Source organism: Lachnoclostridium sp. Marseille-P6806, assembly GCF_900625025.1.
Taxonomy (GTDB): domain Bacteria; phylum Bacillota; class Clostridia; order Lachnospirales; family Lachnospiraceae; genus CAG-791.
Map to the genome: position 1 here is coordinate 57672 of NZ_LR130583.1, position 57074 is coordinate 114745.

General features: G+C 55.0%; 50 protein-coding genes and 5 pseudogenes (1 of these 55 only partly in view). 43 read left to right on the forward strand and 12 right to left on the reverse strand.

All coding sequences use genetic code 11. The features are described 5' to 3' along the window. The first annotated feature begins 217 nt into the window (after positions 1 to 217). The 5 genes from E0E20_RS10875 to E0E20_RS10895 are packed head-to-tail and all read left to right on the forward strand — an operon-like array spanning position 218 to position 6224. Positions 218 to 1270, forward strand: coding sequence for a LacI family DNA-binding transcriptional regulator (locus E0E20_RS10875; protein WP_130838224.1), 1053 nt, complete (start codon positions 218 to 220; stop codon positions 1268 to 1270). Further along, positions 1267 to 3051, forward strand: coding sequence for a glycoside hydrolase family 13 protein (locus E0E20_RS10880; protein ID WP_130838225.1), 1785 nt, complete (start codon positions 1267 to 1269; stop codon positions 3049 to 3051). Before E0E20_RS10875 ends, E0E20_RS10880 begins: the two co-directional genes overlap by 4 nt. Positions 3052 to 3078: 27 nt before the next feature. Then, the gene (locus tag E0E20_RS10885; RefSeq protein ID WP_130838226.1) at positions 3079 to 4443 is read left to right on the forward strand and encodes an extracellular solute-binding protein; all 1365 of its coding nucleotides are present in this window, start codon (positions 3079 to 3081) and stop codon (positions 4441 to 4443) included. 39 nt (positions 4444 to 4482) lie between these two features. Then, the gene (locus E0E20_RS10890) at positions 4483 to 5361 is read left to right on the forward strand and encodes a carbohydrate ABC transporter permease (protein WP_130838227.1); all 879 of its coding nucleotides are present in this window, start codon (positions 4483 to 4485) and stop codon (positions 5359 to 5361) included. A 5-nt stretch (positions 5362 to 5366) separates the two neighbouring features. Next, a complete protein-coding gene (locus E0E20_RS10895; RefSeq protein ID WP_242622768.1) occupies positions 5367 to 6224 on the forward strand; it encodes a carbohydrate ABC transporter permease in 858 nt (285 codons plus the stop codon). 42 nt (positions 6225 to 6266) lie between these two features. Here the strand turns inward: E0E20_RS10895 and E0E20_RS10900 are convergent, their stop codons facing one another. Continuing rightward, positions 6267 to 7358, reverse strand: coding sequence for a PTS transporter subunit IIC (locus tag E0E20_RS10900; protein WP_130838228.1), 1092 nt, complete (start codon positions 7356 to 7358; stop codon positions 6267 to 6269). Between the two features lie 64 nt (positions 7359 to 7422). After that, complete coding sequence (locus tag E0E20_RS10905; protein ID WP_165444075.1) at positions 7423 to 8337, reverse strand: AraC family transcriptional regulator; 915 nt, start codon at positions 8335 to 8337, stop codon at positions 7423 to 7425. Positions 8338 to 8589: 252 nt separating this feature from the next. Here E0E20_RS10905 and E0E20_RS10910 point away from each other — a divergent pair, with 252 nt between their 5' ends. The 4 genes from E0E20_RS10910 (at position 8590) to E0E20_RS10925 (ending at position 13716) form a co-directional block, all read left to right on the forward strand. After that, positions 8590 to 9645, forward strand: a complete 1056-nt coding sequence (locus E0E20_RS10910) for a zinc-dependent alcohol dehydrogenase family protein (RefSeq protein WP_130838230.1) — start codon at positions 8590 to 8592, stop codon at positions 9643 to 9645. Positions 9646 to 9819: 174 nt separating this feature from the next. Beyond that, a complete protein-coding gene (locus tag E0E20_RS10915) occupies positions 9820 to 10827 on the forward strand; it encodes an aldo/keto reductase (RefSeq protein ID WP_130838279.1) in 1008 nt (335 codons plus the stop codon). Positions 10828 to 11118: 291 nt separating this feature from the next. Continuing rightward, complete coding sequence (locus E0E20_RS10920; RefSeq protein ID WP_130838231.1) at positions 11119 to 12456, forward strand: sodium-dependent transporter; 1338 nt, start codon at positions 11119 to 11121, stop codon at positions 12454 to 12456. 36 nt (positions 12457 to 12492) lie between these two features. Then, positions 12493 to 13716 (forward strand): AIR synthase related protein, encoded by a 1224-nt coding sequence (locus tag E0E20_RS10925; RefSeq protein ID WP_165444076.1) that lies wholly within the window; start codon positions 12493 to 12495, stop codon positions 13714 to 13716. A gap of 387 nt (positions 13717 to 14103) precedes the next feature. On the opposite strand, the pseudogene E0E20_RS14625 reads toward E0E20_RS10925, so the two are convergent. Next, a pseudogene (locus tag E0E20_RS14625) lies at positions 14104 to 14535 on the reverse strand (IS1634 family transposase); the annotation flags it as partial. A 73-nt stretch (positions 14536 to 14608) separates the two neighbouring features. On the opposite strand from E0E20_RS14625, the gene E0E20_RS14630 reads away from it, so the two are divergent. Continuing rightward, complete coding sequence (locus E0E20_RS14630) at positions 14609 to 14761, forward strand: winged helix-turn-helix transcriptional regulator (RefSeq protein WP_334295344.1); 153 nt, start codon at positions 14609 to 14611, stop codon at positions 14759 to 14761. 250 nt (positions 14762 to 15011) lie between these two features. Here E0E20_RS14630 and E0E20_RS10945 read toward each other — a convergent pair whose 3' ends face one another. Beyond that, complete coding sequence (locus tag E0E20_RS10945; RefSeq protein WP_130838236.1) at positions 15012 to 15869, reverse strand: YitT family protein; 858 nt, start codon at positions 15867 to 15869, stop codon at positions 15012 to 15014. Between the two features lie 299 nt (positions 15870 to 16168). Between E0E20_RS10945 and E0E20_RS10950 the strand changes: the two genes are divergently transcribed. From E0E20_RS10950 to E0E20_RS10960, 3 genes are all read left to right on the forward strand, one after another. After that, positions 16169 to 16939, forward strand: a complete 771-nt coding sequence (locus tag E0E20_RS10950; RefSeq protein WP_130838237.1) for a DeoR/GlpR family DNA-binding transcription regulator — start codon at positions 16169 to 16171, stop codon at positions 16937 to 16939. Between the two features lie 13 nt (positions 16940 to 16952). Beyond that, positions 16953 to 19466, forward strand: coding sequence for a transglutaminase domain-containing protein (locus E0E20_RS10955; RefSeq protein WP_165444077.1), 2514 nt, complete (start codon positions 16953 to 16955; stop codon positions 19464 to 19466). 82 nt (positions 19467 to 19548) lie between these two features. After that, complete coding sequence (locus tag E0E20_RS10960) at positions 19549 to 20829, forward strand: M28 family metallopeptidase (protein WP_130838239.1); 1281 nt, start codon at positions 19549 to 19551, stop codon at positions 20827 to 20829. 359 nt (positions 20830 to 21188) lie between these two features. Here E0E20_RS10960 and E0E20_RS14635 read toward each other — a convergent pair whose 3' ends face one another. Together E0E20_RS14635 and E0E20_RS14070 are read right to left on the reverse strand one after the other, a co-directional pair. Next, positions 21189 to 21410, reverse strand: a complete 222-nt coding sequence (locus tag E0E20_RS14635) for an IS3 family transposase (RefSeq protein WP_242622765.1) — start codon at positions 21408 to 21410, stop codon at positions 21189 to 21191. Then, complete coding sequence (locus E0E20_RS14070) at positions 21362 to 21556, reverse strand: IS3 family transposase (protein WP_207302865.1); 195 nt, start codon at positions 21554 to 21556, stop codon at positions 21362 to 21364. The genes E0E20_RS14635 and E0E20_RS14070 overlap by 49 nt, the downstream gene beginning before the upstream one ends. 383 nt (positions 21557 to 21939) lie before the next feature. On the opposite strand from E0E20_RS14070, the gene E0E20_RS10970 reads away from it, so the two are divergent. The 13 genes and pseudogenes from E0E20_RS10970 to E0E20_RS14640 all read left to right on the forward strand — a co-directional run. Continuing rightward, a complete protein-coding gene (locus E0E20_RS10970; protein WP_130838240.1) occupies positions 21940 to 23292 on the forward strand; it encodes an ABC transporter substrate-binding protein in 1353 nt (450 codons plus the stop codon). 68 nt (positions 23293 to 23360) lie between these two features. After that, entirely contained in the window at positions 23361 to 24266 is a 906-nt protein-coding gene (locus tag E0E20_RS10975; protein ID WP_130838241.1) for a carbohydrate ABC transporter permease, read from the forward strand. Between the two features lies 1 nt (position 24267). Then, complete coding sequence (locus tag E0E20_RS10980) at positions 24268 to 25104, forward strand: carbohydrate ABC transporter permease (RefSeq protein ID WP_130838242.1); 837 nt, start codon at positions 24268 to 24270, stop codon at positions 25102 to 25104. 34 nt (positions 25105 to 25138) lie between these two features. Beyond that, a complete protein-coding gene (locus E0E20_RS10985; RefSeq protein ID WP_242622766.1) occupies positions 25139 to 26464 on the forward strand; it encodes an ADP-dependent glucokinase/phosphofructokinase in 1326 nt (441 codons plus the stop codon). 36 nt (positions 26465 to 26500) lie between these two features. After that, positions 26501 to 27292 (forward strand): MurR/RpiR family transcriptional regulator, encoded by a 792-nt coding sequence (locus E0E20_RS10990; RefSeq protein WP_130838243.1) that lies wholly within the window; start codon positions 26501 to 26503, stop codon positions 27290 to 27292. Positions 27293 to 27358: 66 nt separating this feature from the next. Beyond that, positions 27359 to 28336: a class II fructose-bisphosphate aldolase gene (locus E0E20_RS10995; protein ID WP_130838244.1), complete on the forward strand. Its 978-nt coding sequence runs from the start codon at positions 27359 to 27361 to the stop codon at positions 28334 to 28336. A 72-nt stretch (positions 28337 to 28408) separates the two neighbouring features. Further along, entirely contained in the window at positions 28409 to 29278 is an 870-nt protein-coding gene (locus E0E20_RS11000) for an aldose 1-epimerase family protein (RefSeq protein WP_130838245.1), read from the forward strand. A gap of 20 nt (positions 29279 to 29298) precedes the next feature. Next, on the forward strand, positions 29299 to 29982 hold the full coding sequence (locus tag E0E20_RS11005; RefSeq protein ID WP_130838246.1) for a D-lyxose/D-mannose family sugar isomerase: 684 nt from the start codon (positions 29299 to 29301) through the stop codon (positions 29980 to 29982). Positions 29983 to 30348: 366 nt separating this feature from the next. Beyond that, positions 30349 to 30567, forward strand: a pseudogene (locus tag E0E20_RS14075) (sugar ABC transporter permease); the annotation flags it as partial. A 100-nt stretch (positions 30568 to 30667) separates the two neighbouring features. Beyond that, positions 30668 to 30838, forward strand: a pseudogene (locus tag E0E20_RS14805) (ABC transporter permease subunit); the annotation flags it as partial. 230 nt (positions 30839 to 31068) lie between these two features. Continuing rightward, a complete protein-coding gene (locus tag E0E20_RS14810) occupies positions 31069 to 31362 on the forward strand; it encodes a hypothetical protein (protein WP_442911486.1) in 294 nt (97 codons plus the stop codon). Next, positions 31313 to 31882: pseudogene (locus tag E0E20_RS11020) on the forward strand (nucleoside hydrolase-like domain-containing protein); the annotation flags it as partial. The gene E0E20_RS14810 and the pseudogene E0E20_RS11020, both read left to right, overlap by 50 nt. A gap of 314 nt (positions 31883 to 32196) precedes the next feature. Next, positions 32197 to 32358 (forward strand): annotated as a pseudogene (locus E0E20_RS14640) (L-rhamnose mutarotase); the annotation flags it as partial. 135 nt (positions 32359 to 32493) lie between these two features. Here E0E20_RS14640 and E0E20_RS11025 read toward each other — a convergent pair. Then, entirely contained in the window at positions 32494 to 33360 is an 867-nt protein-coding gene (locus E0E20_RS11025) for an AraC family transcriptional regulator (protein ID WP_130838249.1), read from the reverse strand. Between the two features lie 196 nt (positions 33361 to 33556). Between E0E20_RS11025 and E0E20_RS11030 the strand changes: the two genes are divergently transcribed. The 6 genes from E0E20_RS11030 to E0E20_RS11055 all read left to right on the forward strand — a co-directional run bounded on the left by E0E20_RS11030 (position 33557) and on the right by E0E20_RS11055 (position 45302). Further along, positions 33557 to 34912, forward strand: a complete 1356-nt coding sequence (locus E0E20_RS11030) for an ABC transporter substrate-binding protein (RefSeq protein WP_130838250.1) — start codon at positions 33557 to 33559, stop codon at positions 34910 to 34912. A gap of 48 nt (positions 34913 to 34960) precedes the next feature. Further along, positions 34961 to 35875: a carbohydrate ABC transporter permease gene (locus E0E20_RS11035; protein ID WP_130838251.1), complete on the forward strand. Its 915-nt coding sequence runs from the start codon at positions 34961 to 34963 to the stop codon at positions 35873 to 35875. After that, positions 35872 to 36705, forward strand: coding sequence for a carbohydrate ABC transporter permease (locus tag E0E20_RS11040; RefSeq protein WP_130838252.1), 834 nt, complete (start codon positions 35872 to 35874; stop codon positions 36703 to 36705). Before E0E20_RS11035 ends, E0E20_RS11040 begins: the two co-directional genes overlap by 4 nt. Before the next feature lie 84 nt (positions 36706 to 36789). Beyond that, positions 36790 to 39960 carry a hypothetical protein gene (locus tag E0E20_RS11045; protein WP_130838253.1) on the forward strand — a complete coding sequence of 1057 codons (3171 nt, stop codon included), beginning with the start codon at positions 36790 to 36792 and terminating at the stop codon, positions 39958 to 39960. A gap of 49 nt (positions 39961 to 40009) precedes the next feature. Further along, positions 40010 to 41944, forward strand: coding sequence for a glycoside hydrolase family 2 protein (locus E0E20_RS11050; RefSeq protein ID WP_130838254.1), 1935 nt, complete (start codon positions 40010 to 40012; stop codon positions 41942 to 41944). Continuing rightward, positions 41937 to 45302, forward strand: a complete 3366-nt coding sequence (locus E0E20_RS11055; protein WP_130838255.1) for a tetratricopeptide repeat protein — start codon at positions 41937 to 41939, stop codon at positions 45300 to 45302. The genes E0E20_RS11050 and E0E20_RS11055 overlap by 8 nt, the downstream gene beginning before the upstream one ends. 120 nt (positions 45303 to 45422) lie before the next feature. On the opposite strand, the gene E0E20_RS14815 is transcribed toward E0E20_RS11055, so the two are convergent. The 4 genes from E0E20_RS14815 to E0E20_RS14080 are packed head-to-tail and all read right to left on the reverse strand — an operon-like array spanning position 45423 to position 47314. After that, a complete protein-coding gene (locus E0E20_RS14815; protein ID WP_130838256.1) occupies positions 45423 to 45749 on the reverse strand; it encodes a DUF4368 domain-containing protein in 327 nt (108 codons plus the stop codon). Then, positions 45640 to 46263, reverse strand: a complete 624-nt coding sequence (locus E0E20_RS11065) for an ATP-binding protein (RefSeq protein WP_130838257.1) — start codon at positions 46261 to 46263, stop codon at positions 45640 to 45642. Before E0E20_RS11065 ends, E0E20_RS14815 begins: the two co-directional genes overlap by 110 nt. Beyond that, positions 46256 to 47128: a DDE-type integrase/transposase/recombinase gene (locus E0E20_RS11070; RefSeq protein WP_207302867.1), complete on the reverse strand. Its 873-nt coding sequence runs from the start codon at positions 47126 to 47128 to the stop codon at positions 46256 to 46258. The genes E0E20_RS11065 and E0E20_RS11070 overlap by 8 nt, the downstream gene beginning before the upstream one ends. 12 nt (positions 47129 to 47140) lie before the next feature. After that, positions 47141 to 47314 (reverse strand): hypothetical protein, encoded by a 174-nt coding sequence (locus E0E20_RS14080; RefSeq protein ID WP_207302868.1) that lies wholly within the window; start codon positions 47312 to 47314, stop codon positions 47141 to 47143. Between the two features lie 302 nt (positions 47315 to 47616). On the opposite strand from E0E20_RS14080, the gene E0E20_RS14365 reads away from it, so the two are divergent. Next, positions 47617 to 47739 carry a hypothetical protein gene (locus tag E0E20_RS14365; protein WP_278045077.1) on the forward strand — a complete coding sequence of 41 codons (123 nt, stop codon included), beginning with the start codon at positions 47617 to 47619 and terminating at the stop codon, positions 47737 to 47739. A 576-nt stretch (positions 47740 to 48315) separates the two neighbouring features. Here E0E20_RS14365 and E0E20_RS14370 read toward each other — a convergent pair. Continuing rightward, positions 48316 to 48444 (reverse strand): hypothetical protein, encoded by a 129-nt coding sequence (locus E0E20_RS14370; RefSeq protein ID WP_278045078.1) that lies wholly within the window; start codon positions 48442 to 48444, stop codon positions 48316 to 48318. A gap of 120 nt (positions 48445 to 48564) precedes the next feature. On the opposite strand from E0E20_RS14370, the gene E0E20_RS11080 reads away from it, so the two are divergent. The 10 genes from E0E20_RS11080 to E0E20_RS11125 all read left to right on the forward strand — a co-directional run. Next, positions 48565 to 48987, forward strand: a complete 423-nt coding sequence (locus E0E20_RS11080; RefSeq protein ID WP_165444079.1) for a prepilin peptidase — start codon at positions 48565 to 48567, stop codon at positions 48985 to 48987. Between the two features lie 17 nt (positions 48988 to 49004). Next, positions 49005 to 50063, forward strand: a complete 1059-nt coding sequence (locus tag E0E20_RS11085) for a hypothetical protein (RefSeq protein WP_130838260.1) — start codon at positions 49005 to 49007, stop codon at positions 50061 to 50063. Then, entirely contained in the window at positions 50056 to 51294 is a 1239-nt protein-coding gene (locus E0E20_RS11090; RefSeq protein ID WP_242622767.1) for a CpaF family protein, read from the forward strand. Before E0E20_RS11085 ends, E0E20_RS11090 begins: the two co-directional genes overlap by 8 nt. Beyond that, complete coding sequence (locus E0E20_RS11095; RefSeq protein WP_165444080.1) at positions 51239 to 52042, forward strand: type II secretion system F family protein; 804 nt, start codon at positions 51239 to 51241, stop codon at positions 52040 to 52042. Before E0E20_RS11090 ends, E0E20_RS11095 begins: the two co-directional genes overlap by 56 nt. A 20-nt stretch (positions 52043 to 52062) precedes the next feature. Then, positions 52063 to 53616, forward strand: a complete 1554-nt coding sequence (locus E0E20_RS11100) for a type II secretion system F family protein (RefSeq protein ID WP_165444081.1) — start codon at positions 52063 to 52065, stop codon at positions 53614 to 53616. Between the two features lie 95 nt (positions 53617 to 53711). Next, a complete protein-coding gene (locus E0E20_RS11105; RefSeq protein WP_334295345.1) occupies positions 53712 to 53888 on the forward strand; it encodes a Flp1 family type IVb pilin in 177 nt (58 codons plus the stop codon). 8 nt (positions 53889 to 53896) lie between these two features. Beyond that, the gene (locus E0E20_RS11110) at positions 53897 to 55351 is read left to right on the forward strand and encodes a DUF5702 domain-containing protein (RefSeq protein WP_130838265.1); all 1455 of its coding nucleotides are present in this window, start codon (positions 53897 to 53899) and stop codon (positions 55349 to 55351) included. A gap of 29 nt (positions 55352 to 55380) precedes the next feature. Then, complete coding sequence (locus E0E20_RS11115; protein WP_130838266.1) at positions 55381 to 56358, forward strand: hypothetical protein; 978 nt, start codon at positions 55381 to 55383, stop codon at positions 56356 to 56358. A 39-nt stretch (positions 56359 to 56397) separates the two neighbouring features. Then, positions 56398 to 56838, forward strand: a complete 441-nt coding sequence (locus E0E20_RS11120) for a prepilin peptidase (RefSeq protein ID WP_165444082.1) — start codon at positions 56398 to 56400, stop codon at positions 56836 to 56838. Next, on the forward strand, positions 56819 to 57074 hold the beginning of the coding sequence (locus E0E20_RS11125) for a hypothetical protein (protein ID WP_130838268.1). It continues 326 nt past the right edge of the window; 256 of the gene's 582 nt are visible here — the first part of the coding sequence; the start codon lies at positions 56819 to 56821; its stop codon lies beyond the right edge, outside the window. The genes E0E20_RS11120 and E0E20_RS11125 overlap by 20 nt, the downstream gene beginning before the upstream one ends.

Sequence of the window (57074 nt, forward strand, 5' to 3'; positions counted from 1 at the left end):
GGAGAGCGGGGAGGCGCTGATTTTTTATGCGGGCTTGCATAGAGTGTGGCACGGAAGTACACAAAAGAAGGGGACGTTTTTTGTGAAGAATCCCACTATTGACGGAGAACGGTGCGATATTATAATAAATGCAAACGGTTGCATAAGAAATAAATGCATTAAATGCGGGATATAAAGAAAAATAACGCATACGATTGCAAAGGCGGGAGGCGTGATTATGTCGGCGACGATCAAGGACATTGCAAAGCTTGTCGGGGTATCTCCGTCCACGGTATCCAGAGCGCTGAACGGGAGCTCTCTCATCTCCGGGGAGACGAGGAACAGGATACAGAAAGCAATGAAGCAGCTCGATTATCACCCCAACAGTCTGGCCAAGAGCTTTGCGACGGGCAGCACCGGCACGATTGCCCTGATCATCGACGCGGACAACGAAAAGGACTTTGCCAATAATTTTTTCAACCGCAGCATGTTTGCGATGGAGCGCATCGCGCAGGCAAACGGCTACAATCTGCTCATCACAAACGACAATGAGAAGCGCCGGGTGATCAGCTCTCTGGTGTATGAGAAAAAGGCGGACGGCCTCATCATCCCCTCGTCCAGCGTCAATCTGCATCTGATGGCCATGCTGGATAAGGAGCGCTTTCCGTATGTCGTCATGGGAAGCCCCGCGATACTGAGCGATCAGCTCGCATGGGTCGATGTGGACAATGAGCAGGGAAGCGGCATCGCGGTGCGGCATCTGGCGGAGGAGGGGTACAGACGTCCCGCGCTGGTCATTGAGAATGAGGAAACGGTCTTTGCAAAGAGCCGTGTGCAGGGCTTTCGAAAGGCGGTAAGAGAGCTGGAGGGCGGAGGAAGCGCCGTGATCTGCTGCACGCCGGACGAAGCGGCGCTCGGGGAGGAGCTTGCGGCCGCTCTGGAGGGAGGCCGGTGCGACGCGTTTCTCTGCGCCAACAATGAGCTGGCGTTCCGGACGCTGCAGCTGCTTCGGGCGCGCGGGCTCCGGGTTCCGGAGGATATCGGGCTGGTGACCTTTGACAATTATCCGTTTGCCGAATATATGGATCCGCCGGTCACCGCGGTGGATGTGGACACGTATGAGCTGGGACGGATGGCGGCGGAGTATCTGTTTTTCAGGATCAAAAACAGGGAGCAGAGGCCGGAGAGACGGCTCCTCAGGACAGAACTGATCCCGCGCGCCTCCTCCGGCCGGAGGGGAGAAAAAGCAGACAGCGCCTGCGCAGAGCGGCAGGCAGGAGGGAAGCGTTGAACAGAGAAGCGCTGCAGCATACCGGAGCCTATCCGGACATTTATCTGACAGAGCGGAACCGGCTCAGGGTCCGGCTTCATACCGCGGCCGGCGAGGCGGTGCGGTGCCGGCTTCATTATTTTTCGAGAACCGATCCGGAAGAGCTCCGGACAGCCGAGCTGCAGCGGATATACCGGGATGCACGGCAGGATCATTTTGAGACGGAAATAACGTTCCGGGAGGTGGCGAGATATCAGAAATATTATTTCGAGATCTCGGAAAACGGAGAGAGCGTCTATCTGACGGCGTGGGGACTTTCCGGGGAAAGGCCGGAGGACGGATATTTCGAGTTTCTGTACGCGAATACGACAGATGTTGTGCACGTGCCGGAGTGGAGCCGGGGCGTCATTTATTATCAGATCTTTCCGGAGCGCTTCTGCAATGGCGACCCGTCGAATGATCCTCCGGGAGCGGAGGCGTGGGGGAGCCGCCCGACGCGCGACAATCACACGGGAGGAGACATCCGGGGGATTGCGGAGAGGCTGGACTATCTTGAACAGCTCGGGGCGGAATGCCTGTATCTGACCCCGATTTTTGAGGCGGATTACAACCATAAATATGCGACGACGGATTATTACCGCATCGATCCGCAGTTCGGGACGAAGGAGGACCTGAGAGAGCTCGTTCAAAAAGCGCATGCCAGAGGCATCCGCGTGATTCTGGACGGGGTGTTCAATCACACCGGCATTCATTTCCGGGCGTTTGAGGATATCCTTGCGCGGCAGGAGCAATCGCCATTTTGCGGCTGGTACCATATCACACAATTTCCGGTGACGGTTTCGAGCCGCTCCTATGAATGTGTGGGCGCCTACAAATATATGCCGAAGCTCAATACGGGAAACCCCGAGGTGCGGAAATTCATCCTTGACGTGATGACGTACTGGGTGGAGGAAAGCGGGATCGACGGCTGGCGGCTCGATGTGGCGGACGAGGTCGACGCGGGCGTCTGGACGGAGGCGAGGCTCCTTTTCAAGGACAGATATCCGGACTGCATTCTTCTCGGCGAGACATGGGGCAGCGGCCTGCGGCTGATGGACGGGATGCAGATGGACAGTATCATGAACTACGGCTTCCGGGATGCGGTCCGCGATTATATCGCATGCGGGAGCATCGGGGCAAAGGAATTGGCGGAGCGCATGGGGGGCCTGTTGTCCCGTTTCCCGGAGGCGATGAATCAGGCGCTGTTCAATCTGCTGGACAGTCATGATACCGGGCGTTTCCTTTTTCTTGCGGACAACCGCGTGGAAAGGCTCCGTCTGGCGGCCGTCCTGCAGATGATGTTTGTGGGGGCGCCGTCCATCTATTACGGGGACGAGATCGGTCTGAGCGGAGATAACGATCCGGACTGCCGCGGCTGCATGATTTGGGAAAAGGAGGGGCAAAACCTCGCGCTCCTTGCGGATTATCAGAGGCTCGCCGCGATCCGGAAGCAGAATTCCTGTGTCAGGACCGGCGCGTTTCATGTCAACGTCGCGGAGGGGAGGGTGTTCGGCTTCCTCCGCAGCGGGAAAGGAGGAGACATCGCGGTTCTCATCAATGCGGGAGCAGAGAAGAGAACGCTGCGGGTGCCGGTGCTCCGGGCGGCGCTCTACCGCGGGATTTTCGGAGGCGGCGCCGCGTACGATACGGACAGGTCCGTATCCGGAGCGCTCTATGGCGCGGACATGCAGCGCTACGAGGGGACGCTCACCGTGGAAATCGAAGCGATGCAGGCAAAAATACTGAAAGAAGAAACAAGCTGACGCACACAATTTTAAGGAGGAAACCAAATGAGGAGAGAAAAGATCAAAAAAATACCGGCGCTGCTGCTTGCGTCTGCGATAGGCTTGGCGGCGACAGCAGGCTGCGGGAGCAGCGCACCGGCAGGTTCTGAAACCGCTGCACGCAGCGAAGAATCAGCGAAAGAATCGGAAAAGAAAACGGAGACCGGAACCGGGACGCCGGAAGAGGCGGCAGAGGAGCCGGCCGGAACGGTCACCATCAGCTTCTGGCATCATTATAGCGCACAGTCTGAGGAAAATAAAACGCTGACGGAGATTCTGATTCCGGAATTTGAAAAGGAAAATCCCGGCATCCAAGTCAATGCGGTTTCACATGAATGGGCCGATCTGCACGATAAGCTCCTGATCAGCGCCCGCTCGGACACGCTGCCGGATGTGGCGAGACTCGACAGCGCGTGGGTTCCGGAATTTCAGAAAATGGGGATTCTGGTTCCGTTGAATCAGGAAATCGACGGCTTTGAGGAGGCGGCGGATGCGCTGCTTGAGAGCGCGATGTCGACGGCCGCGATCGGGGGAGACCAGTACGGGCTTGCGCTGAACACGAATACGAAAATTCTGTATTACAACAAGGAAGCGTTTGAAAAAGCGGGACTTGCCGTTCCGGAGACGATGGAGGATTTTGCTGCGGCCTGCCGCGCGCTTGCCGGAGCCAATGAAAACGGGCAGCAGGTCTGGGGCTATGATGAGCCGGCTCTGTCGGGCTGGAACCTGTGTCCCTTTATCTGGAGCATGGGAGGCGCGCTGACGGACGAGACGCAGACAAAAGCGACGGGCTATATCAACAGCCCCGAGACCGTCGCGGCGATCGAAATGCTTGCGGAGCTGTATCAGGAAAATGCGATCACCGGCTGGAACAGCGGCGATATCCCGATGACGGACGGCTTCGGAACCGGACGCTACATGATGCTGCTGGAGGGGCCGTGGAAGGTGGCGGAGCTCGCCGGGGCGTACCCGGATTTCGCGTATGGGACGGCCGCGGTGCCCGCAGGAAAGGACGGCTCGGTTTCGGTGCTTGGCGGCGAGGACATCGCGATGTTCCGCACGGCAAACCGGGATGCGGCGTGGAAATTCATGACCTTTATGACGGGAGCCTATGCGCAGGAGGAGATGGCGAAATGCGGACAGATCCCCTGCAATAAGGAAGCGCTCCGGAGCGATACGGTGAAGAATGCGGATTTTGCGCCTTATATCGAGCAGCTGAAAACAGCAAAGTCGCGCCCCACGGTGGCGGCGTGGTCGGAGATTGACACCGAGCTTGCGACAGCGGTCACGGCGGTGGTGAACGGTGAGAAGACGGCGCAGGAGGCGATGGACGAGCTGGCGCCGAAGGTGGATCAGCTGCTTTCGGAATAAGATCGTCCGATCCGAAAGAGGCCGGGCGCGGAGGTGACAATGAAACTGAAAGGAAAAAGCAGGGCGGAAATCGCGATGCTCCTCCTGCCGGGGCTTCTGATCTTCGGGACGTTCACGATTTATCCGATTGTGAGGCTGTTCTGGATGAGCTTCTGCGGATGGGATTTCGGTTCTTTCCTGAAGCAGGAGTTCATCGGCCTGTCCAATTACAGGGAGGTCGTGACGGACGGGTATTTCCGGACGGCGTTTGCAAATACGCTGGCGTACACGGCCGTCACGGTGCCGGCCCAGATGCTGCTGGGACTTTTTGTGGCGATGCTGATTCATTCTCTGCCGAGGGGGCAGATCGGCTTCCGGGTGGCTTATTATCTTCCCGTGATCACCTCGTGGGTGATCTGCTCGCTGGTGTTCCGCTATGTTTTTAATACCGAGGGACTTCTCAACTATTTTCTCACGCAGGTCGTTCATGCGGCGCCGCAGAACATCCGCTGGCTCGATTCGCGCTGGGGCGGCATGTCTGTGGCGATGCTTCTGGGAATATGGAAAGGGATAGGCTGGAATATGGTCGTGTTTCTGGCGGCCCTGCAGACGGTCCCCCGGGAGCTGTACGAGTCCGCCTCTCTGGACGGCGCGGGAGCGTGGAAGAAATTTGTGTATGTCACGCTTCCGGGGATACGGGGAACGCTGCTGTTTGCCCTTGTCATGCTCACGATCGGCGGCTTCAATGTCTACACCTCGACGAAGCTCATCACGGACGGAAAGCCGGGGCACGAGACGGAGGTCGTGCTGACGTGGATGTATTACAAGGCGTTCAGCACCGGAAAATTCGGCTATGCTGCGGCGCTGTCCTTTATCATTGCGCTGGTGCTCGCCGTGCTGGCGGTTCTGCAGTTTCGGCTTATGAGGGAAAAAACTTGAAAAGGATGAGACAGGCTGCGAATATCGGCAGCCGGAAGTGGATGATGCTGCTTGCGGGGGCAATTCTGGCGGCGGGCGTCGCAGTGGTTGTTCTGCCCATGGTTTATATGATCAGCACGGCGCTGAAGCCGAACGGGGCGCTGTATGAATATCCGCCGCGCTTTTTCCCCTCGCGGCAGGAAATCACGCTGGAAAATTTCCGGTATATTCTGGGGCAGAAAAAGTTCATCACAAATTTCTTCAACAGCGCCGTCGTGTCGGTGACGACGGTGCTCGGCTCGGCGGCCGTGGCCTCTGCGCTTGCGTTCTGCATCGCGAGGTTCCGATTTCCGGGGAGAACGTTTCTCTTTTCCTTTATCATTCTGACCATGATCATTCCGGGAACCACCATGATCGTCCCGCAGTATGAGCTGGCGGTAAGGCTCCGCGCCGTGAACCGGCTGTGGGGACTGATTCCGTTTTACATCGCGTGGGTGATCCCCTACTCAACCTTTATGATCAAGGGCTTTGTGGAGAGCGTGCCGAAAGAGCTGGATGAGGCGACGTATATCGACGGAGGGGGCGTCCTCACGGTTTACCGGCATGTGATCCTGCCGCTTTCCAAGCCCGGGATCGCTTCGGTGTCCATTTTTAACTTCCTGACGGCATGGGAGGAGTTTCCATGGGCGAATACCGTGATCAATGACGATGCGAAGCGGACGCTTCCCATTGCGATATCCGGTTTTTTCGGCCAGCATCAGTTTACGCAGTGGGGTTATGTCTTTGCGCTGTCCGTGCTCAGTCTGATTCCGATTCTGGCGGTCTTTCTCTCCTGTCAGCGCTTCTTTGTCGAGGGGCTGACGGCGGGGAGCGTCAAGGGGTGAGAAGCGTGAAAAGGCTGAGGAGCGTCAGGGGATGAGGCGCGCTCATTTCAGCTTCATATCCCCCTCCCTGACCCAGCCGATCCGGAGAAGAACAAGATGGAACAGCGGGCAGAGGACGGCAGGCAGGACAAAGCATACGGCGGCAAGGCCGATCCAGTCCCACGCGGTGACGGAGGTCCGGAGGCCGGCGGCGACGTCGTTCACCCAGCCGGTGTAGACGCCGATCTGGCCGACAAGGCCGCAGGTGCCCATGCCGGAGGCCACCGGTGTTCCGTTCATTTCCAGATGGAAAAGGCAGGTGGCGAGAGGGCCGGTGATGGCGGAGCAGAGAATCGGCGGAATCCAGATGCGGGGATTGCGGACAATGTTGCCCATCTGGAGCATCGAGGTGCCAAGTCCCTGTGAGACCAGCCCTCCCCAGCGGTTTTCGCGGAAGCTCATGACGGCGAAGCCGACCATCTGGGCGCTGCAGCCGGCGACCGCCGCGCCGCCCGCAAGACCGGTAAGGCCCAGCGCCGCGCAGATCGCGGCGGAGGAAATGGGGAGCGTCAGAGCGATGCCCACAATGACCGAGACAAGAATCCCCATGAGGAAAGGCTGCTGACCGGTCGCCCACATGACGAGAGCTCCGACTTTCATCGCGGCATTCCCCAGCGCGGGGGCCCACCACGCGGAGAGCGCAATGCCGGAGCCGATGGTGACGAGCGGCGTGACGAGAATATCGATTTTTGTCTCCCCCGAGACCGCCTTGCCGAGCTCCGCCGCCACGATGGCGACGAAGAGAACGGCGAGCGGCCCGCCCGCTCCGCCGAGGGCGTTGGAGGCAAAGCCGACCGTGATCAGAGAGAACAGCACAAGGGGCGGACAGTGGAGAGCGCAGCCGATGGCGGCCGCCATGGCGGGGCCGCTCATGGCAGCGGCGAGACCGCCGACGGTATATTCGCTTCCGGCAACGACGGCGACCGGAGCGGTAAGGAACGAAATGCGGAACTGCGATCCGACCGTGTTGATGATGGTTCCGATGAGCAGAGAACAGAAAAGCCCCTGCGCCATGGCGCCCAGCGCGTCGATGAGATAGCGCTTTGCCGAGATCTCGATGTCTTTTCTTTTCAGAAATGCCCTGAGCTTTTCCATCCGGAGCCTCCTTTGCCGGGTGCGGAACAGACCCACAGTGCCGACCTATGTGTCATGACAGGTGTCAAGCGAGATTATACGCGGCGGCATCGGCGCTGTCAATCGCTTCGGTGCGGGACCGGGCTTCCTCCCGGAAGCGGCGGGGGCTTACACCGGCAAACCGGCGGAATGCGTTGGAAAAGTGCTCGGCGGAGGAATAGCCGAGCTGATCGGCGATGGAGGAAATGGAGCAGGAAGAGGACTGGAGAAGAGCGGAGGCCGCATTCATGCGGGCTTCCGTTTTTCGTTGCTGAAAGGTCTGCCCGTACTGGAGGCGGATCAGACGCTCGGTCTGTCTCGGGGACAGTGCAAGGCGGCGGGCGAGCGCATCGAGTGTGAGAGTCTGATATTCATAGAGAAAGCTCTCATCGAGGATGATGGATTTCTGATCGGAGAGCGGCGTTCTGGGGAGCGCGGCGGTCTCCTCCGGCCCGGCCTCCTGACAGCGGCAGCTGCGCGCCATGGCGATGACAAGGAGCTGCAGACAGGAGCGGCAGGCCTCCGTGTAGCCGGGGCGCTTTTCCTCAAGCTCGCGAAAGAGCCGCTCCATGATGGGGCGGACGCCCTGCGTATCGCGGCCGATCCAGAGCCTTGCGGCGCGGAAGCTCCGCGCGACGGAATCCTCGCCTCCCCGGCGGCGGTCGGAGGACACATGAAAAAATACGCAGTATTCCTCCATCGGTTCGGCGGCGTCGGTCTGCTGCTCGTGCTCGATGTGAGGCCCCGTCACGAACAGGGTGCCTGCCTGCGCGGGGTAGCTGTGTCCCTCGAGGACGACCGTTCCCTTTCCGGCGGGGATCAGATGGATTTCATAGCAGTTTTCGCTGTGGCGGTGGCGCGGAATATTTTTCTGAAACTGCTCAAAGACGATATTGAGGGGACGGAACGTGCATCCGCCGAGTGTAAAATTCAAATCGAGGCTGTCATATCTTTTTTTCATGGCAAATACCCTTTGGACAAAAACCTGCGCTGACACGACATATTTTATCATAAGTGGACAGATGGCAGACTGTGAATCTGCGGTGTGCTCGGCTATGATAGAGACAGAGAAAGCCGGAGACCGGCGCGGGAGGCATGTATCAGTCCGGCCGCCGGCAGAGGGGGACTGCGGCTGCGATGTCGTGTGCGCGGGGCAGTCGGGCAGAAACAGAGAGAAACAGGAAGAAACATTCAGAAACGGAGGGGACAGGCTATGGCAGTAAAAATGATCGGCGCGATTCTTCCCGGCAACAGCACTGTGGAGCTGAAGGAATTTGAGGTTCCGACGCCCGGCTTCGGGCAGGTGGTGATCAAGACGAAAGCGTCTACGATCTGCGGATCGGATATCCGCTGCATTTACCGGGAGCATCTCGGCAAAGGGCCGGAGGGCTATATTCCCGGCATGGTGGCGGGGCATGAGCCCTGCGGGCAGATCGTGGAGGAGGGCCCGGGCCTGAAGCGCTTCAAAAAGGGCGACCGCGTGATCGTCTATCATATTTCGGGCTGCGGGGTGTGCTATGACTGTCGTAAGGGAAATTATATTTCCTGCAAGAGCCCGCTTCGCGCGGCCTACGGCTGGCAGAGAAACGGCGGCATGGCGCCCTATATCCTCTGCGATGAGAAAGACCTGATTCCGCTGCCGGACGAGCTTTCCTACAAGGACGGCGCGCAGGTGGCCTGCGGCTTCGGGACGGCTTATGAGGCGCTGGAAAAAATCGGCATCGGCGGCGACGACGCGGTGCTTGTCGTCGGCCTCGGCCCGGTCGGCCTCGCAACGCTGATGCTTGCGAAAGCGATGGGCGCGGAGAAGCTGATCGGCGTTGAGATGAACGAATACCGCATCGGTCTGGCAAAGGAGCTGGGACTTGTGGACTATGTCTTCCAGCCGAGTGACCACGTGGTTGAGGATATTCTCGCCGTGACCGGCGGCCATGGCTGCGAGAAGACCATCGACTGCTCGGCGGCGGATGCGGGCAGACAGACGGCAGTCCGCGCGGCGCGCGATTACGGAAAGATCGCCTTTGTGGGCGAGGGACATTCCGTCACGCTCAATCCGAGCCCGGATCTCATGCATCCGACGAAGACCATTTACGGCTCGTGGGTCACCTCTCTCTGGAGGATGGAGGATCTCGTCGAGCATCTTGTCCGCTGGGGCATTCACCCCGATCAGCTGATCACGGATGAGTTCCCGGTGGAAAAGGCGGCGGAGGCGTATGCGCTGATGGCGAGCGGAAACTGCGGCAAGGTCGCGATTGTCTATCCGGACTGAAATGAACAGAGAGAGCTTCCGCCGCGGGTGCGGGAGCGTGTGCGGCCTTGCAAAGGCACTCCGGGTGGATGTGGTACTGCCGCCGGGAGTGCGGGAGTGTGTGACGCCCCGCGGCCTGCCTGCGGAGGAGACGTGTCACGGGCAGGGCGCTTTGGAAAGGAAAAGGGAGGAGCGATGGGAGAATATGTGGATTACAGCGCGAGCGTTCCCGTGAGGAGGCTTGCGGACGGTACGCCGATCCCGGCGATCGGGATCGGCACATTCGGCTCCGATAAATACAGCCCGGAGCAGATTGCGGAGGCGGTCTATGGCGCGGTAAAAAGCGGCTACCGCCTGATCGACTGCGCGTCGGTCTATCAGGACGAGGACAGGATCGGCGAGGTGCTGCACCGGCTGATGGAGGAGGGCGTCGTCCGCCGCGAGGAGCTTTTTGTCACCTCCAAGGTCTGGAACGATCAGCACCGCGAGGTGGAGAAAGCATGCCGGAAGAGCCTTGCGGATCTGCGGCTCGATGCGATCGATCTGTATTTTGTGCACTGGCCGTTTCCGAATTATCATGCGCCGCACTGCGACGGCGATTCGAGAAATCCGGATTCCAGACCGTTTTCCGTGGAGGAGTTTATGGATACATGGCGCCAGTGTGAGGCGCTCGTGGACGCGGGACTGGCAAAGCACATCGCCATGTCCAATATGACGATTCCGAAGCTGGAGGCAGTGCTGCCGCTCTGCCGGATTCAGCCGGCGGCCATTGAAATGGAGCTTCACCCCTCCTTTCAGCAGCGCGAGCTGTTCGACTATGTGGTGAGCCGGGGGATTCAGCCGATCGGCTTCTGCCCCATCGGCTCGCCCTCGCGGCCGGAGCGCGACCGCACGGCGGAGGATGTCGCGGATGTCGAGCTCCCGTCGATACGCCGGGCGGCACAGGCGCATCAGGACCATCCGGCGGTGACCTGCCTCAAGTGGGCGGTTCAGAACGGCCAGATTCCGATTCCTTTCTCGGTGAAGCAGCCGCAGTATGTCGCGAATCTCAAGGCGAGCTTTGAGGACCCGCTGACGGAGGAGGAAATGGCGGAGATCGCCGCGGACGACAGAGGCTGCCGGCTGGTCAAGGGACAGGTTTTCCTGTGGCCCGGCGCGACGGACTGGGAAGCGCTCTGGGATCCGGACGGCGTGATTGTGTAGGATGCGGTCATATGCCGCCCTCGAAGCCGTGCTGAGGCCGCGTTCACGGCGGCCGGAATAACGCGGGGGCCGCCGGCGCAGGGGCTGCCGGAATGCAGTTGCAAATGCCGTGCCGGGATGCTATTCTTTTGTCGTTGACGGCATCGGTTGGAAACAGCGGCAGAGCGGACGGACGCGGTGAACTGCAAGGCGGGCACAGCGGCCGGTGAATGAAGGATATGCAGCGCCAGACAAGATGTTCAGAATCCTGTCTGGCGTTTTTTTATGCCTCATGAAAGGGTGGAATCATCTATGGAAAACAGGGAGCGTCTTGGAAGTCGGATCGGATTCATCATGCTTTCGGCCGGCTGTGCGGTCGGCTGCGGAAATGTCTGGAAGTTTCCGTGGATGTGCGGGCAGAGCGGGGGCGGCGGCTTTGTACTGGTCTATATTCTGTGTCTCCTGCTTCTGGGACTGCCGGTGATGGTGATGGAATTTTCCATCGGACGCGCGTCGCAGGTCAGTCCGGTTCATATGTATCAGAAGCTCCAGAAGCCCGGCCAGCGCTGGGGGGTGTTCGGCATCGTCTGTCTGCTCGGCAATATCGCGCTGATGGCGTTTTATACGGTCGTTACGGGCTGGATTATTTACTATTTTGTAAAGTTTCTCATCGGTCGGAATGAGAGCTTCGGCTTTGAGATGATGATCCGGGATCCGGAGATCAACGTGCTGTATCTTCTGATCACGGTCGCGCTGTCCTTTTATATTCTCAGCTTTAATCTTCAGAAAGGGCTTGAGCGCATCACAAAATATATGATGTCGGCGCTGCTGATTCTGATGGTGGTGCTCGCGATCCACAGCGTGACGCTGTCCGGGGCGGCGGAGGGGCTCTCCTTTTATCTGATCCCGGATTTTTCCAAGATCAACGGCTCCGTCGTGGTGGCGGCGATGAATCAGGCGTTTTTCACTCTGTCCGTCGGCATGGGCAGCATGGCGATTTTCGGAAGCTATGCGGGCAAGGAGCGGGCGCTGATGGGCGAGGCGGCCAACATCATTGTCATGGATACCTTTGTGGCGGTGATCGCGGGCGTCATCATGTTTCCGGCGTGCTTTACCTACGGGCTTGAGGTCAACGCGGGGCCGAGCCTCCTGTTCGACACGATGGCGAGCGTGTTCAATCATATGAGCGGCGGGCGCTGGTGGGGCGCGCTGTTCTTCCTGTTCATGGTATTTGCGGCGGTTTCGACCGTGCTGGGAGTCTGTGAGAATATTCTGGCGATGGTCCGCGAGCTCACGGGCTGGAGCCGTCCGAAAGGCTCCCTGATCTGCGGAGCCGGTATTTTTGTCCTCGCGCTGACGACGGCGCTGGGCTACAGCGTGCTGCACTTCCAGCCCTTTGCGGAGGGAACGGCGTGGCTCGATCTGTGGGATTTCATCGTGTCCAACAATGTTCTCCCTCTGGGATCGCTTGTGATGTCGCTGTTCTGCTGCAACTCGTTCGGCTGGGGCTGGGACCGCTTCGTGGCGGAGGCCAATACCGGGCGGGGCATGAAGGTGCAGGCGTGGATGAAGCCGGTATTCCGCTTCGTCGTTCCCGTGGCGATTCTGTTCATTTATATCTACGGCATTGCGACATTCCGCTGGCGGTAATTCTCCGCGATGCGGCCGGGCGCCGGAGGTGACGGGATGGAAGAGAACATGGGAGAAGAACGCGGACAAAAAGAGACGGGGAGTCCTGCTGCGGGGCACCTTCTGAAAACGGGAAAGCTCCGTGAGGCGGTCTTGCAGCGCTCGATCGACAAACGCCTTGCGGGCGTGCGGAGGACGGCGGCAGCCCGGGAACCCGGGGAACCGCTGGTGATGCAGGACGCCGTGATTCTGAGTCCTTTTTCGGAAGAGGAAGCGACGCCCGTATCCGCCGGTATATTGATCCGTCTTGCGTTCTGCCGGATGCAGAACCGCTTCGCTGCCCGCGGCGCGCTTATGAAGACGGTCGCGCTGTCGGTGCTTTTGCCGGAAAATACGCTGGAGGAAACGCTCCGCGGGATGATGGATGAGCTCGCGGCTCTGTGCCGGGAATACGACGTCGTGGTCGCGGACGGTCACACCGAGGTCAGCGCCGCGGTGCGGCGGCCCGTGGTCAGTCTCACGGGGATCGGATTTATGAGAGGCGCTCACCGGGGCGAAGAACGGCTGTCCGGCGGCCGGGACGGAGAGCCCAAAGACCTGCGGGGTACGCTGCCGGTAATTTTTATGACCGGATACGCCGGCAGTGCGGGGGGCGGGCTGCTCGCATCGCTCTCCGGATCGAACGCTTTCCCCGAAAAAAGCTGCCGGCAAAGAAATCGGCGCTTTTCCGAAGCGTTTCTGGCATCGGCGAGGGCTGACCTTGAGACAAAGCAGCTCCTTTCGCTGCGTGAGGCGGAGATTCTGTTTGGACTTGGGCCTGCAGAGCCGTATGCGGCGCGCTCTTCCGGCAGCCGGGACTGCCTGCGCAGAGAAGAACAGCCGTCCGGGACGTTTCCGCTTTATCTGCGGGCGATGGGCTACGGGGGCGTCTGCACGGCGCTCTGGAAGCTGGCGGGGGAGCTGCACTGCGGGCTTACGGCGGACAGAAAGAAAATCCCGATCCGTCAGGAGACGGTGGAGCTTGCTGATTTTTATCGGATCGATCCCTATCGGATGGACTCGACAGGGTGCCTCCTCGGGGCGGCGCCGCGCGACCGGGCGGAGAGAGCCGTTCGCTGTCTTGAGGAAAACGGATTTTCTGCGCGGGTGATCGGGACGCTCACGGATTCCGAAGACCGCCTCCTTGTGAATGACGGAGAAATACAATATCTGAATATGCCGCAGGGGGATGCGCTGGGGGAGCTGGCTCCTGCTGTTTATCTGAATCCTGAGCATGAATAGTAACATGAGCTGCTTAATGACAGAGGATTTTGATTGTGATAAAAATTCTTTTCGTCTGCCATGGCAACATCTGAACTTGCCTAGAGAAACGGCGGAAATAAGCCGTTCCGTAAGGGATGTATCTGATTTACACCTTTTGAAGGTGAACTACTCGATGAATGATGAGAGCACTTTGCGTGATGCAGGGTTCTTTTTTGGGGTTTGATGGAGGAAAACTTTGGATTGACCATCAAAAACTATGGATTGGACAGTAAAAATTTTGGATTAAAGAGAAGCGAATAGAGTATAATCCCATTTTTGACAGTCGAATGAACTAAAAGCAGCCGTAACCCCAGTGCTTATGCAGGATTACGGCGGCTTCCGTTTTTCGTGAAATGCGTATACTCTTCAGAGGTCCCTTGATCTGCGGATGATCCCAGCCATGGATTTCGGCGTTATCAACTCATAATCCGTACGGAATCCGGCACTTTTATGCAGATCATCTGTCAGCTGTGTGCGTGTGTAATTCGGGAGATATCCGTAATCATCCAGTTTCCGCATATCCATATCCCTCAGGGTGTGAATGATGTCTTCACAGATGTACTTTTCTTTCAGCTGCTTTTCCAGGATCCTGTAGATCATAAGTGAAATAAAACAAGTGAGGAAATGTGCTTTGATCCGGTCGTCTCTGTGAAGATAAACAGGCCTTGCCTCGAATTCTGATTTCATGATCCGGAAAGATTCTTCGATTTCCCATCTGTCATGATTGATTTTGGCGATCTGTGTCGGATCCTCATCGAGATTTGTGCAGACAGCATAAAAGCCATCATACCTGGCCTCGTGAGGTGGAATCTGAAGGAAGCCGGATGTGGGGCGTAACAAGCCAAAGCCCCATAACTACACGGAATCATGCATGATAAATGTGGCAGATAGATGGAGAGAAAGAAACGTGTGGTACCCGGGGAGATCTGCTCGGTATTCTTTGACTGATTTAGGCAAGAGCCTGAAGCCTATTCTTGACGTCCTGTGGAATTGGGGCGAGGAATACAAGGCTTCCTTGAAATGAACGCAGGCTGTCTCTGTCTATCCGTATGTAAGAGTCGAAAATTAGAGGCTGAAAAAGCCTGATTTCAAGCCGTTTTTTAAGCATAAACGTTGATGGGTAAGGTGTTTGCACCTTACCCATCGATTTTGCGTTTGAAAGCGTTACACGCCCGTCACCTTTATCTTGAATTTCTTAATAGGTGCATTTACTACTTTGATTAGAACATCATCTACTGCGTCCGTATACCTGCCTTCTGCCGGCAGACAGCGCGTCAGTCCTTGGGCTTCAGATAGAAATGCCCCCGCACCTCGGTTGTACGGATTGAGTTGATGAACGCATCCGGGTCCGTCTTGCGGAGAACGGGGATGATCCGGCCGGCGTCCTCGGCGGAGATGACGGAGTAGACCATATCCCGCTCGGCGTGCCCGTAGGAGCCCTCGCCGCGCAGTATCGTTGCTCCGTGCCGGCACACCTGGGAGATTTCGCGGCAGACCTCCTCGGGATGATTTGTGACAATGAACAGTGTCTGCTGCTGATATGTGCGGTACAGAAGATGCAGAACCTGCGTGGAGACATACTGATATACGATGGAGTACAGCGCCCTGTCCCAGCCGAAGAGAAAGCCGGCGATGCCGATAATCACAACATTAAGAGCCAGAATAAAATTAAAGGAATCCACGCCCTTGCGCTGGGAGAGGAAGATGGAAATGAAGTCCAGCCCGCCGCTGGTGGCATCCACGGAGAGGCACAGCGCAATCGCTGCGCCGTTGATGATGCCCCCGAATACGGCGATGAGGAGGGTATCGTAGGTGATCGCGTGTGCGGGGATGAGATCGACGAGAAAACCGTTCACCACGATAAAAACCAGAGAGAACAGCGTGAATTTTCTGCCGATATAGCGGAAGCCGATGTAGATCGGGATGGCATTTAATATGAAATTGATAAGGAAATAGGGGACGGCGATACCGCGCAGAGAGAGTACGCGCTGAATGAGAAGCGTCAGTCCGGTCACACCGCCGGGGAACAGATCTCCGGTCCGGACAAAGGTTTTGATATTCACGGCGATCACAAGGGCGGCAAACAGAACGGCAAGAAGCCGTTTGCCATCTTTTACAGGCTCTAATTTCATGATTCCTCCCTGACAAAGCGCTTGGCGCAGGCTGCAAAGCCCGCGGGAACGATTCCGTATCGACGGCCCGGGGCTGTCCGGGTTTCGGAATCCGTATCCGCCGGACGGCACGCAGCCTCATGCCCTTTATTTTAACAGAGGCACTGCAAATGTGAAAGAAAACACGATAAAACAATACAAAACAATCCAAAACAATAGGAGCTGCAATTGACAATAATAATCCGGCATCCTACACTTTATTCAGATGAGATGGGCGGGCGGCAGGGTTATGCAGACATGTAATGATATGAGGTAAAGCGATGTTTACCAATGAGAGGCAAAACAGAATTGAAGAGCAGCTCCGGCGCGACGGAAAGGTTGTCGTCAAGGAGCTTTCGGAGCAGTTCGGCGTGACGGAGGACTGCATCCGCAAGGACCTCAAGCAGCTGGAGAACGGGGGCAGGCTCAAGAGGACCTATGGCGGGGCGATCCTGTCTCAGGAATATCCGCTCGAGCGCGACGTAGTCAACCGGAAAGACTTTCATCTGGAGCAGAAGCGCAAGGTGGCGCAGAAAGCGTTTACCCTGCTTCGCGAGGGCGAGACGATTTTTCTCGACATTTCAACGACGAATATTGAGCTGGCAAAGCTCATCGCCGCCTCCGAGATGCGTCTCACCGCCGTCAGCAACATGATTGACATTCTTCAGATTCTCGCCATGAACCGCAATCTTTCGGTGATCGGGACCGGAGGGGTTATGAACCGGGGCGTGAACGGCTTTCTCGGCTCCTCCGCCATCGATGCGATCCGGCAGTACAGCTTCGAGAAAGCGTTCATGGGGTGCTGCGGCATCGACTTCACCGATGGCTCGTTCACGACGCTCGGCGTGGAGGACGGCCTGACCAAGCGGGCGGCCATCGAGTGTGCGCGCCATGAATTTGTCGTGATGGAGCGCGAAAAGTTTTATTTCAATGAAAATTACCGATATGCGCACCTCGATGACATCGGCGGGATCATCACGGACGCCCTGCCGGACGGCGAAATATGCAGCACAATCGCGGGATATGGAGTGGAGCTGTATTCCTACCAGTGAAGTGAGGCAAATCATGGAAAATTTTCTGATTCAGAGCAGGGACAGAATACAGCGGGAATTTGACAGGCTGTGCATGGAATTTCCCGTACTGGCGGCTGCCTGCAAAGACCGGATCGCCGGGGAACCCGAGGCGTTGCAGAGAGCGATGCGCTACCTCTATGCATCCATGCCGCTTTCCGACGCGGTGACATATCCTTATGAGACGTTTCGGGATTATGCGGTGTGGAGTCTGCATCTGTATGAAATGCGGGAGGATGTGCGGGCGCTGCCGGAGGAGATGTTTCTGCAGTATGTGCTGTTCTGCCGGGTGAATGAGGAAGAGCTTCTTCCCTGCCGGACAGAATTCGGGAGAGAGCTGGAGCGGACGATCGGCGCGGCCCGCGGCGTGCAGGCGGCGATCGATATCAATTACTGGTGCGCGGCGCAGGGGACGTACCGGAGTGATGACCGCAGAACGATTTCCGCGTTGTATTTCTTCCGGAGAGGCTACGGGCGCTGCGGAGAGGAATCGACGTTTGCGGTGCAGGCCATGCGGGCGTTCGGCATTCCCGCGCGGCAGGTCTATGTTCCGCGCTGGGCGCACTGCGAGGACAATCATGCGTGGATCGAGGTATTCGCGGATGGAAGATGGCATTTCACGGGAGCCTGCGAGCCGCTTGAGATCCTTGACCGGGGCTGGTTTACGGAGGCGTCGTCGCGGGCGATGTTGGTGCATTCCCGGTATTTCGGCCACGTGACGGAGCCCGTGGGGGAGGACATTGTCGGCGCGGAGGGAGTCGTGACGGTGCTGAACCAGTTGCACCGCTACGCGAAAACAGTGACGCTCCGGATCGGCGTTTTCCGGTCGGACGGAACGCCGGCTTCGGGGGCCGATGTCCGCGTTATGCTCCTCAACGAGGCGGAATATGTGGATGTGGCGAGACTGCGCTGCGATGAGAACGGGGAGGCGTTTTTTACGACCGGTCTAGGTTCATTGCGTCTTCGCGCGCTGTCGGACGGCGAGGAGGAGACGCTGCAGCTCGATGCCGGCCGGCCGGCGGCTCTTCCGGTGCGGCTGCGGCTGAAAAAAACGGAGCGTCCTCATCCTCAGACAGGGCGTTGGGAGCCCGTCGATTTTCGTGCCCCGGAGGCGGCGGAGATCAATCCGCAGAGGCCGACGGAGGAGGAAAAGCAAAGAGGACGGGAACGTCTTGCCGTGGCAGCGGCGCAGCGTGAGGCGACAAGGAGCGGCTATGAGAATCCGGGACTTTCCGCTTTTCTGCGGAGAGAGGACGGGCAGAAAAATGCCGAAGAGGCCGGGCTTTGCAGGCTGCGGGGGGAGCTGCTTTCGCAGCTCTCGGAAAAGGACAGAACGGATGCGGACGGCGCGGTGCTTTCCTCGCACTTTGCGAATGCGCTGCCGTACCGGGAGGGGATGGAGCCGGGGCTGTTTTCCCGCTATGTGATGAATCCCCGGGTGGAATATGAGATTCTCCGGAGCTATCGGGAGGAAATCATTTCGGATATTCCGGCGTCCCGTCAGGAGGAGTACAGGAAAAATCCGGAGCGGCTCTGGCGCTGGATCCGTGAGAATATCCGCTCGTTCCCGAAGAGGGAGCGGGAGAGCGTCGTGACGCCGCCCGGGGCATGCTGGATGAGCAGAACGGGAAGCAATCTCTCAAAACGCATTCTTTTTGTGGCGGCCTGCCGAACGCTCGGCATACCGGCGAGGCTCCGCCCCATGGACGGCGCGTTGGAATACTGGGACGGCGGACGTTTTGTACCGGTGGAGGAGAATCGCAGACAGACCGGACGGATCTGCTTTATCAGGCGGCCCGGCGAAACGCTCAGCTACGCGATGCAGTGGACGGCGGCGGAGCGAGTGGAGGAGGAATACCGGACGCTCCGGCTGGAGAAATTTGCCTTTGACGAAAAAAATATGCTGGAGATTCCGACGGTTCCCGGGGATTACCGCGTCATCACGGAAAACCGTCTGCCCAACGGCAATATTCTTGCGGCGGAGAGGTATTTTACGGTGATGGAGGGCGAAACGGTCCGGGCAGAGCTGGAGCTTCGCGAGGCGGCCGCCGAGGAGATGCTGGAGAGCGTTCCCCTGCCGGAGTTTTATCTGCATAGCTGCGATGGAGCCGGCGCCCTTCCCGGAAGCGGGCTCACAAAAGAAAAGGGGACGATCCTCTTCTGGCTTGATGAGGGACGGGAGCCGACCGAGCATATTCTGGGCGAGCTGTATGAGCTGCGGGCGCGCTTTGCGGGCAGAGCGGGGCGGCTTTGCTTTGTCGTCCGGGGAGAGGCGTCGCTGGAAAATCCTCTTGTGCGCCGGGTTCGGGAGGCCCTGCCGGGGAGCCGTGTGTTTTTTGACTCGTTTGAAGAAAATGTACAGGTGCTCGCCCGGAAAATGTATGTGGATCCGGGGAGCCTGCCGCTTATCATCCTAACCGGAGGCCCGCTGGACGGCGCATATGCGAGTGCCGGCTACAATGTGGGGACCGGGGAGATGCTGCTGAAGCTGCTGGCGGCGGTGGAATAAGCATAAGCAGCCTGTCAGGGGCAGGGGCGCGGGAGAGAAACGAGGACGCGCATCTGCTGTCACGGCGGAGGAGAGAAAAACCATGTCATATGAAGAGCTGTGCGGCGCGCGGGCGCTTGATTTTGTGAAGCGCTATGCGGTTTCGCGCCCTGCCGGATCGCAGGAGGAAAAGGAAACGGCGGAAGCGATCTGCCGGAGGATCACGGAATACCGGGCGGAGGCGGTCTCGCAGGCTGCCGACGTTCTGAGCTATGCGGGGGAGCCGGAGACGGAGGGATTTTCCTTTTCGCAGACGGTTGTGCTGAGCGCGGCGCTCGAAGTGCCGTCGATGAGTGAAAAAGAGGGGGAGCGTATAATCCCTGCGGCCGGGTATCCGGGCTGCCGGCAGACATCCTCCCGCGTTTCCGGTGAACTGTTTTTTGTTGGAGACGGCGATGAGATTCGCCTGTCTGCGGCCCGTGACAGAATCGTTATGACGGGCTGCCTTGTGCGGCAGGAGCTGTACGGGCGTATCGAGCGGGCGGGGGCGGCCGCGTTTGTTTCGGTCTACGGCATGCCGATTGACGGCGAAGAGGATGCGGCGCCGTGCGCTGTGCGTCTTCCGGCGCTGAAAAACTGCCGTATTCCCGGAATCGCTGTTCATTACCGTGAAGCGCTGCGTCTGCTGGAGGATGGTACAGGACCGGTTTGTGTCCGACTGGAGGAGACGGAGGAGAGGGCAGCGTCGGCCAATGTGGAGGCGCGGATCGGCGGAATGGAGGATGACGGTGAGGGAGAATTCCTTGCGCTCACCGCACATTACGACAGTGTGCCGCAGGGACCGGGGGCCTATGATAATCTGGCGGCGGTCTCGATTCTCCTTGAGCTGTATCGCTATTTTCTCCGGCACAGGCCCCGCAGATCGATCCGTTTTGTCTTTTTCGGCGCGGAGGAACCGGGGCTTCTCGGCAGCAGGCACTATGTCTGTGCGCATGAGGAGGAGCTGAGACGCTGTCTTTTCGATATGAACATCGACCTTGCGGGGCAGCGGATCGGACAGGATGTCATCGGCGTCACGGCAGAGGCGGAGGCGGCGGAGCTCCTTTATAAGAAGCTGAAAGAGAAGGGAGTCGGCGTCATCATGAAGCACGCGGTCTGGTCCAGTGACTCCAATTCTTTTGCATGGAAAGGCGTGCCTGCAATGACATTGGATCGCGACGGCTTCGGGATGCACACGCGCCACGACGCCGCGGACCTGATCTCGGCGGAGGCGCTCCGCGAGCAGAGCGTGCTGATGGCGGTGCTGGCGGATTATCTTCTGAATGAGGAAATATTTCCCCTGCCGCGCACGATCCCGGAGGAAATGCAAAAAAAGCTTTCGTAGGGCGTACTGCGGAAGCCTGCAAATTCGGTTATAATAATTATCGACCAAAACAACTACCATAAGGAGAATTAACACCCATGAGCATTATAACACCGGTCGATAAATTTTTACGTGGCGTATTGTCTGCCAGAGAATCCTTTATTGATGACCTGGATGAATTCCCTAAGTTCGAACAGGAGGTCCGGGACCTTAGTCAATGCCTGGCGGCAGAGCTGATTTCTCTTACGCTCACGGAAATGGATGAGCTCATCCGGAGCAGCGGAGTCAGGAAGTGTATTTACCAGGTCCAGCGCAGAGACAGTCGGTCACTTGGTCCTATGTCAAGCTTTCGGACAGATTAAACACAACTTTTTTCACCCTTATCCCGCCAGTCTCTGCTTGAGCTCAGACAACCGCTTCGAATATGCTGCTTCATATTCATCTGGAGACTGATATATACAATGACTATGAATTCGAAGCGTGTTATAAAACGTATTGATATATTCGAATACATAGCGATATGCCTGATCAAAATTTTCGATTTTGAATCTGTTCAGCCATTCTCTCTTGATGTTGTTGTATGCGTCCAATGACGGACCCACAGGGCGCGGATCCCCATCTCCCGCATATATTTTCCTGTAGTCCGTTCGCTAATCGGCTCCCCATTCTTATGAAGAACTGCCGCTATTTTTGGAGCGCCATAAATCTGATGTGACTGCTGATAAATTTCCTGAATTTTGCCTTTCATTTTGTCTTCCGTTTCTCTCGCTTTTTCTGTTTTCTTTGCTTTGTGACATGTATATATTATATTTCGTCTTTTCTGTTTCGTGTATTCGAAGCGGCAAAGAGTACAGGAGAGGCTACTGAGACGGTTTGGCAGCAGAACGGTGGCGGAATAGATATATGAGCCACATTCGCGTAGATTGCATACAAAGTGATGGCAAAGTAACCGAAAAAAGAGCATATAACGAGCGAAATTATATAAGACATACAATCACATATAGCAAAAAGCACAAAAAAGATTATTTATAGCTGAACTGTTGACACATATGACGGGATGGGGGTATATTCTGTGTAACAAAATTTCATATCGTAAAGTGACGAAATGAAATTACATAAAAGGAGGGTTATATGAGAAGGAAAGGTTTTAAGAAAACAATGGCGATGGGGCTTGCAGGCATGATGACTGTAGGACTTGCAGCATGTGGAGGCGGCACATCTGAGAGCGGATCCACACAGACAAGCGAGGCGGCGGCAGCCACAGAAGAAGCAGCCACAGAAGAAGCAGTTTCCACTGAGGCATCGAGTGATGTAACACTGGAGTTCCAGCAGTGGTGGGGTGTTGAGCTTCCGGAAGGTGCTCTTGATGAGATTTGCAACGAGTTCACGAATCAGACAGGAATTAAGATCGAGACTCTTAGCAATCCGTACGCAGACACAAAGACGCAGATCGCAGCAGGTGCGGCAGCAGGCACGATGGCAGACGTTGTAGGTCTTGATGGCTCTTGGGTATACGACTTTGCAAAACAGGGCGCTATTGCAAACCTGACAGAGCTGATGGGAAACGCCGGATATGATGACAGCCAGTTGTCAGACCAGATCAAGTTTGAGAGCAATACGTACATGATTCCGGTTGTTAACTTCGCTTATCCTCTGTACGTAAACATGGACATATTAAAAGAGGCAGGCGTTTCTGAAATTCCGACAACATGGAGCGAGTTCCTAGATGCAGCACAGAAGATCACCGATAACACAGATGCAGCCGCATACTTCATTCCTCTTAATACGGAAGCTCCGAACGGTATCCAGAACCAGTTATCTTCCTGGGTATGGGCATCCGGCGGAAACCTTCTTAAGGATGGACAGCCGAACCTTAGCGGAAACGACACTATTGCTGAGACAGTAGATCTGTTTAAGGAAATGTACGAGAAGGGGTATCTGTCTCCTGGTATCGAGGCATTAAAAGAGCAGGACATGGTAAATGAGTTTGAGAATGGCCGTCTGGCATTCATGGTAGATGGTATTTCCCATCTTACTACCATCAAAACTGAGAGCTCTGACATCAACTTCGAGTTCAGTACTGTTCCTGTAAAGGATGGATACACCGGCCAGAGCGGCATGGACGTTGCAAACTGGGGTATTGGGATTGCAGAAAACTGCGAGCACAAGGAAGAGGCATGGCAATTTGTAGAGTATCTTATGAGCCCTGAGGTTAATGCAAAGCTTGCACAGCTTGCAAACGCATTCCCTGGAAACAGCAAGGCAGAGCCTGATTATTCTTCGAACGATGCACTGTTCCAGAAGGCATATGATATTTTCCAGACCGGATACGCGATCAACGAGTTTACCGGCGCACCTACTTCTGAAGATCTTATGAGAAGCTTCAACGAGCAGTTCGTACTTTACATTGACGGCGATGTAGATTCTGCTTCTTCGATGCTTGACGCAGTACAGGAAGCATGGATTCCTGCATTTAGCAAGTAATGATTTGAGTTGTCTTGATTGGCCAGGCCGCGCATAGCGTGGCCTGGCTTGCAAAAGGGGTAGGGGTTATGGCTAATGGATTTAAAAAACAAAGTACAAAAACTGCGAGAAGAGTGGCAGTTTCCTACTCGTATTTAGCGCCGACGCTGGTGTTGATGCTTATCTTTTTGGTTGTTCCGATTGTGATGGTTATCGGATACACCTTTTTCGATAACGTAATCGTCAATAAAAATCCGGTTTTTGTAGGAATTAAAAACTACGTGTCTGTTCTTTCGGACAAGAGCTTTTGGCCGGCGGTTGGACATACATTGTATTTTGTAATCATCAGTCTGATTGCACATCTGCTTATCGGTATGGTTTTTGCCCTGATTTTAAATACCAGATATTTAAACTATAAAACCAAAGCTTTGTTCCGTGTTCTTTTCGCACTGCCGTGGATGTTTACCGCATCGGTCATTGCAATAGTCTGGAGAATGATGATGGATCCGAGCGGTGTCCTGAATTATTTTCTTCTTACGTTCCATCTTGCAGACTCGAAGGTGCTGTTTCTGGCATCAAGAGATTTGGCTCTTTTCTCTGTTACATTGATAAATATATGGTCGGGGTATCCGTTCTATATGATCAGTATCCTTGCAGGTCTGCAGGGCGTATCTACGGATCTGTATGAAGCAGCAGCACTGGATGGCGCAAATGCTCCTCGGACATTTTTCTATATTACATTGCCTACGATTAAGCCCATTCTTGTCAGCCTGATGATGCTCGACTTTATCTGGACATTGCAGCAGTTCGCACTGATCTGGATGACAACCGGTGGCGGTCCGGTGAACGCATCAGAAATGGTAAGTACATACATTTATAAGTACGCTTTCACAAAGTACGAGTACTCAATGGCTTCAACGGCAGCAGTTATCCTGTTAATCGCCTGTACCATTATCGGTATTTTCTATGTAAGGCATCAAAGATCGGAGGCATGACATGGTTGGCAAAAAGAAAGGTTATGTAAAAGCGATTATAATCGTCATCCTTGTTATTGGTACGCTTTGGGCGGGATTTCCTATCTTCTGGATGCTGGACAATTCGTTCAAGAATAATGCCGACATTTTCACGTTCCCGCCGACATGGTTTTCGAAGACGTTTGGTTTTAACGCGTACATTAAGATCTTCCAGAACCCGGAAGAGATCCGGTTCTTTATTAACAGCTATGTGATTGCGGCATGCGTGGTTGTGCTCACATTGTTCCTCGGAATTCTTGCGGCATATGCCTTTTCAAGATATGACTTCCCGGGGAAAAAGATCATCAACACGCTGATCGTTTCGGTACAGGCAGTTCCTCCCATTACGCTGCTGATCCCGTACATGAGCCTGATTGTTTCGTTAAAGCTCTATAACACGTACTTTGCGCTGATCTTTACGTACCTGGTTACAAACTTGCCGTACTGCATTCTGATGACAACCGGTTATTTGAACACTCTGCCAAAAGCATTGGACGAAGCGGTAAAGATCGATGGCGGAAGCAGCTGGACTGCACTGTGGAAGATTCTTATGCCTACGGCGATCCCCGGTCTTGTGTCGGTAGGTATGTACACCTTCATGCAGGCATGGAACGAATATCTGTTTGCACTTTCTCTGACAAAAACAAACAGCATGCGTACGGTTCCGGTAGGGATTAACCTTCTGATGGGGCAGCACTCCTATGAGTGGAACCAGATGATGGCTATGAGCGTATTAGGATCGATTCCGGTACTTCTTTTGTTCCTGTTCTTCCAGAAGTACTTTATTGCCGGTATGACAGCAGGATCCGTTAAGAGCTGATGTGTTTTGTGATTACGGGGTTGAGAAAGACGAAATGATGACAAAAGAGTTTATCAACAAATACGCTCATGCGCTTGACTCCATGGTGGAAAGAATCGAGAAGCGGAACGCAGGGGAAATACTTACGGCGATGGGGTATACGAGCAACTTAGATCTTCTGTGTGACTTTGATGTAGATCGGCTCAATGCTTTGCTGGAAGAGCACATGAAGGGCGAAGACCTGTTCTCATTAAAAGCTGCATCACTTATCAGAAATATGGACGATTTGCTCCGTACCATCGTCCACTTCTGTATTAACGGAATTGGCGGTGAGGTGGACGTGGAGAATACGGAGGCTGTGCGCGGAACCTTCCACTTTAACTACGGTATGGGCGGCACGGCTGTACAGGCTGCACTTGCACTTGCGCAGATTGGCGGATGTTCGCTTGTGCATCTTACGGACGACTCCAAAGAGGTTTGCGAGCTTTTGGATAAGCCGGAGGTCTTTGTAGCGCTGGATGACAATACGATTGGCCATACGAGCGAAGTTCAGCGGCGAAACGAGCAGGAAATACACTTTATCATTCAGTTCCAGAAGGGGTCGGAGATTCGACTTGGAGATAAAAGTGCAAGAATACCGGTGTCGAATCGCCTGATTCTTACGAAAGTAACGGTAAACGAAACCGTTCCGCTTTGGGATCCCTACTTTAACTGGATTGAAAAGAATGCTGCGAAGGTGTCCAGCAACGTGCTGTCGAGTTTTAACTGTTTATTGGATTCGAACGTACTCTTAGAGCGCCTTAAGTATGTAGAGGCACATGTTAACCGGTACAAGGCAAATAATCCGGAAGGCATTGTGTACTATGAGGACGCGCATTATCACGACGCGGGTGTTCGAAAGATGCTTCTTGAAACCATATATCCTGCGGTAGATATTGTCGGGATGAACGAAGAAGAACTTAAGTATACTTTGCGGCAGATGTATCACGTAGAAGTGGATACGGAAGATGTTCTGTCATGTATAGCGGGGGCCGAGTATTTAATCAAAAAGTTTGGCATCAAGAAGGGTATTGTAATCCATACAAAGAATTATGGAATGTATGTTGGAGAGAAGCTGGCGGCAGACATCGAGAGCGGCATCATGTATGGAAATATCACCGCCACTTCAAAAGCAGCAAACGGATGGTATGGTACGAAGGAACAGATTCGAGAGGTATTGCAGTATGATATGAGCCTGAAAGGCATAGAGTTTTGGGAGACCGTAAGTAAAGCACATTTTAACGAAGAGGTTATTGTCGTTCCGTCCAGGTACATTGATAAGCCAAAATACACGATTGGACTTGGTGATTCCTTTGTAGGCGGGCTACAGATGTGCTTCTAGCTTCGGAATCCCCCGCCAATAACAAGAGAGGAGTTTATGGATAACAGTATTTTGAATCTGGAAGTAGCTGAAGTTGTTCGTATCAGGTATAAGGATGCACTGCCTGCTGCCAAAAAGGTGATGGACTATATCGTACGCCATCCGCAGGACGTGATAAATTATACCGTTTCCGACCTTGCAAATCTATGTGGAACAAGCGTTGCGTCTGTCGTTCGGGCCTGTCACTGGCTTGGATATGATGGATATAAGCAGTTAAAAACGTGTCTCGCAAGAGACCTTGGGAAAAGAGATATGTCGCTTACGAGTGACGTATCAGAAAGCGCTGTCGCAGAGTCCTTGAACGAGCTGTCAAATTCCATCAAAGCTATGCAGCAGATCATTGACGAGGATGCGATCAGAGAAAGCGTGAAAAAGCTAAAGGCAGCAGGGCATGCACATGTTGTTGCGGCGGGTAATACGGCAAACTTATCGCAGTACATTGGTTTTCGCCTGGAAAGAGTCGGTATTAAAAGCTCTTATTACAGCGAGCCGGCGTACATCTTAAACAAGATAAGCTTTGCCGATCCAGGAGATGTCGTACTAGCCATATCAAAGTCTGGCGCATCGCAGTCGGTACTAGATGCGGTCAATCTGGCAAAAGAGAAGGAACTGGATGTGATCGTGATAACGGCAGCAAGCGGTTCGGAGCTTGCCTCTATGGCAGATGTGCTTCTTTTAAGCGGAGAGGCAAAGGGGCTGGGGCATCTGCACAAGTCGTACTCATATTTTGATGAGTTTGTTATTGCGGAAGTCATTGTCGATCTTGTTATAAACGGAGAGGTGGAGTAGGTAGTGAAAGGTAACATCGGCCAAAAGGCCGTTGCATAAATGCTTTATTTTTAGGAGGGTAAGGATATGTTGCTAAACATGAAAGAGTTGTTAGAGGTTGCGGACAAGAATCATTTTGCTGTACCCGCGTTTAACATTGCGGACTATGCGATGTTCAACGGAATTATGGATATTTCCGAAAAGCTGAATGCTCCGGTTATTATCGAAATTCACCCGACTGAGCTTCGCCATATCGGGTCAGACGCTATTGCTGCAATGGAAAAGAGAATCTCCACATCCCCGATTCCGGCAGTTATCCATCTCGATCACGGCGCATCGTTTGAAGATGTTATGGGCGCTATCCGGGCAGGATTTTCTTCTGTTATGATTGATGCTTCTTCTCTTTCTTTTGAGGATAATGTAGCTATTTCGAAAAAGGTGGTTGAGGCTGCACATGCTGCCATTTCTTATACAACAGTAGAAGATGATAGTGATCCGAGAAAGGGCACAAACACAGAGGACAAAAAGCAGTGGCACTATGCACAGTCCTACAAGTTCGCGGATGTTTCCGTAGAGGCAGAGCTTGGAACCATTGGTGTTATCGACGAGAAAGCAAAGGTGGTTGATAGCTCCGTTATTAAATACACTGAGCCGGAAGACGCTGTAAGATTCGTAAAAGAGACCGGTGTTGATACGCTTGCGGTTGCTATCGGAACTTGCCACGGTGATTATCCGAAGGATCAGATCCCGGAGCTTAAGCTGGATCGTTTGCAGGCAATCAAGAAGGCACTTGTAGATGCGGGTCTGGACACAAAGCTTGTTCTTCACGGCGGATCCGGTAATAAGCCGGAAGAACTACAGGAAGCGGCAAAGCTTGGAATCAGCAAGATTAACATTTCTACAGACATCAAGAAACCGTACTATCTCACAATGAGAGAAGTGTTAAAAGATATGGGACTGCGTGAACCGAATTCAATCCAGCCTCCGTGCATTCAGGCAATGCAGGAAGTGGCTGCAGAGAGAATCCGGTGGTTTGGCTCCGAAGGCAAGGCTTCTTTGTATTGATGTAGTTTAGCGGGTGCCAGTATTGCTGATAGCAGTGCTGGCATTTGTTTTATACGAAGAAAGGAAGATACCATGCTTTCTTTATTATCGAATGAGCAGCTAGATATCGTGACCTCTTCTACGGGAGCGGAGCTGCTTTCTGTGACATGTAATGGCAAGGAATATATATGGCAGGGGAGCAAGGCGTATTGGGAATATCATGCACCTGTGCTCTTCCCATATGTAGGTAGGCTCACGGATGATCGGTATACCTATAACGGACAGATGCATAAGCTGAAGATACATGGGTTCGCTATGGATTCCGAGTTCTCGGTCGTTGAGAGGACTGATGCGTGTATTGTGTACGAATTGCAGGATAATAGCGACACGTACGAGGTATTCCCGTTCCACTTTAAGCTGCGGGTTGCATATACGCTGCAGGAGTCCACAGTGGAAGTGCTGTATACGGTAGTGAATGAGTCTGATGAGATGATGCATTTCGGGATTGGTGCGCATCCCGGATTTAACGTGCCGCTAGAGGATGGAGAGGGGTTTGAGGATTATTTGATCAAATTCTTAGGTGGGAGCGAACCGGACCGTGTGCTGTTTTCGGACCGTGTGTTATTGAATGGGTCGAGCGAACCGTATTCGCTTCAAAATTCCTGCATACGACTGCGTCACGATTTGTTCGATAACGATGCGATCGTGCTGCAGAACATGGGGTACCGTGTGAGCTTGGAATCGCAGAAGAGCACGAGGAAGGTAACATTAACGTATCCTGGCATGCCATACCTTGGTATTTGGCATGCAAACAAAACGAAGGCACCGTATGTGTGCATAGAGCCGTGGGCATCACTTCCTTCTCGAGATGGCGTTTATGAGGATCTTGCGTGTAAGAGCGCTCTAATACATCTTCCTGTTGGGGAAGTCTATACCAATAAGTGGTTGATGGAATTCCAGTAAGGCAAAGGGGGAATAGGGCCGTGAAACGATCAGAGATAAATCAGGTTATAAAAGATATGGAAAAGCTTGCTGCTGATTGCGGATTCAAGATGCCGGGGTTTGCATCCTGGACAGCGGAAGAGTGGAAAAGCTGCGGGCACGAGTATGATGAGATAAGAGATAATAAGCTTGGCTGGGACATCACAGACTTTGGACTAGGAGATTTTTGGGACTGGGGATTTGGACTTTTCACGATACGGAACGGAAATCTTGCCATGCCGGACAAATATCCAAAATCGTACGCTGAAAAGCTGCTGGCAATGTATCCGGGTCAAAAGGCGCAGATCCATTATCACGTAGCCAAGATGGAAGATATCATTAATCGTGGAGGCAACGATATAATAATTAAGGTTTGGAATGGTTCGAAGGAAAAAGAGCTGTTGGATACAGATGTCACGGTTTATACGGACGGAAAGAAATACACTGCGCCTGCCGGCACCGAGGTGCTGCTGCATCCGGGTGATAGCATCACGATCACACCCTATTTGTTCCATGAGTTTATCATGCCGACGGCTGGTGGAATGGCGCTGCTTGGAGAGGTTTCCCAGTGTAACGACGACGATAACGATAATTTTTGGTACGACAGTAGGGTTGGACGTTTCCCGACGGTAGATGAGGATGAGGCTCCGTATCGTTTGTTGTGCACTGAATATCCGAGGATGTGAGCGCGAGATCGCAAGACAAGCAGAGGTTGGATGAGATAACCATAAGTTCTAGAAGAACCGCAAGTAGGTGGATGTATTTCCGCTTGCTTCGCGGAGTATAATCCCATATTTGACAGTAGAAAAGCTGCGAGGCCTTCAGATACAAGGCTTTCACAGCTTTTATGATGCATAAAAATGTAGCTAGATATTACTTCTTTTTCTTGGTCAGCCTGATGACCTGCTTCATGTTCACATCAGATAGGATTTCGTAGTCGGTTCTGAATCCAAAGGCTTCATGCAGTGCGTCCGGCAGATCTGTTCTTGTGTATGCAGGAAGGTACCCTTGTTTCTCTCCGGGACGATACATGTTCATTTCTTTCAAGGCGTGGAGAATCTTTTTACAAGAACTTCGGCCTGTTTTATCAGGTTCCCATGAACCAGGGGGCATTGTATGCCACGACGCAGACCATCGATACCTATGTTTACAGGGGATTGCTTCAGCTTGGCAATATCTCCATGTCGGCGGCCGCCGGCTTCTATCAGTCCGTGATCGGCTTTGCGCTGCTCCTCGCAGCCAATGCGGTCGTGCGAAGGCTCGATGCGGAATTCGGCCCTGTGGGAAAACCTGGTGCGGACAATACTGGTGTGAACAATCACGCGGATGCGACGATTTGCTCCGAAGCTTGAATCGCCCCCGTCGCTGCTGATGAGTGCGTTCAATGTCATGCTGATGAAGAGCTACTTTGTCACGGCCGTCCCGTACGAGATCATCGAGGCGGCGGAGATCGACGGCGCATCCGCGCTCAGGACGCTTTCCGCTGTCGTGGTGCCGATGGCGAGGCCTATTATCGCGACCATTGCCCTTTTTGCGGGGCTGCGTTACTGGAACGACTGGAACAACGGATATATTTATCTGGTCAAGAGAACAGACCTGTTCAGTATTCAGAATCTTCTGAACCGTCTGATGCAGAACATCAATTCGCTGGCACAGAATGCAAGCGAGGTGGCCAGCGTCAGCGCAGGGCTCTCGGAAATCCCCTCCGTCACGGTACGATCATTACCCAGGACACGGAGGTTGACGACCAGAACTCGCTGCGCCATTTTCTTTTGTACAGCAATGAGGTCGAATTGGAAGGCATCGTCCAGACGTCCTCTATGTTCCACTGGCAGGGCTTCCCGGCGCGAAGACGCCGGAGCTGCGAAGAAACAATCTCACGGGAGAACCGGAACTCTGTCCCGCGTATGACCGGCCGTATCGCTGGATCGGTACGTCATGGATGTGGGAGCAGATCGACGCGTATAAAAAGATCTATGCGAATCTCACGAAGCACGCGGAGGGGTAGGGTACCCTGCGCCGGACTATCTGCGCAGCATCACGAAGATTGGGAATGTCGGACATGAGGGCGAAATGGAGCTTCATACCGATGGCTCGGAGCTGATCCGCGAGCGTATCCCTGCGGAGGATGAGCAACCTCTGTTCATCCAGCTCTGGGGAGGAGCCAATACCGTCGTCCGCGCGCTGAAAGACATCGAGGAGCGGTACGCGGACGGAGCGGACTGCGAAAGCAAGGATACGCTTCGGGCCGCCTTTATGGACAAATATATTCTTCATGGAAACGTCCCGCTGCTGGACGGATACTGCACGTACATGGACGGGACGCGCTATGAGGGAGAACCGGAGGAGGGACAGTTCGGGACGAATCCGGAGCTTCTGTCTCTTGTGAACGGTTGGCTTCCCGGCGCAGGCTCCTTTAAGGCGCACGATTTCTTGTCGGAGGGGGATTCTCCCTGCGGCTTCTTCCTCTTTGACCGGGGCTTCCGCACGGCGGAAACGGAATCCATGTGGCCCTTTGTCGCGGATATTCAGTGGGATTTTGCGGCGAGACCAGATGGTGCATCGAGGAAGATGATTCCAAAGTAAGACATGCGCCGCGGCTTACGATTGCCGAAGGGCTGGACGCGGCGGCCGGAGCGGTCATCGAGACAGAGGAAGCCGGAGAGACGGCGGAGACGTCCGCCGGAACGGGATGGGAGTGCGACCGAAGCAGACGCCTGCCTTATCGGCAGGAGAGCCTGTGAAGCATCGGCGAGCTTGTCTTCGGATATTATGAGACGGCGGACTGGATTTCGCATCCGTCCGCCTCGATGCGGCTGATGTATCTGGATTCCGGTATAATCCGGGAGAGCAAGGAGCTGATCCGTCACCGCGTGTTCATGACAAAGCTCATGCTGGGGATGCAGGAGGAGTACAAGCGGCGTCACGACGAGCTCGCCGCGTCGCGGGGCGGTCCGGTGAATCCCGGCCCGGACAACAACTTCTCGATCTGGAATGCGGGGGAGTATATCTTCGGCTACGATGAGATCGATGTGACGATGGAAGCGGAGGGGACGGAGGCGTCAAGAGACGCTGTGATCCGCTGGGAGACGCAAATGCTGGAGATCATGCGCTGGCTCACCGATGATGTGGACTGGCTCACGGGGAGCGGCATCCGTACGCGGCGAGAATCGGGTGGTACGGCTGAGAGGCTGGGGTCAGTCTTCGGAGCGCTGACGAAAATACTGACGGTAATCTCCGGGTGTCATGCCCTCGCGTTTCTTAAAGGTCTGAATAAAGTAGCTCGCGCTGCTGAAGCCGCAGAGGGACGCGATTTGTCCGATCGGCTGCGCGGTGCTTCGAAGAAGCGATTTTGCATAGGAAAGGCGCCGCGTGATGAGATATTCATAAGGACTGAACCGGGTCTGCTCCTTGAAGCAGTGGGCGAGATAGTATTTACTGACGCTGAGAGCCCGGCAGAGTTCGTCCAGAGAAAGTGCCGTGGCAAAATTTTCCTCCAGATAGTCGAGGGCATTTCTGACAAGCGGGGAGAGCATGTGATCGCGTCCCTGTCTCGTTTTTTTCAGATGGATCAGGTAATCGGAGCATAGTCTAATGAGCAGCGTCGAGCTCCGGATGGCGTCCGTTATGTCCCCGCTTCCGGCACTGTGAAACAGCTCGCGCAGCAGAGACTCGGGCGTATTGCGGCAGATATCCCAGTGCTCCGTGATTTCGGTGAGATATCCGTCGATGCAGGAACCGGAAAAATGAATCCAGAAGAAATCCCAGACATCCCCCGGCAGGGCGTAATAGGAGTGAGGGAGATCGCAGTTGAGTATGGCAGAGCAGCCGGCAGGCAGCTCTGCTTCTTTTTGCTGATAAAGGATTTTTCCGCAGCCGCTTCTGGTGTAAAGACAGAGATAGCTGTGGAGATGGCTTCGTCCGATCACGCCGTAAGAGGCGGAGGCGTGATAACGGCCCATGCACTGAATATAGAGATATAATTGTCTGATTTCCTGCGAGGGTGTCAGATCCTCAGCCCAAGAGTCCTTTCCAAGGCTGGCATAGGGGATGATGGTTCTCATAGAAAATCCTCACGCTGTAAAAGCAAGATATTGATATTTTGTCGGCAAGATACGGGGATGATTTCAGAGAACAGTCGTGATATTCTCTGCCTATAAGAGAATTATTGCACATAAAAATAAAAAATGCAGGCGAAATTATATGCAATAAGAACATATATGTAAATGGTATTTCACATAAAACAGGGAGGAAAGGGAGATGAAAGAAAAAAGCAAAAAGATGACAGCTCTTGTGACAGCAGGAATCATGGGTCTCTCTGTACTGACCGGATGCGGAGCCTCCTCCGGGACAGGAAATACAGCGGAGACGGAGAACCGGGAGGAACAGAGCGCCGCCGGGGATGCGGCAGCAGGCGGAGAGACGACGCTGACGATATGGGACTGGGATTCGGCGTTCACGAAACATATGTCAGAGTATTATGCTCAGACGCATCCCGGGGTGAAATTTGAGTTTGTCAATGTATCTACGGCTGATTATTTCCAGAAGCTGCAGGGAGCGCTTTCTTCCGGGGAGGGTGTTCCGGACATTATTCTCTGTGAGATGGCGTATCGGGGAAAGGTGTTTGATCTCGGGATTCTGGATGATCTGACGAAAGAGCCGTACGGTCTTGACCCGGCGGGAATGTATGATTTCGCCGTAGATCTGGGATCGGACCGGACCGGAACCCTGCTCGGTTTGGAGCAGCAGGTGTGCCCCTCCGGCCTTGCCTATCGGAGAGATCTCGCGAAAGAATATTTCGGGACCGACGATCCGGAGGAGCTGGAGGCGATGTTCTCGAACTGGGACGCGTTTATTGCCGGAGGAAAGGAAGTGTTAAAGAAGAGCGGAGGCCGTGTGTATATGCTTCCGGGGCTTGCCTCCTGCGCTTTCTATATCCTGAGAAATCAGGATCCGTTCCCGTATATCACAGAGACAGAGATTGATATTACAGGACGGTATCAGAACGATATTACGACGCTGGCACAGATGATGGAAGCAGGAATCATTATGCCGGGGGACTCGGAGACGACGATCGCCGACGGTTTTGTCAATAAGAGCTTTCTGTTCTATCCCTGCGCGCCGTGGGTGGAGAAGTGGTATATTGCGGCGAATGACCCGGAGGGAAGCGGAAACTGGGGACTGATGGCGGCCCCGGGGGGTGGATATACCTATGGCGGAACCTCTGTCGGAATTTACAAGGACAGTCCGAATAAAGAGGCGGCGTGGGATTATATCCGTAGCGTCTACTGCGACGGAGACGGCATCAGAGAGGCATATGCAAAGTTCGGCTTTATGTCCGGCTTCCGCGCAGCCTACGGGGAGGATTCGATCTATCTTGAGCCCAGCGAATATGACGCGTTTTTCGGAGGACAGGAGCTCGGCAGAAAATATAAGGAAATCATGGAGGCGGGACTCAAGGGACAGGTGCAGACGACGTCTGAGGCCAATGTTCTCACGGCGATTGGCGTTGCTCTGGCGGCGTATGACAGCGACCCGTCCATGACGCCGGAGGAGGTTCTGCAGCAGCTGATCAAAGAGGTCAGAGCATCTTGCCCGGACGTTACGGTGAAATAATATCGAGAGGCTCTGCCGCGCGCGGACTGCTTCGGGAGGGTGACTGCCATGAAAAAGAAAATTACGGGAAAACAAATATGGCCCTACCTGTTCTGCGCCCCGTTTGTCTTTTGCTTTCTGATGTTTACGCTGTACCCTACGGCATATTCTCTGGAGGTGTCTTTTCATGACTGGAATGGCTTCGGAGACAAGGTTTTTGTGGGCGCGGGGAATTATCTCCGGATATTCACACGGGACAAGCTGTACTGGAAAGCGTTCCTGAATACGGCGGTTCTGATGCTTCTCTCGACACCGACCACGGTATTCTTGGGGCTCCTCCTGTCGTATGTGCTGTACCGCCTCCGGACGGCAAAGCGTTTTTTTCAGACGGCGGCATTTTATCCGTATGTCATTACGCCCGTTGCGATCGGCTTTATATTTTCCTATTTGTTTGACTGGAAGACGGGGCTTATGAATCGTCTGCTGCAGACGGCGGGGCTTCTGGAGGAACCGTTTAATTATCTTCAGAGTCCCGCCGCAATCCGGCTGATTATTGTGGTCATGATTGTCTGGCGGTATCTGGGCTATTATACCATGCTGTTTCTTGCTGCAATGACGTCTGTTTCCCCGGAAATCTATGATGCGGCAAGGGTAGACGGAGCCTCTTCGCCGCAGACGTTTTGGAAGATCACGGTGCCGATGCTCCGCCGCACGATTGTGTTTCTCACGATTACGTCCGTGATCGGCGGATTGAAAATGTTCGAGGAGCCCATGCTGCTGTTCAGCGGGTGGAGCAACGCGCAGGCCGGGGCGACAGGCGGTCCGGGGAACGCCGCTCTGACCGTGATGTGGAAATTTTATAATGATGCCTATCGTCTGGATTCCCGGCTCGGCTACGCGGCGGCAGAGTCCTATGTCCTGTTCCTGCTTGCGATGACCGCGGCGCTGATTCTGCATCGGCTGACGAGGGAGAGGCAGATATGAAAAAAGAGAGACGATCATTCCGGCCGCTGTCTCCTGTGAAGTATGCGGTACTGATTCTTCTGACGGTACTGATGGCGGCGCCGGTTTATGTTGTGGCCATGATGGGAACCTACAAGAGCGAACGGCTGTTTTTGGGGATCCCGTGGCTCCCGGGAAATTATCTCGCGGAGAACGTCAGGACGACGCTGTCGCATGGATTTCTCCGGAGCGTGATGAATTCGGCGGTAGTTTCGATCGGCGCGGTTCTTCTCACGGTGTTCTGCGCATCGCTTTGCGGATATGCTCTGGCAAGATATGAATTCAGGGGGAAAAGGCTGATCACCATGCTTCTGATTGTGCTGCTTGTCATTCCGACGGAGATCAGTGTGGTCGGTTATGTCAGGGAAATGCGCAGTCTTCATCTGACCGGGAGCTATCTTTCTCTGATCCTGATCTGGGGAGCAAACCCGTTCTGCGCCTATTTCATCCATTCATTTACTGTGGATGCCTTTCCGTCGGAAATCATGGAATCAGCCCGGATCGACGGCTGCAGCGATCCGGGGATTTTTGCCAGACTGGCATTCCCTATGATGCGGCCCGGCATTACCACGATAGTGATTCTGATTTTTCTCTGGTCATGGAATTCGTATATGCTTCCGCTGATCATCGTAAACACGGACAGGAGATATACCATACCTCTATTTGTATCCACGCTTTCCTCTGCGTTTACGAGAGATTACGGAGCGATCATGTGTGCTCTTGCGATGTCGATTCTCCCGATGCTTCTGCTTTTTACGATTTTTTCAGGGAGCTTTATGGAGAGCATCAGTGCCGGGGCGCTGAAAGGGTAGTCCGGCAGGGAACATGCTTATTGCGGGGCTGTTTATGTCCGGGGCGGCACAGATGGTTTTCGTCTGGGGACGGGAGATACGGCGATGCATGAAAAGTTATTTGAAGAATCGGTCATTTCGCTTGCCGGGGAATGGCGGATCGCATTCGGAGCCTATGAGGAGCACGCGCCGGAGGCTGGGGTCATTGAACTGCCGGGTTCGGTGACGGAGCGTGGCTTCGGAGAGAAAAATGATGCAGAGGAGCGGTGGTTTCTTACGGAGAGGCGGCGCTTTACCGGCACAGTGACATTTACGAGACAGGTAGAACTGACTGCCCCGGCGGGAATGACGGTGCTGTTTGCCATGGAACGAACGCGGGTGACGCGCCTCTGGGTCAACGGATGCTTTGCAGGGCGGCGTGATCTTCTCACGAGCGAGCAGGTCTATGACATTACGGAATATATGCAATCCGGGAGTAATACGCTGACGGCAGAGGTGGACAACACACTGGAGAGTGTGCCGCGGGATGCAATTTTCGCTTCTCATATGGCGACAGAGCATACACAGACCAACTGGACGGGGATACTGGGCAGAATCGAGCTGAGACTGGAACCGCCGATTTATATGAGAGAAATCCGCGTATATCCCGATGAACAGGGCTGTAAGGCAAAGCTCCGGATCCATGTAATGTCTGACAGAAATGGAATCTGTACGCTTATGGCCGCACAGACGGGAGCTTGGACGGAGGAGCCCGCGCAGGAGCGGGCAGAGGAGAGGAACTTTGTGCTGAAGCCCGGCGGGCAGGAGCTTGTCCTGACCGTTCCGCTGTCTTCGGATACGCCGCGATGGAGTGAATTTTCCCCGGAACTCACAGCGCTGTGTTTGACGCTGCATACGCCGCTCGGCAGCATGGAGAAAACCGTGCGCTTCGGACTGCGGGACTTTGGCGTCAGCGAGGATTGCCGCCATTTCACGATCAACGGAAAGAAGCTCTTTGTCAGAGGCGAGACAAACTGCGCGGTTTTTCCGGAGACGGGTTATGCGCCGATGGAAGCGGGGGCGTGGGACAGACTGTTTGACAGTTATCGTGCTTTCGGGGTCAATTACGTGAGATTTCATTCATGGTGTCCTCCGGAAGCGGCCTTTGAGAGCGCAGACCGGAAAGGACTCTATCTGCAGCCGGAGCTCTGCGAGTGGACGTTCCATGCCTTTGAGGAGGATGCGGAATACGATTATTACCGCAGAGAGGCAATGGCTGTTCTGGATTGTTACGGAAACCATCCCTCTTTTGTCGCACTCACGTGGGGAAATGAACTGCGAAGCGGCAGGCGGGACAGAATGAGCGCGCTGGTGAGGCGAATGCAGAATTATGATCCTACCAGAAGATATGCGGAGGGCTCCAACACATGGTATGGGGAGGCGGGGCCGGATGAGGCATCGGAATTTGTGCTGGCGCAGGGAAATCTTGGAGCGCCGTGGCGCGGCGCCTTTGCGGGGAACAAAGGCTTTATCAACGAGGAGCGTCCCGGGGCGCGTGTTGATTATGAGGATAATATTCGAGGCGCGGGGCGCCCGGCTGTCAGCTTTGAGACCGGACAGTTTCAGGTCTACCCGGACTTTAGGGAAGTTGAGGAGTACAGCGGCGTTCTGGAAGCGAGGAATCTGAAATATTACCGGAGACGGATGGAGGCGAACGGGCTGCGCGGGATGGATTCTTCGTTTCATGAAGCCTCCGGAAAGCTTGCCGCTCTCTGTTACCGGGAGGAAATTGAGGCGGCGATGCGGACGGCCGGAATGGCAGGAATTACGCTGCTGGGGCTGCAGGACTTTCCGGGACAGGGAACTGCTCTGGTCGGGATGATGGATGCGTTCGGCAGGCCGAAGCGCTTTATACAGCCGGAAAAATTCCGCCGCTTTTTTTCTCCGGTGGTGCCGCTGCTTCGCTTCGGGGATCGTGTTCTCCGGGCAGGGGAGCAGGCGGAGCTGGAGGTGCTGATTCATAACTTCGGAGAACGGGAACTGGAGGAGCGGCTTCTGATCCGGGCCGTCAGGGCAAACGGGGAGCGGATCATGGAGAAAGAATGGGAGCTGTGCAGAGTGCCGCAGGGCGAGCTGTTCCATGCAGGCCGCGTTTTTCTTTCCGTTCCGGAGACTTCGGCCCCGGAGGAGATCTGCGTGTTCGTCCGGATCGGGGAATACGAGAATGAATATACGCTGTTTGCGGCGCCGGCTGCGGAAACGACAGACAAGGAGAAACGCTGCATCGTGGAACGGGCGGATGCAGAAACGCTGCGGAGGCTGAAAGAGGGGGAATGCCTTGTCCTGCTGCCAGAGCTCACGCCGGAGGCGCTCCCGGAGAGCTTCGCCGCTTCATACAGTACGGATTTCTGGTGCTGGGCCATGTTCCGCAAGTGGGACAGCTCAGGAACCATGGGGCTGCTGCCGGAACCGCTGCATCCTCTGTTCCGGAAATTCCCGACGGGGGATCACACGGATCCGCGCTGGTGGTCTCTCCTGCACGGAGCAAGGGCGGTACGCCTCACCGGGACAGAGCTTCCGGCAGTACTCCCGATGATCGACAATCTTCACCGGAATGAACGGCTTGCCGTGGTGTTCGGAGGCCGTATGGGCCGCGGCCGGCTTCTTGTCTGTACATTGAATGTCCGGAATGAGTCAGATCCGATGGCAGGGACATTCCGAAAGGCGCTGGTTTCCTATGCTTTATCGGAGGATTTTGCGCCTCGTGCGGAGCTGCCGGAGGAGCTGCTGCAGCGCCTCTGCCCCGGGGAGCGACCGGAACTTACGGGCTCGGCTGCGGTAGCTGCCGGAACAGGCGGCGCGTCAGCGCGCTTTGCCGTGGAGGACAATGATCGATGCTGGATCAGTGCGCCGGAGAGCAGAGAGGAGGAGCTCTGGTACGAGCTTCGCTTCCCGGCCGAGGCGGAGATGGATACGGTTCGGATCAGCTTCGCTCTTGGCGGGGCCGGTGAAACGGGAGAGCTTTCCTTTGATCTTCCGGGGGACTTTGTCGTGTTCTGTGAGCATGGCGGACAATGGGAGCCGGTGCAGGTTCTGTTTCAGACGGCGATGACGGGCGGAGAGGAAAACCTGTGTCATTTTGAAAAAACGATAACGCGGGCGCTCCGGATCGTATTTGCCCGGGCCGGCGGCGGGGGTGTTGCCGTGCAGGAGGTATCGGGAGCGGCAGGCCGGCCCTTTGCGGCGGCGCGGATCCGGGTGTACGGAACGATGCCGGGCGCAGGGGTACGGGGATAGAGCGGGCCGGCAGCAGTTGGCTGCGCGTGTTTTTCAGGGAGGGCAGGCCATGAGGATAAAAGAGGCGCTTTCCGGGAAATGGCAGTTTTGTCTGGACCCGGAAAGGAAAGGTGAAAGAGAACATTTTTTTGCACGGGAGCTTCCGGATGCGGAGGATGTGCAGATTCCCCATACCTATAATGTCGGCAGCGGGACAGACGATTATCGCGGCTGCGCGTGGTATCAGTACTGCTTTGATGCGCCGGAGGAGTGGCGGGGAAAAGCGGTGCGCGTTCAGTTCGGCGGCATATACCGTGATGCTCATTTCTGGCTGAACGGAAGAGCGCTTGGAAAGCATGAGGGATCAGGATTCACGTCATTTGCCGTGGACCTTACGGAAGCGGTCTGCTCCGGAGAGAGGAACCGCCTCACGGTGCAGGTGGATAATCGGTATTCACCGTATGCGCTTCCGTGGTATGACCAGTTCGATTGGGCGGACGACGGGGGGATTTTCCGGCCCTGCTGCTTCCTTGTTACGGAAACGACAGCGGTAGAGGAGCTTCTTGTGGATGCACAGCCGGTGCTTTCCGGGACGGGGGAGAGGGAGATACAGGGAGCGGGGCAGATTTCCCTGCGGATCAGAATGCTGGCCGGGTCGAGGCCGTCTGCTTTTCGCTATGAGCTTTCCGACGAGGGGGAGCGGCTGGCGGCGGGGACATGGAAGCCGGGCGAGACGATTCACGTCCCGCGTGTGAAATATTGGCATTTTGACAGCCCGGAGCTTTATGATTTCTGCTTGACTGTGATTGCGGACGGGGAAAAAACAGATACTCTTCGTACGCGGATCGGATTCCGGAGCTTCTGCACGGATGGGAAAGAATTTGTTCTGAACGGGGAGAGGATCGAAGTGGCCGGCACGGAGTGGATGCCGGGCTCTGACCCGCGGATCGGGAATGCTGAGCGGCCTGAGGATATCGGGAGGTTTTTGCAGCTTCTGAAAGATACGAACTGTATCTATACGCGGGTGCATTGGCAGCAGGATGATTCCTTTTATGAGTGGGCTGACGAACATGGCTTGATGGTGCAGGAAGAGGTTCCTCTCTGGGGAATGCCGAAAGAACCGACAGCCGATACGCTGGAGCGCGTCAGAGATCAGTGTGCGGAGATGATTTCGTCGCATTATAATCACCCCTCTTTGGTCAGCTGGGGCGTCGGGAATGAGCTGAACGGGCAGAGCGAAGCGACAAAGCGCTATGTGACGGCTGCGGTGCGGCTGTTCCATGAAGCGGATCCGTACCGGCCGGTGAGCTATGTCTCGAATACGGCATGGGAATCGCCGGATGATGCTGCCTCGCGGGGCGATATTATGATGTGCAACGAGTATATCGGCACATGGCATCAGGGCTTTGATAACGAGGAGGCGGTTGGGCGTTTCCGGGAGGCCAACCCGGATAAACCCATGTTGATCTCGGAATTCGGCCTCTGTGAGCCTGCGTTTTTGGGAGGTGATGAGAGGAGGAGAGAAATTTTTCTCTCCAAGCTGGGCATTTATCGCCGAACGGGAGTGAACGGTTTTATCTATTTCTGCCTGAATGATTACCGCACACAGATGGGTGAGGACGGGAACGGCAGATTCCGGGAACGCATTCATGGCTCTGCGGATATGTTCGGCAATCCGAAGCCCTCGTATGAAGCCGTGCGGGAGGAATGCTCGCCGCTTCTGCTTACCGGGATGGAGCGGCGGGGCGATGAAATCACTGTCCGGCTCACGGTGCGCAGTGCTCTGCCCCGTTATGAGGTGCGGGGTTACAGTCTCCGTCTCAGCGCAAACGGTGAGGCGTCGTCCATTGTGAAGCTTCCGGACGGGCGTCCGGGAGAAACGATGCAGGTGACGATGAGGGTGCCTGCCGGGAGGATGCTGCAGCTCGCACTGCTGCGTCCCACCGGGGATATTGTGTTTTCGAGAAAATTGCGGAAGGAGCTTGGTAAGAATCACCATGAGTGAAGCAAAAGTCTGGGAAGAAACAGTGCAGATCCCTACCTATCCGGTAGGGAAGCCTGAAAAGAATCCGATGTTCATTGAAAAGAGGGTTTATCAGGGGAGCTCCGGCAGGGTCTATCCCTATCCCACGATCGAATCGATCGGAGATGTCAGAGAAGACCTCCCTTATCGGGCTGTGTTTCTGGAAAACGAATATCTGAAAGTCATGGTGCTGCCGGAGCTCGGGGGGAGGATTCAGAGAGCGCAGGACAAAACGACCGGATATGATTTCGTATATTACAATCACGTGATCAAGCCGGCTCTGGTGGGGCTTCTCGGTCCGTGGATTTCCGGCGGCATAGAGTTTAACTGGCCGCAGCATCACAGACCGACGACCTTTCTTCCGACAGATTATGTTACGGAGGAGGGAGAGGACGGCAGCGCCTCCGTGCTGCTGCACGATGTGGACAGAATCTATGGAACGGAAGCCATCTGCCGGATTACGCTGCGGCCCGGGAAAGCCCGTATAGAAATTACGGGACAGCTCTATAACCGGACAGCCCTCCCGCAGAGCTTTCTCTGGTGGGCGAATCCCGCCGTACCGGTCAACGACAACACACAGACGATCATGCCTCCGGATGTTCATGCTGTTATGGATCACGGCAGGCGGGATGTTTCCCGGTGGCCGATAGCCATGGGAACCTACTATAAAAAGGATTACAGTGAGGGGGTAGACATTTCCTGGTACAAAAATATTCCGGTACCTACCTCGCTCATGGCGGCGGGCTCCCGCTATGACTTTGTGGGGGGATATGATTACGGCGTGCAGGAGGGGATTCTGCATGTGGCAGATCACCATATCAGTCCGGGGAAGAAGCAGTGGACATGGGGCTGCGGGGACTTCGGCCGGGCGTGGGACCGGAATCTTACAGACGGCGACGGCCCGTATGTGGAGCTGATGACGGGGGTCTTTACGGACAATCAGCCGGATTTCACATGGCTGAAGCCCTTTGAAGAAAAGAGCTTCATGCAGTATTTCATGCCTTACCGTGGTGTGGGGGCGGTAAAAAATGCGACAAGGGAGGCCTGTGTCAGTCTGGAAGCAGACGGAGGCAGACTCCGGGTGGCGGCCTATGCCGCGGCGGAGCATCCGCAGGCACAGATCACCGTGATGCAGGGAGACCGGACAATTCTGCGGAGAGAGTGCCGCCTTTCCCCGGAGGAGAGCTTTGAGGAGATCATTCTGCTTAAGGAGAAGCCGGAATCGGAGAGTGAATTATCGGTCAGAGTGAGCGATGGTGAAGAGACCCTCGTGTTTTACCGGCCGGATGAGGAGAGGATCCCTGAAATTCCGGCGCCGGCCGAAGCGCCGAAGCCGCCCGCGCAGATCATGACGAACGAGGAGCTGTATTTGACCGGCCTGCATCTGGAGCAATACCGTCACGCGACGTTCCTGCCGGATCCCTATTATCTGGAGGGACTGAAGCGGGATCCCGGGGATCTGCGGATCAATAACGCGTATGGCATGCTGCTTCTCCGACGAGGAAAGACAGATGAGGCGGAGGACTGCTTCCGGCGGGCTGTGAAGCGCCTTACGCTGCGCAATGCGAATGCCTATGATGGCGAGGCATTCTGCAATCTGGGTCTGTGCCTGCTGCGTCGGGGAAAGACGGACGAGGCCGCAGATGCCTTTTATCGGGCCGCGTGGACAGCGGAGCAGCAGCACATGGCGTTCTATTATCTTGCCTGCATCGAGGCGGGAAAGGGACATATGGAGCCGGCGCTTGCTCTGATCGAGCGATCGCTGGCGCGCGGGATCCGCAGTGTGCGGGCCAGAGCGCTGAAAGCTGTGCTTCTGCGGAAAACAGGGCGCTTTGAGGAGGAAAAGGCGTGGCTTAAGGAAAATCTCTCTCTGGATCCCTTTGATTATGTCTCCGGCTTTGAGGCGGTGCTGCTCCGGGAGGTGTGCGGGGACGATGCGGCGCTGCTTTCGGAGAAGGAGCTGGCGAGGAGGAGCCGCCGCGAGCTTTTTCATTTTCTGCGCGCAGCGCGGGATTACGCCGAAGCGGGTTTTTTTGAGGAGGCGCTGCAGATACTGCGGCGGGCCGGGGAAGAGAGTCCGCTGACGGCATACTATCAGGCATATTATCTTGCGAAGCTGGGGAGAGAGCCGGAGGCGCGGGAGGCGGTCTCGGCGGCGGAGCGGAGGGACCCGCTTTGCTGCTTCCCGAATGATCCGGAGGATATCCCGGTTCTCGAGTATGCGATGCAAAAGGATCCGGCTGCGGCGAAAGCGAGATATTATCTCGGAAATCTTCTGTATGACAAGCTTCGCTGGCAGGAAGCCGGCGCACTGTGGGAGGCCTCGGCGGCGATTGCTCCCGACTTTCCGACGGTGCACCGCAATCTGTCGCTTGTGTATTATAACTGGCGAAAGGAGCCGGAGCGGGCGCGAGAGGCGCTGGAGCGGGCGTTTGCCCTCGATCCGACAGACGCGAGAGTGTTTTTTGAGCTCGATCAGCTGTACAAGAAGCTGGGTCGGAGCTTTGCGGAGCGGCTGCTCCGGTACAGGGAGCATATCGGACTCGTGGAGCAGAGAGATGACCTGAGTGTCGAATATGCCATGCTTCTCAATGCGGCCGGGCGCGCCGGGGAGGCACTGGCCTTTCTGCAGAGTCGCCGTTTTCATCCGTGGGAAGGCGGTGAGGGGCGCGTTACGGCCCAGTACGGATTTGCGCGTCTTCTGCTGGCGCTGGAGGCCATGGACCGCGGAGAATACGAACAGGCAGAGCAGCAGCTTCTTGAGGCGCTCTCCTGTCCTGAAAATCTGGGAGAGGGGAAGCTCGAGGGAACGAAGGACAATCATATCTTCTATTATCTCGGACTGACGGAGGAACGACTCGGAGATAAAGAAGCGGCGAAGCGGTATTTCCGAAGGGCTACGGAGGGAACGGATGAGCCGGCGGGGATGATGTACTACAACGACCAGCCCGCCGATATGATTTTCTATCAGGGGCTGGCATTCCGGAAGCTGGGTGATCCGAGAGGCGCGGGACGGCGCTTCTGCCGGCTTCTCGACTACGGGGAACGGCACAGCCGGGATCATGTGCGCGTGGAATATTTCGCGGTTTCCCTGCCGGATTTTCTTACCTTTGAGGACGATCTGGATGTGCGGAACGAGGCGCACTGTGATTTTCTGATGGCGCTCGGACACGCGGGGCTCGGCGATGCGGCAAAGGCAAATCGGTATCTCGCTGAGGCGAGGAAAAAGGCGCCGTCCGATTTCCGGATGTTACTGATGAGCAAAATGCTGGAGAAAAATCGGTTTGGAGAGCAGGAAAACCACAGCGGCGCGGCGGGATCTGCACTGGACCGGCCGTGAATCAGGATATCGGGGTCAGAAAATAAAAAGACCGGGACGGCAATGGCAACGCCAGATAGGGAAGTATTTATGTAAGGGGTACGGTGTAAATCAGTAAAATGGGTTGCGCCGTACCTTTTGTTATGCTACAAAGCGGAATTCCTGCGGGTTTTCACGTATTTCTTTCATCATAGCAAGGATTTCCTGTTCGGTGGGAATATCTATCATCTCTGCCGCTGTAAAGTAAATATCCACCCTCACATAACAGTAGCCGCTTGACTTGTCATTGTTGTGGACTTCGATGCGCTCAATCAGCGAGTTTACAAGCGCCGGGGTAAGCTCCGCAATATCCGTCAGTTCACGAAGTGTTCGGAGCAGCAGCCTTAAATCCGTAACTTTCTGCTTTGCTTCCTGTAAGGTCTTTTGACTGTCGGAAACCTCCCGCGTCAACGCTTTCTGCTCTTTCATCAATGATCAGACATGTAGGTTTCACGAGGCCGTTGGTGATCCGGCCGACGCGGTCATAACTGATGGCATCTTTGAGCCGCTGGTTCAGCTCCGTAGCCTTGATAAAATAAGTCTTCATCCCCTGCAGGCAGCATTCCCGTCCGTAAGCCATGGCAAGATGAGTTTTGCCTACACCTGACGGTCCGATAAATGCCAGGTTCCTTCTCGCATAGACAGCAGACAGCGTCTTAAGATTTTCCAGAACATCGACCTTTTTACCATGGATGTTCCCGAAATCAAAGTTTTCAAACGTCTTTGGTGCTTTCAGTGGAAGCCGACTCATTTTCAAAAGGGTGTTGACAATAATGGTCTCTTCCTCCTGCTTCTTCAAAAAGTCCAGCATCTTCCGGATCGCTTCCAGCTGCTCCTGTGTCATGTTTTCAGCGTTCAGGAATCCCGCCAATCCTCCTGCATAAGCATTGACTTTGAGCGCTGAGATATCGGCATTGATCGCGTCATATATAGACTCACCCATCCTTCAGACCCTCCGGAAAGTTAAATTTGGCAAAACCTGAAGCATGGGTGGGCGTGTCTGACTGACGGAGAATGGCTTTTACCGGTGCGGTCGGCTGTTCCTCCGACTGCTCTGCAACATACTGATCCTTACAGAACCGATCCTTACGGTTCCAGGTAACGTCGTAAGTCGACAGCGCTTTTGTCAGGTCGTCATCGTAGATAGTAGTGGTGAATTCCTTCCGGCTGATGCGGCATGTCTTTCTGCCATACCAGCAGGCTACGCCGAACCGGCGGCCTTCATAATTAACCATCCCATCAAATGAGATCCGGCGCTGCGGACAGAGATATAAGGACAGCTCCTTTGAATTCTGAAGAATACCCGTCACGTTCCAGCATTCGGAGCGATGCGTTTCATCCGGAATGCAGTCGACCGCCTTATGGCAGCGGCTGTTCTGATCCCTGCACCAGCTGAGAGCCTGTATATTCAGCTCTGTGACGTTGCTGTACGTCCTGCCGGCAAGAAAGTTCTCCTTGACGAACCTCACCAGCCGCTCGACCTTTCCCTTGGTAAAAGGATGCCTGGGCTTGCAAAGCTTCGTCTGGAATCCGATCAGTTTCATGAAAGATTCATAATCATGCTGCCAGAGCGGGTGACCTTCAGGATCACGGCCGGTCACGACGCTCTTCATGTTGTCTGTAAGGACATACTCAGGAATTCCCATATAGAAGAGAGCATGGGTCATTCCGATGAAGAGGTTTTCCTGCTTTGCATTCGGGAAGAACTCGATAAACCTTTCACCACAATGATGGCAGATTATGGCGAAGCAAGCACATTTGTATGTCTGTCCGTCATCGGCGTCTGCCTTAACGAATCCCCAGTCCATCTGGTACGCCTCTCAGGGACCTGTCTGATAGTGCCTGAGCCTTCCGCGGGAGATACCTGTCCTGCGCTCAAGCTCTGCAAGGTTGATGTGTTCAGGGTCGAACTTCCCACCAAGCTCCTGTTTCATTTGTTCAATTGCATGTGATAAGATTTCCTGTGAGTCATTACTATTGGTTGTCTTATTCATTATCCTCCTTCGACTGTTGTGTTGGCTTACACCAGTCTAAGAGATGAATGTAGCAATAGTAATGACTTTTTGGTTCTTTTAAACCGACGGCTGATTTGACCCGACCCAAAATGGCTGATGTAAGTCGACTCTGAGTGGTCAAGTTAGACCGACCCTAACACAGCGTAGAAGTGGCGTAGGATAGCAGGCTTTTTTGAAAAGTTTATACAGTAGTTATCGTGAGAACGATCATTAAAAAAGTGTTGATGAGGAAATATCCATCGGCGCTTTTATTATGCCCCAAAGGGCAGAGGAGAAATATCATGAGAGAATCATTACGAGAGAGGCTTAACAAGATGGAGATCAGGAGGGCGGAGATACAGAAATCAGAACCGCCAATAATCCATGTGATCGTTATCCCGTACCATAGGGAGAGGATCGGGTAATGATCAGATGAAAATGACACGTTATGAACAGGAGACGATCATCAATTTTAACGTCGAGGAGAAAAGCGCCACTCTATACACCCGTGATCCTGCCGTTATAAGGCGAATCGACACGTTAGTTAATGATTATCCCGATACCTTTAAGTGCATAGGTGAAACCGATATCGATAAGACCTATGAAATGCCAAAGTCTGCCGTTACTTATCGTAAGCCGAGACGATTATTGCAGGATCAGAGAGAAGCGGCGAGGAAACGGGCGAGAGGTCTGAGTCATTAAGAGTGAACGCTTTAAAACGTGCGTGGTTACGGGAAATTTTCAATACAAAAATAAAGCCCGGTAAGGCTTTGTACGGATCGGGGTGTCAAACTTCCGCGTTTAAGTTGAAAAGCCTCTCGAAAATACTAAAAGTAGTATTTGCATAATAAAGTATTGCAATTCCTCGCCCATAAGGCTATAGTCTAATCACATTCCGGTGCGAGTCTGTGGTGCCCGTCGGGTACAGCGCACAGGAGTTCCTTCATAGCCGGACGGGATCCGTTCTGCGGTGATCCCCGGAGCTTCACGACTGGTTCCAGTCATATTTTTCCTTCATTTTTTGACCTGTATTTTATATTTTCTGTTCCTTTCATTTCGTCTTCCGTTTCTTTCACTTTTTCTGTTTTCTTTCCTGTTTTGTATCGTTTCTGTTCCTGTATCTTTTTCATTTCCAAGTAACCCGGCAGCGGGGCGGTATGAGCCGCAGAGCGGCTCGGCACACTGTGCGCCGGCGCGAGATGATTACGGCGCGCACCTCGCACGAAAATGCTTCGGCATGGAGGATTCTTATGAATGAACGCAGTCCTGTCCTGTTTTTGTTTCTTACGGGCGCGATGGCCAGCGATGCGGCGCGCGGAAAAATCTATAATGTCTGGCTTCTGCCTGCGTTTTTTGCGGGGCTTTGCTGGCGCTTTGAAAGCGGCGGAATCCCCGGCGGGACGTCGGCCCTGTGCGGCGCTGCGGCGGTGATCCTCGCTCTCGGCATCTTTCGGCGGCTGGGGGGCATTGGGGGCGGGGATATCAAACTGCTGGCGGTGTTATCCCTGTTCTGGCCCTTTGCGGAATTTCTGCGCTGCGCGGCGGGGGCGTTCGTCCTTGCGGCGGCCGCGGCGCTGCCCGTCATGATTTCAGAACGGAGACGGGATGCCCGTATTCATCTGGCCCTCCCGATCGGGGCTGTATTTCTTGCCCATGCAGGAGGCGTGTTCTGAGTGAAAGGAGACGTGCCATGGATTTGCCGAATATCGTGATTCTTGATGACGAGCGGAGCTATGCGCTGCATCTTCTGGAATATCTCAAGAGAAAGCAGCTGCCGTATGAGATCTGCGCTTTCTTCAGTCCGGAGAGGATGCTTCTTAAAATGAACCGGGACAATACGGCCGTGCTTGTCGTCGCAGAGTCGGAATATGGGGGCAAGGTGGTGGAGGCGGATTTCCGCGAGCTGCTTATTTTAGGAGAAACAGAGCAATATCTGGGACCGGGACTCAGAGTGGTGAGCAAATATCAGTCGATGGAGGTGATTTTTGCGGCGATTCTGGAGCTCTGTATGAAAGAGAGCAGAGAAAACGGCGGGGCTGCGCTGCCGGCGCTCCGTCACAGCACGCAGCTCAAAATCATAGGAATCTACTCGCCGAACACCCGCTGTCTTCAGACGACGGTTTCCCTTACGCTGGGGCAGCTCCTTGCGCAGAAATACCGGACGCTCTATATGAATTTTGAGAATTACAGCGGCTTTACACAGCTTTTAGGGAGACAGTTCCGCGGCAGCGTCTGTGACCTTGTGTACTACAACGATGTGGCGCGAGCCAAGGTGGCGGCGCAGATTGGTCTGATGGCGGAGGAGATCGGCGGACTGTTCATGATTCCGCCGGTGCATTCGTTTCTGGAGCTGCAGTCGATACAGAGGGATCAGTGGATCGATCTGTTCCGGACCATAGAGGAGGTCACAGAGTATGAATATCTTCTTCTGGATCTGTCGGAGTCAACCAACGGCCTGCTCGATGTCCTGCGGGAATGCGCCCTCGTCATTACACTGATCCGGCCGGGCTGCCGGATCTCAGAGGCCCGGATGCAGCAGTACCGGGAAATTCTGAGACAGCGCGGATATGAGGACGTCTATGCAAAGACGAGGCGGTGGCAGCTGCCGCTGTTCCGGGAGCTGCCGGCAAATCTCTGCGAGCTGACGCATGGAGAGCTGGCGGCCTGTGTGCGGAAGCTGATGGAGGATGTCGGCGAGCTGCGCTGCGGGGCGGCGGCCAATCCGTCGGAGAGAGGTGGCCTTGAATAATGAAGAAAAGGGTGATATCCGTGAAGCGCTGCACCGCAGAATCCTTGAAAAAATTGATTTTTCCAGAGAGGTAGAGGACAGAGAGATTCTTGACCTCATCGACGAGGAACTGATCCGCGGCGAGCAGTCCCGGAATCTTTCGCTGAATCAGCGAAAACGTCTCCGGCAGGAGCTGTTTTATTCCATACGGAAGCTGGACGTTCTGCAGGAGCTGATCGACAATTCGGAGATCACGGAAATCATGATTAACGGGAGCGAGCATATTTTTATTGAAGAAAAAGGAGAGATCCGGGAATATCCGCAGCATTTTGTCTCGGGAGAAAAGCTCGAGGATGTTATTCAGCAGATCGTGTCGGCCTGCAACCGGGTGGTCAATTCCAGCTCTCCGATTGTGGACGCCCGTCTCGCGGGCGGGGCGCGGGTGAATGTGGTGCTTCCTCCCGTCGCGCTCAACGGTCCGGTGGTGACAATACGGCGGTTTCCGGACAGGCCGATACTTTTTCCGGAGCTTCTGCGGCTCGGAGCGGTCTCGGAGGAGATCACAGAATTTCTCCGCTGCGTGGTGGCGGCGGGCTACAACATTTTTGTTTCGGGAGGTACCGGATCGGGCAAAACGACCTTTCTTAACGCACTTTCCGAATTTATTCCCGGGAGGGAGCGGGTCATTACGATTGAAGACAACGCGGAGCTGCAGATCCGCCATATTCCGAATCTTGTGAGGCTGGAGACGCGGAATGCCAATATGGAGGGGTGCATAGAGATTTCCATTCGGGATCTGATTCGCAGCGCTCTGCGGATGCGTCCCGATCGGATTATTGTCGGTGAGGTGAGAGGGAGCGAGGCAATCGATATGCTGCAGGCGATGAATACCGGCCACGACGGTTCCATGTCGACCGGTCACGGGAACAGTGCGCAGGATATGCTGGCCCGCCTGGAGACTATGGTGCTCATGTCGGGGCTGGAGCTGCCGCTTCCGGCGGTCCGGGGACAGATTGCGTCCGCGATTGATCTGTTCGTTCACCTCGGCCGGCTTCGCGACAGGAGCCGCAGACTGCTTGAAATTCACGAAATTGTCGGAATGGAGTATGGAAAGATTCAATTGCAGACCTTGTATCGCTTCTGTGAGGAAGGAGAGGAAGAAAATGGGAGAATCCGCGGCTGCTGGACAAGAGAAAATGTACTTTCCGATCAGAAAAAGCTGCGCGCGGCGGGGCTCCGCCTCGCATTGTAATAAAGCGGGGCTCCGCGGCCTCGCGGGACTGCTCTTTGTAAAGGAGAACCCGGAGATTGCCGCTCTCGGGATGGCGCTGATCCTGTTTTTTGCGTGGTTCTTTTACCGCTCATGGGCGGCAGTGCCGTTTCTTTTGCCACTCCTCCTGCCTTTTTGCCGGAAAATGAGCGGGCGGAAAAAAGAAAAGCGCAGGACGGAGCTGGCAGGGGAATTCAGAGAAGCGCTCGGCAGTATGATCACCGCGTTTCGGGCGGGGTATTCCGCGGAAAATGTGATTCGCGAGACGCGGCGGGAAATGGCGCTTTTGTATGGAGAGGAAAGTCTGATCGCGCAGGAATTTTATCTGATGATACAGGAGCTGGATGCCGGGATTCCGGTGGAAAAACTGATGCTTGATTTTGGAGAACGGAGCGGAATAGAGGACATCCGCGAATTTTCACAGACATTTGCGATTGCGAGAAGAAGCGGCGGCAGTATGGTGGAGATCATGGGAAGAACGATTTCGCTGCTGCAGGATCGTATGGAGGTGGAGAAAGAGATAGCGGTTCTGATTGCAGCACGGAAGATGGAGCAGAAAATTATGGATGGGGTTCCCTTTTTGATTGTATTGTATGTCGGCTCAACCTCCGAGGGGTTTTTTGCCCCTCTGTATCATAACGCGGCAGGAATTGCCGTTATGTCGGTGTGCCTGCTGGTTTATCTGTGCGCGTACAGTATATCGGAGCGGATCGTTTCCATCCGAATGTGATGGAGGGGTGGGACAGACACATGAAGAATCTGGTAAAAGGCTTCGGGGATATCGCTTTATACATTGGAGTTCTGGCGGCGTTCCTTGTTCTGGGAATGCTTTCCCGACGGGAGAGTGTACCTGCTGGCAGTCGGCTTCCGCTGTGGCAGCGTCCCTTTGCGAGGATGGCTGTCTGGCTGTACCGCCGCGGGGGAGGCTCCGGAAGAAGCCGTCCCATCCGCCGTGAGAAGCGCCTCTGCCGGAGGAGATTTTTTGCGGCGAGGCTGCCGTTTTCCTCGGCGGCGGTTCGGACGGATCTGCAGATTCTGAATCCGGCGGCGCGCAGCGGGTGCTGCGAGGAGGAGTATTATACGCAGAAGCTTCGGGTTTTTCTTATTATGGCGTTCGGAGCGGCGTACTTTGCTCTGACGGTCCGGCTCTCCTCGCTGCGGGAAAATTCAATCCGGGAGAACGGAGCGCTGCCGAGGCCGGGCTATGGACAGCCCGGCGAGGAATACCTGCTGGAGGCGCAGGGAGAGGACGGGGAAGTGCTTGGAAGCTATCCCGTCACGGTGCACGCAAGGGCCTATACCGCGGAAGAGACGGATGCCATGGCTCGGGAAATACTACAATATCTCGCGGAAGAGCTGGCCGGAGAAAACGAGGATCTTGCTCATGTCAGCCGGAGGCTTTTCATGCCGGCCGCGTTGGACGACTGTCCATTTCGCATCACATGGGAGAGCAGCCGCTATGAGCTGCTGGATGCGGACGGATCGGTTCATAACAATGACATAGAGGAGGGACAGAGTATTCCGGTGACTGTGACGGTAAGGCTCCGGCTGGGCGAGAGGCAGTATGAGGAAGCGTTTGATGTACTTGTTGTAGCCGGCGTGCGGGATGAGACGGAAAAACTCCATGCTGCGATTGCGGGAGCGCTGTCCGAGCGGGATCGGAGCGCTCCGGAGGATGCAATGCTTTATCTTCCGGAAAAGGTAGAGGGGAGGAGACTGTCATGGTCGGTCAGAGACGAAAATCCGGGACTTGGACTGTTTCTTCTGATGCTTTTGCTGGCAGGGCTCCGTTTTCGTGGGGCCGATACCGGGCTTCACAGGAAAATTGAGCAGAGAAGCCGTCAGCTTCGTATGGATTATCCGAAGCTCCTCAGCCGCCTTGCCCTGTTTGCGGGCGCGGGAATGAGCATACGGAGCGCTTTTGTCAGAATCGGGCGGGACTATCAGCAGGAGCTGGAGCGGGGCGGAGAGAAACGCTTTGTATATGAGGAGGTTCTGCTGATGTGCCGCGAGCTGGGAAGCGGCGTGCCGGAATCGGAATGCTATACGCATTTTGGGCAGCGCTGCGGATTGCTGCAGTATTCCCGGTTCTGTTCTCTTCTGACGCAGAACCTGAGAAAGGGCAATCAGACATTGCTGACAGCTCTTCAGAATGAAGCGTCGGCGGCCTTTGCCGAGCGGCGGTCCCTCGCGAGGCAGATGGGGGAGGAGGCGGGGACAAAGCTCCTCCTGCCGATGATTCTTATGCTGGTGGTCACGATGGTGATGATCGTCATTCCGGCATACAGCAGCTTCGCCATGTGATTCCCGGCAAATAGCGCGGGGGTGCCGGTGTTTTACATATTTTTACATTCACAGCAGGGAGAGCCCGCCACGGGCGGGGGAAAGGGGAATTGATGATGAAAAAAATGCTTATGGACTGGTGGAGAGACGAGGAGGGCATGGGAACGGTGGAAATCATTCTGATCATTGTGGTTCTGATCGGCCTTGTCATTATCTTCAAGACACAGCTCACACGGCTGGTGAAGCGCGTGTTTGAAAAAATCACGGCAGATAGCAACACGATCATGTCATGAAAACGGGAATGAAAAGGGCGGGAGCATATCTCACGGTTTATCTCTCTTTGTCGCTTTCGATCGTGCTGTCTCTTTTCTTCGTTCTCATCGAGGGGGCAAGACGAAATATGATCCGGATGCAGGTGGAGCTCGCCACGGATGCGGCGATGAATTCCGTGCTCGGGGAATTTAACCGGGAGCTTCTGCGGCAGTACGATCTTTTTTTCGTCGATGAGGGCTATGGAACGTCATCTCCGTCGGACGGCAGAGTGAGGGAGCATCTGCTGTCTTATCTGAAACAGAATTATACGCGCTGCGGGAAGCTTCCGTTCGGGGCGGACAAGAGCTTTACCGGTCTTGCGACGGAAGAGCTCTGCCTCACGGGAACCCGCTGCGCGGCGGATCGGGAGGCCGCGGCGCTCCGGGAGCAGATCACAGCCTATATGCTTGCGGATCCTGCGGGAGAGGCGGCTGCGGAGCTGCTTTCGCTCGTTTACCAGTATCAGGCTGCGGGTGCGGACGAGACGGAATGGTCCCGGAGAAAGGCGGAAAATGAGAGGGATATGCAGGAGCTGAAAGAGAGGGCGGCACAGAGAAGACGGGAAAAGGAGGAGCAGGGAGAACAGCTGCCGCCGGCGGAGCAGGATCCGGTAGAAGCGGCGGATTCCTTTCTTGACCGGCTGGCACTGTATCAGGTTCTGGGACATTCGTTCAAGGTGTCGGAGGCCTCCGCGGATCCTGACTGCTGTCTGTCCCGCCGCGCACTTCATACGGGGAGTGGTCTGGAGGTGAAAAATACGCACGGCTACGCTCCCGCGGGTCCCCTCCTGTTCGGCGAGTATGTCATGGAGAAGTGCAGCTATTTCAGGAACCGGAGCAAAGACGGCAGACTTTCCTATCAGATCGAATACATTTTGTTCGGAGAGAGCAGCGATGAGAGCAATCTGAACCGCATGGCAGGCCGGCTTTTGCTGATCCGAGCAGGAATCAACAGCCTGTACCTGTTTTCAGATTCCGGAAAGCAGGGGGAGGCGGAAGCGCTGGCAACGACCGTGTGCACGGTTCTTCTGGTGCCGGAGATGTCGGAGGTGATGAAGACGGCGATTCTTCTGGCGTGGGCTTACGTGGAAAGTCTTCAGGACGTGAAGACGATTTTTGCCGGGGGAAAGGTTCCTCTGATCAAGGACAGCGGGAGCTGGAAAACGACGCTTTTTTCCATTCTTGCGCCCGGCGTGTCGACGCGCGGGGAGAAAGGCGGAAGCGGCTTTGGTTATGAGGAATATCTGCGCGTATTTCTGTTTTTGGAGAACGGATGGCAGAAGAGCTGCCGCCTGATGGACATTATGGAAATGGATATCCGGAAAACGGAGGGAAATGAGAACTTCCGGATGGACTGGTGCATGGACAGCTTTGCGCTGGAATCATCGACAAGGAGCGCGTTCGGCTATGTCTGTCCGATGCGCCGGGAAATCAGCTACAACTGAGTGGAATTGCGGGAAATGAGGCGGAAACGATGCCCTTTTGGAGAAAACGGCAAAGCAGAATACAGATCAGAGCAGCTCTCCGGGCCTGCAGTCCGATGTTCAAGAGGGCGTTGCTTCCGCTTCATTTCCGGAAGAAGAGAGACAGAGGAATGGCGGCCTCCATGACGGTGGAGGCAAGCTTTGTTCTTCCTCTGGTGATTTTCTTTCTGGTGGATGTACTGTTTGTCTTTGACATGATGCGCCTGCAGAGCCATATGCTTGCGGCGCTCCATGAGACGGGGACGCAGATTTCGGAGTACTGTTATTATTACCGCTGCGGACTTTCCGATGTGCTGGATCTGCAGGCGGGGGATTTGACCTATGACGGGGAGACCGGTGCGGACGCCGGAGCGGCAGAGGCGCTGGGTGCGATGCTCTTCACGCAGACCTTTGTCAGGAGTTCGGTGGAGCGTCTGGCGGGGCGGGAATATCTCGATCACAGCTGTCTGTGCGGTGGAGCCTCCGGAATTTCCTATCTGCAGTCCTCCATTCTTTCCGGCGATGATGCGGTCGATCTTGTCGCCGATTACCGGGTATGCCCCTTTATCAGAATCCCGGGCGTGAAAGACCTCACGCTGCAGAGCCGTTTTTATGCGCACGCGTGGGTCGGCTATGATACGGGCGGAGAACTGCCGGAGCATGACGGCTCCGGAAAAGAAACCATGGTATATATCACCGATACGGGGACCGTCTATCATCGGAGCGCAGGCTGCAGCTACCTGAATCCGTCGATTCGTACGGCGGCCTGGTCAGAGCTTGCGGGTTTCCGGAACCGGAACGGGGGAAAATACTATCCCTGCGAAATCTGTTCTCCCCACGCCGGCGGCACCGTGCTCATCACAGCGGACGGAAACCGCTATCATGCGTCGGCGGCCTGTCCCGGACTGAAACGGACGGTTCATGAGGTCCCGCTTTCTTCGGTGGAGGGGAGACTTCCGCCGTGCTCAAAATGCGGAGGCTCGCAGTGAGGGTGATGAAATGGCGGTGAAATAATGAGAGCAGACAGGATGGCAGTGAGATTTTTTGCGGCGGGTGCGTTTCTTCTGCTGTGTTCTGTGCAGGATCTGAGGCGGAGGGAGTTGTCCGTGCGCTTTCTTCTTGCGGTGGGCGCCCTGTCCGTGGTCTGGGACATTGTGAGCTGTGCGGAGAAAAGCGCAGAGCCCGCAGCGCTTATGCTCGCCTGTATGCCGGGACTTTTTCTTCTTCTCGTGTGGAAAGTCTCGGGCGGCAGGGCGGGAGCCGGAGACGGAGCGGCGCTCCTTGTAACGGGACTTCTGACCGGACTGGAAACGACGTTTCTGACGCTGTGCGGGGGACTTGTTCTGTGTGCGCTCGGGAGCGGCGTTCTTCTGGCTGCGGGGAGAGTCCGCAAAGACACCCGGATCCCGTTTGTGCCTTTTCTGCTGGCGGCGTTTGGAGGTGCGGCCTATGTATGGTATCGGAATTGAGCAGAGCGCCGGGAGCGGTGCCGGCATCGGGTACGGGCAGAGAAAAATGCCGGGGTGCGGGAGGGGGAGCCTTTTGCGGCGGAAGAGACTTTCGGCTTATATGTCTGTGGAGGCTTCACTGATTATGACGGCGGTGATTGTTTTGTGGGTCTTCATGATTTATCTGGCGTTCTTTCTTTACGATCGCTGTCTGTTTGCGCAGGACAGCTATATCCTGTGCTTTCGGGAGAGCTATG

Excerpts from the sequence above, each read along its gene's own strand:
- E0E20_RS11100 (WP_165444081.1), top strand. The coding sequence starts at position 52,063 with ATGAAGAATCTGGTAAAAGGCTTCGGGGATATCGCTTTATACATTGGA.
- E0E20_RS14365 (WP_278045077.1), top strand. The coding sequence starts at position 47,617 with ATGAGAGAATCATTACGAGAGAGGCTTAACAAGATGGAGATCAGGAGG.
- E0E20_RS10945 (WP_130838236.1), bottom strand. The coding sequence starts at position 15,869 with ATGAAATTAGAGCCTGTAAAAGATGGCAAACGGCTTCTTGCCGTTCTG.
- E0E20_RS11115 (WP_130838266.1), top strand. The coding sequence starts at position 55,381 with ATGCCCTTTTGGAGAAAACGGCAAAGCAGAATACAGATCAGAGCAGCT.
- E0E20_RS10900 (WP_130838228.1), bottom strand. The coding sequence starts at position 7,358 with ATGGAAAAGCTCAGGGCATTTCTGAAAAGAAAAGACATCGAGATCTCG.
- E0E20_RS11065 (WP_130838257.1), bottom strand. The coding sequence starts at position 46,263 with ATGGGTGAGTCTATATATGACGCGATCAATGCCGATATCTCAGCGCTC.
- E0E20_RS11120 (WP_165444082.1), top strand. The coding sequence starts at position 56,398 with ATGGCAGTGAGATTTTTTGCGGCGGGTGCGTTTCTTCTGCTGTGTTCT.
- E0E20_RS14630 (WP_334295344.1), top strand. The coding sequence starts at position 14,609 with ATGATAAATGTGGCAGATAGATGGAGAGAAAGAAACGTGTGGTACCCG.
- E0E20_RS10895 (WP_242622768.1), top strand. The coding sequence starts at position 5,367 with ATGAGACAGGCTGCGAATATCGGCAGCCGGAAGTGGATGATGCTGCTT.
- E0E20_RS11000 (WP_130838245.1), top strand. The coding sequence starts at position 28,409 with ATGCTTTCTTTATTATCGAATGAGCAGCTAGATATCGTGACCTCTTCT.
- E0E20_RS10950 (WP_130838237.1), top strand. The coding sequence starts at position 16,169 with ATGTTTACCAATGAGAGGCAAAACAGAATTGAAGAGCAGCTCCGGCGC.
- E0E20_RS10995 (WP_130838244.1), top strand. The coding sequence starts at position 27,359 with ATGTTGCTAAACATGAAAGAGTTGTTAGAGGTTGCGGACAAGAATCAT.
- E0E20_RS10975 (WP_130838241.1), top strand. The coding sequence starts at position 23,361 with ATGGCTAATGGATTTAAAAAACAAAGTACAAAAACTGCGAGAAGAGTG.
- E0E20_RS11105 (WP_334295345.1), top strand. The coding sequence starts at position 53,712 with ATGAAAAAAATGCTTATGGACTGGTGGAGAGACGAGGAGGGCATGGGA.
- E0E20_RS11035 (WP_130838251.1), top strand. The coding sequence starts at position 34,961 with ATGAAAAAGAAAATTACGGGAAAACAAATATGGCCCTACCTGTTCTGC.
- E0E20_RS11030 (WP_130838250.1), top strand. The coding sequence starts at position 33,557 with ATGAAAGAAAAAAGCAAAAAGATGACAGCTCTTGTGACAGCAGGAATC.
- E0E20_RS10990 (WP_130838243.1), top strand. The coding sequence starts at position 26,501 with ATGGATAACAGTATTTTGAATCTGGAAGTAGCTGAAGTTGTTCGTATC.
- E0E20_RS10960 (WP_130838239.1), top strand. The coding sequence starts at position 19,549 with ATGTCATATGAAGAGCTGTGCGGCGCGCGGGCGCTTGATTTTGTGAAG.
- E0E20_RS10915 (WP_130838279.1), top strand. The coding sequence starts at position 9,820 with ATGGGAGAATATGTGGATTACAGCGCGAGCGTTCCCGTGAGGAGGCTT.
- E0E20_RS11055 (WP_130838255.1), top strand. The coding sequence starts at position 41,937 with ATGAGTGAAGCAAAAGTCTGGGAAGAAACAGTGCAGATCCCTACCTAT.
- E0E20_RS14080 (WP_207302868.1), bottom strand. The coding sequence starts at position 47,314 with ATGAATAAGACAACCAATAGTAATGACTCACAGGAAATCTTATCACAT.
- E0E20_RS14815 (WP_130838256.1), bottom strand. The coding sequence starts at position 45,749 with ATGAAAGAGCAGAAAGCGTTGACGCGGGAGGTTTCCGACAGTCAAAAG.
- E0E20_RS11080 (WP_165444079.1), top strand. The coding sequence starts at position 48,565 with ATGAATGAACGCAGTCCTGTCCTGTTTTTGTTTCTTACGGGCGCGATG.
- E0E20_RS10875 (WP_130838224.1), top strand. The coding sequence starts at position 218 with ATGTCGGCGACGATCAAGGACATTGCAAAGCTTGTCGGGGTATCTCCG.
- E0E20_RS11045 (WP_130838253.1), top strand. The coding sequence starts at position 36,790 with ATGCATGAAAAGTTATTTGAAGAATCGGTCATTTCGCTTGCCGGGGAA.
- E0E20_RS10985 (WP_242622766.1), top strand. The coding sequence starts at position 25,139 with ATGATGACAAAAGAGTTTATCAACAAATACGCTCATGCGCTTGACTCC.
- E0E20_RS10905 (WP_165444075.1), bottom strand. The coding sequence starts at position 8,337 with ATGAAAAAAAGATATGACAGCCTCGATTTGAATTTTACACTCGGCGGA.
- E0E20_RS11040 (WP_130838252.1), top strand. The coding sequence starts at position 35,872 with ATGAAAAAAGAGAGACGATCATTCCGGCCGCTGTCTCCTGTGAAGTAT.
- E0E20_RS10920 (WP_130838231.1), top strand. The coding sequence starts at position 11,119 with ATGGAAAACAGGGAGCGTCTTGGAAGTCGGATCGGATTCATCATGCTT.
- E0E20_RS10890 (WP_130838227.1), top strand. The coding sequence starts at position 4,483 with ATGAAACTGAAAGGAAAAAGCAGGGCGGAAATCGCGATGCTCCTCCTG.
- E0E20_RS10925 (WP_165444076.1), top strand. The coding sequence starts at position 12,493 with ATGGAAGAGAACATGGGAGAAGAACGCGGACAAAAAGAGACGGGGAGT.
- E0E20_RS11025 (WP_130838249.1), bottom strand. The coding sequence starts at position 33,360 with ATGAGAACCATCATCCCCTATGCCAGCCTTGGAAAGGACTCTTGGGCT.
- E0E20_RS11085 (WP_130838260.1), top strand. The coding sequence starts at position 49,005 with ATGGATTTGCCGAATATCGTGATTCTTGATGACGAGCGGAGCTATGCG.
- E0E20_RS10970 (WP_130838240.1), top strand. The coding sequence starts at position 21,940 with ATGAGAAGGAAAGGTTTTAAGAAAACAATGGCGATGGGGCTTGCAGGC.
- E0E20_RS10885 (WP_130838226.1), top strand. The coding sequence starts at position 3,079 with ATGAGGAGAGAAAAGATCAAAAAAATACCGGCGCTGCTGCTTGCGTCT.
- E0E20_RS10980 (WP_130838242.1), top strand. The coding sequence starts at position 24,268 with ATGGTTGGCAAAAAGAAAGGTTATGTAAAAGCGATTATAATCGTCATC.
- E0E20_RS14370 (WP_278045078.1), bottom strand. The coding sequence starts at position 48,444 with ATGAAAAAGATACAGGAACAGAAACGATACAAAACAGGAAAGAAAACA.
- E0E20_RS14070 (WP_207302865.1), bottom strand. The coding sequence starts at position 21,556 with ATGAAAGGCAAAATTCAGGAAATTTATCAGCAGTCACATCAGATTTAT.
- E0E20_RS10910 (WP_130838230.1), top strand. The coding sequence starts at position 8,590 with ATGGCAGTAAAAATGATCGGCGCGATTCTTCCCGGCAACAGCACTGTG.
- E0E20_RS10955 (WP_165444077.1), top strand. The coding sequence starts at position 16,953 with ATGGAAAATTTTCTGATTCAGAGCAGGGACAGAATACAGCGGGAATTT.
- E0E20_RS11050 (WP_130838254.1), top strand. The coding sequence starts at position 40,010 with ATGAGGATAAAAGAGGCGCTTTCCGGGAAATGGCAGTTTTGTCTGGAC.
- E0E20_RS11095 (WP_165444080.1), top strand. The coding sequence starts at position 51,239 with ATGTACTTTCCGATCAGAAAAAGCTGCGCGCGGCGGGGCTCCGCCTCG.
- E0E20_RS11070 (WP_207302867.1), bottom strand. The coding sequence starts at position 47,128 with ATGGACTGGGGATTCGTTAAGGCAGACGCCGATGACGGACAGACATAC.
- E0E20_RS11110 (WP_130838265.1), top strand. The coding sequence starts at position 53,897 with ATGAAAAGGGCGGGAGCATATCTCACGGTTTATCTCTCTTTGTCGCTT.